This window comes from Corynebacterium jeikeium (assembly GCF_000738175.1).
Classification (GTDB): domain Bacteria; phylum Actinomycetota; class Actinomycetes; order Mycobacteriales; family Mycobacteriaceae; genus Corynebacterium; species Corynebacterium jeikeium_C.
This window is the reverse complement of the sequence record NZ_JFCH01000046.1, coordinates 1-57282: the sequence shown is the minus strand read 5'-3', so window position 1 is coordinate 57282 and position 57282 is coordinate 1. Positions and strand designations below refer to the sequence as shown.

Here is a 57282-nt window from a genome sequence, read left to right as displayed (position 1 = left end):
GAGATGGAAGGCATTATTTCCCTGCAGACCGGCGGCTGCCCCGAGGACTGCCACTTCTGCGCCCAGTCGGGCCTTTTCGAGTCCCCGGTCCGATCTATCCAGCTGGACATCGCCCAACTGATCGAGGCCGCAAAGCAGACCGCGAAGACCGGCGCCACGGAGTTCTGCATCGTCGCCGCAGTGAAGGGCCCCGACGAGGACCTGATGAACCAGATGGCGAAGGCCATCGCCGCCATCCAGGCGGAGGTCGACATCAACATCGCCGCGTCCATCGGCATCCTCACCCAGGAGCAGGTCGATCGCCTAAAGGAGCTCGGCGTAAACCGCTACAACCACAACCTGGAGACCTGCAAGAGCTACTTCCCGGAGGTTGTCACCACCCACACCTGGGAGGAGCGCACCTCCACCCTGGAGATGGTCCGCGACGCGGGCATGGAGGTCTGCTGCGGCGGCATCGTCGGCATGGGCGAGACCGTCGAGCAGCGCGCGGAGTTCGCCATCGACCTGCAGAACCTCGACCCCACGGAGGTTCCGTTGAACTTCTTCGACCCCCGTCCGGGTACTCCTTTCGCGGACATTGAGCCCATGCCGGTCAACGATGCCCTGCGCACCATCGGTGCGTTCCGCCTGGCTCTCCCCCGCCAGCTGCTACGTTTCGCAGGCGGCCGCGAGCTGACCTTGGGCGACCTGGGCGCGGAGAAGGGTCTGTTGGGAGGCATCAACGCCGTCATTGTTGGCAACTACCTGACCACGCTAGGGCGCCCCGCCGAGCGCGACGTGGATATGCTCGGCAAGCTGCAGCTGCCGATCAAGGCTCTGAACGCGACCCTGTAGGCACACCGTGACGTCCTCGATGCCTCTAAGCGAACTCACCGCCCTGTTTGTCTTGGGCGGTACCCCTTTATATGACGCCCATACGGGCCAGCCACTCGACACTTCAGACGACACCTTGCGCGTAGGCCGCGGGGCGCTTGCGCAGGCGAGCCGCGGGGCGCTGGCGGGTTTGGAGCCACCGCGTTTCTGCCCGCTGTGCGGGCGCCGGATGAAGGTGCAGGTGAATCCGATGGGTTGGACGGCGGAGTGCTCCCGGCATGGCGATGTGGATTCTTCGATTGTGGTGGATGCGTAGCTTGCAGCACGTAGTGTGGAACCACCGCTAGTTGCGGCGACAAAACTTCCGCTAGCAAGACGAGCCACTGACGAAAGGCACCACAACCATGGCAGCTCCGGAGATTTCCGCCAGCATCACCGTCAACGCACCCACCAGCAGGGTCTGGCAGCGGGTTACCGACCTGTCAGCGATGGGTGACCGCAGCCCGCAGTGCAAGAAGATGATCCTGCTGCCGCGTCGCAGCAGCTCCAGCGCAAGCAGCAACGCCACAGCCCCGGCCCCAGGCACCGTCACCATCAATCTCAACCGTCAGGGCATCCTCTGGTGGCCCACTTGGGCGGTCGTCACAGAGGTCGTGCCGGAGAAGGTCTTCGAATTCAAGATCCCCCTGAACGGCACGCGCTGGCGCTTCGAGCTCGCCCCCACCGCCGACGGCACTCAGACTGTCCTCACCGAGAAGCGCCTGGCTCCCGGCGGCAAGACCTCCTTTATTTCCCGCGCGCTGGTCGCGGTCGTCCTCGGCGGGGAGGAAAAGTTCGAGGCCAGCTTGCAAGAAGGAATCCAGCAGACCGTCCGTGCGCTTGCTAGGGAAGCTGAAGACTTTTAGGTACAGTTCACTTTCGTGAGTGATCAGACCAACCTATCCGCCCCCTGGCCCCGTTCCAGAATCATTGCAGCCTGGGCACTGACGAATGTGGTTATCGTTGGAATCCTGATCTTCTGGCCCTTCGCCAAGGGCGACCCCATGTATTACTTCCGTAATTCCTTGGGCAAACCTGTGCATCCAAGCCACGGCGCGCTGCCGCTATCCGAGTATCCGGATGCTGGGCTGTGGCCCGTGCGTGCGATCATCCAGCTGAGCGGGGATCACGCCTATGTTTTCCTCACCCTGTTCTCTGCGGTTCTCATTGCCTGCAGCACGGCATTCTTCTTCTACCTGTTGAATCGCAGCCACCGCGCCGCACTATTCTGGACTGCCTTTACCGCCGCCGCGGGACCGATCGTGTACTCCCGCCTGGATCTGATCCCCGGTCTGCTGGTCGCCGCCACCGCGGCTGCATTGTTTACCCACCCGAAGCTCGCCTCCGCCCTGCTGGGGTTCGCGGCCATGTCGAAGCTGTGGCCCGCCGCACTGGCCGCCGGGCTGGTGGATCGGTGGAATCGCTCCGCTACCTGGGCTCGTCTGATCACGTTCGGCGGCACCCTCGTGGTCGTCGGCGCGATCACGGTACTGACCTCCGGCTGGGATCGCCTGGTCTCCCCGCTGACGTACCAGGACGTCCGTGGCCTACAGATCGAGTCGATCCTCGCCACTCCCCTGATTGTCGCCGCCACGATCTTCCCCGGCCAATGGCACATCGCCAAAGCCCCGTCGAAAAGCTTCGAGATCTTCGGCCCGGGCGTGGATCAGCTGGTCACGGCAAGCAGCGTGCTGATGGTGTGCACCATGTTGTTTGGCCTTGCCTGGGCTCTGTGGCATTTTCTTTGTGACGCCTGGTCTCCCCGCAGTACCGCCCTGTTCTTCCTGACTATGGTGCTGCTGCTGATCGTCTCCAACAAGGTGTTCTCCCCGCAGTACGTCGCATGGTTCGGCCCGGCGCTGGCAGTGCTGTTGGCAAAGCAGCCTGGCGACGGGGCCAGCGCCCCCGCGCGAGCTGGAACGCATGGCGAGGCCGCCGCACTGCGCAAACTCACGTGGCTTAGTGTGCTCGCCGCCGCCCTGACCACGGTTGTATTCCCCTTCACCTACAATCTGCTGTTCGAAGGTCCCCACTGGTTCGCAGCCCTCGTACTCACCGCACGGAACATCCTGATGGTGTACATCACTTACCTGGCGCTCAAGCTCACCATCCACGCCGGGGTAAAGTCGCGAGCCGCAAAGAAGCAGGAGACTGAGGGCGTCACGAAGAAAGAACCTCTTAGGGAAACAGCCAGAGGATAAGGGCCTAAGAATAACGGCGCACGTTGCGATCGCGCGTGAGCCACATTCCGCTAAAACCGCAGGCCCATACGGTAGCCACCGCGATCCAGGCCACGCCGAAGTCCGCCCAGTCGTAATTGCCGTCCGAGGCGCGCAGGTTCAGCAGCACGCCGACAGCCTGGGCGCCAATCATTCCCGCGATCCAGCCGCCCATATTCGCCAGGCCGGTGCCGGTGGCGACGAAGCGGCGGTCCACCTTCTCGCGCACGGAGTCGAAACCCAAGTTCGCAACGGGGCCGGTGAAGCCCATGATGATGTTCATCAGGCAGGCTGCCCACAGCACGCCCGTAGGCGCGGAAGTAAAGAACCACAGCCAGCCCAACCAACCGGTGATGGAGAAGATCATGACGATCTGCATGCGACGGTTGTAGAAGCGGGCGGACAGCAGCCCCACGATCGGGCCGACCGCCACGGAGGCCAGCGTGCCCAGCGAGAGCGCCAGGCCGGCCTGGTCGGCGGGCAGACCCAGGCCGAGTGTCATGATCGGCAGGCCCCACAGCAGGGTGAACACCACCAGCGCGCCTAGGCCCGTCCAGTGGACGAAGAAGCCGTGCCAGCAGACCCGGTTGGTCAGCACGTTGGCCAGGATCTTCTTGACGGGTAGGCGTTCAGCTTCGGTGGGCTTGCCGGGCTCGGTGGGCTCGGCGGGCTCGGCGGCGCTGGCATTTGCCTCCGGCTCCGGCGAGTCCTTCACCAGCACGCCCGCGGCCAGCGCCAGCAACACACCGACCGCACCGAGGCTCACGAAGCCGGTCTGCCAGCTGGTCGCGTGCAGCAGGCTCAGGAAAGGCACGGCGGATAGGAATTGGCCGAACTGCCCCACCGCGCCCGTCAGCTGGCCGAGCAGCGGCGCGTGGCGCAGCGGAATCCACGCGGGGATCAGGCGCATTACAGACAGGAAGGCCGTCGCGTCGCCCGCGCCGATCAGCATGCGGGCGAAGATCGCCACCGGGTAGCTCGTGGTGAAGGCCAGCGTGACCTGCCCCACTGCCATGACGAAGGCGCCGGCCACCATCAGCTTGCGCGGGCCGAAGCGATCCACCAAAAGGCCCACCGGAATCTGCGCGAAGGCGTACACCGCTAGCTGGAGTGCAGTGAAGACCGCCAGCTGAGCGGCATTGATGTGGAAGCGGTCGATGGCATCCACGCTGGCCACGCCGAAGGAAGTGCGCCCGGTTACCGCCAGGGTGTAGCACAGCACCCCGGCTCCCCACACGATGAGCGCACGGGGGCTGAGTTTGTCTTTATCCTGAGCTGTCACTCACCTCACGCTACTCCGTGGGTTATGGATAGACTTATTCACCATGAGCTTTGCCCGCCCCTTCGCTAATCGCCGCCGTGTTCTGGCCACCGTTGTGGCACTGCTGGTAATTATCGCTCTGGCTATCTGGGCCATCTTGGGTTTTTCTGGTGAGGACGCCCCCTCGGCCTCCAACACCACCAACTCCAGCGAGGGCTCTTCCAGCTCTGCCACATCGAGCTCCGCGAAACCCAGCGAGAAGAAGAAGCCGAAGAAAGACGGCAAGCGGGAGGACGAGGATGATCCCTCGGTAGTTCCGGGGCCGGTCGAGGGAACCGGGTCTTTCACGATGGACGGCCCCGCCCCGGTGCAGGGTGCAACGTTTGCCTCGATGCCCTACGCTCTGCCGCTGAACCCGGCAGGACCGCAGAACACCATGGTGCGCTGGGTCGAAGGCTGGGGTGTATCGCCGAAGGATGCGGAGAAGGGCACGATGTACGTCCTGGGGCATGCGTGGGGTGCGGCTCCGCTGGTGTTTAACCCCTTAAGCGAGGCGGTGACGGCGGATGTGAACCTGAACGCCCCGCCGCAGAACGTGAACGGCACGGATGGCAAGCCGGTGAAGCGCTACTCCTCCGACGTGCTGAACGGGGCAAAAATCAAGATGCGCGACGGCGCGAACCACCAGCGGACCTGGAAGGTCACCCGCAACTGGCTGGTGGATAAGCACGAGGCCATCGTGGACCCTGACATTATGGACGACAAGCGTCCGGGGCGGATCGTGCTGATCGCCTGCTCGGTCTCCGGCAGCAACGACCTCGGCTACAACGTCATCGTCGAGGGCGAACTGGTCTAGCCGCCGTAGTCGATGCCGACGTCCTCGCCCCAGAACACCCGGTCCACCACTCGGTGGGCCTTGCGGGTCTTCTTCAGGTAGTCGTCCAGGAACTCCTGGGCCTGCTCCGGCGGCCAGTGGGCAGCCGCCGCGACGTGGCGCAGCTGGTCGCCGTGGCTGGGCAGCTGATCCTTCCGCTTGCCCTTGACCAGCACAATCGCATTGCGTGCGATGGTGGCGGTAACCCAGGCATCCCGCAGAATCTCCGCATCGGACTCGGCGATATACTCGCCGCTGGCGAGCTCGCGCAGGGTCTCCAGGGTAGAGGTGTTGCGCAGGTTATCCGCATCGTCCCCGTGCTGCATCGTGAGCAGCTGCACGGTCCACTCCACGTCCGTCAGGGCGCCACGGCCCAGCTTGGTGTGCGTCTTGCGGTCTGCGCCACGCGGCAGACGCTCGGAATCCACACGCGCCTTCATGCGGCGAACTTCCTGGACGACCTTGTCATCTACCCCTCCCGGCGGGTAGCGGAAGTCGTCGATCATGCGCAGGAACTCGATGCCCAGATCCTTGTCACCCGCGATCCACGTGGCGCGCAGCAAGGCCTGCATCTCCCACGTCTCGCCCCACTCCTTGTAGTAGCGGCGGTAGGAATCCAGCGTGCGCACGACCGGGCCGTTGCGCCCCTCCGGGCGCAAGTCAATATCCACGTCCAGGGGCGGATCCTGGCTGGGCCTGCCCAGGCGCGTTCGCACCGAGTCGCAAATACTGGTGGCCCACTTCAGCGCTTCTGATTCATCCGCGCCTTCGACAGGCTGGGCGACAAACATCACGTCGGCGTCAGAACCATACCCGAGCTCCGCACCGCCCAACCGTCCCATGCCGATAACGGTGATGCGCGCCGGCGCGTTGGCCACATTCTCGTCTTCCCAGAAGCGAATCTCGGCGCGCAGGGCGGCCTCGAGCACTGCGTCCCACACCCAGGACAGGGAAACGCAGACCTGCTCCACGTCCATGAAGCCCAGCAGGTCGGCGGCGGCGATACGGGCCAGCTCCGCGCGGCGCAGCGAACGGGCGACGGCGATGGCCTTATCCGGGTGGCGGTGGCGGCCGGCAGCTGCGACCAGGGAGTGGGTGACGACCTGCGGCTCGCGCTCCAGGAACTTCGGGCCGATGGCGCCGTCGGACAGGATTTTCACCGAGTCCACGGAGTTTAAGAACAGCTCCGCGACATAGGGCGAGGTGCCCAGGATGTGCATGAGGCGCTTGCCCACGATGTTCTCGTCGCGCAGCAGGCGCAGGAACCAGCTGTAGTCGTGCGCGGCCTCGGAGAGCTTGCGGTAGTTCAACAGGCCAGCGTCCGGGTCGACCGTCTCCCCCAGCCATTCCAGCAGCGTGGGCAGGATGATGGCCTGCAGCTTGGCCTTGCGGCTGCTGCCCGCGGCCAGGGCGCTTAGGTGCTCGAAGGCGCGGTCCGGGTAGGCGTAGCCCAGGGCGGCCAGCTGGCGCTTCGCGGCCTCCGGCGACAGGCGGATCGTATCGGCCTGCATCGCCGCCACAGACGACAGCAGCGGGCGGTAGAACAGCTTCGAATGCAGCTGGCTGATCTCCAGGCTCACGCGCTTAACATCCGCCGCCAGCTGCTCGTCCATGCTCCTCGTGCCCTCGGGACGGCAGCCGGAGGTGCGCCCCAGCCACACGCGGGCAGCCTTGTCCTCCTTCGGCGGGAGGGTGTGCGTGCGCTTCAGGCGCTGCAGCTGCAGGCGGTGCTCCAAAAGGCGCATGAAGGCGTAGTTTTCCTGCAGGTTCTGGCAGTCCGCGCGGCCGATGTAGCCGCCCTTGGCCAGGGCGCGCAGCGAGGCGACGGTGGAGCGTGTGCGCAGCGATTCGTCAGTGCGCCCGTGCACCATCTGCAGCAGCTGGACGGCGAACTCGATGTCGCGCAGTCCCCCGGGGCCCAGTTTTAGCTCGCGGGTGCGGATGTCGTCCGGGATGTTCTCGATCACCCGGCGGCGCATGGCCTGCACGTCCTGCACGAAGTCCTCTCGCTCGGCGGCTGACCACACCTTCGATGCCAGCGCGTCGACGTACTCCTGGCCTAGCTCCAGGTCGCCGGTCATGGGGCGCGCCTTTAGCTGTGCCTGGAACTCCCAGGTTTCAGCCCAGCGGTTGTAGTACTTCACGTGCGATTCGAGGGTGCGCACCAGGGCACCGCTTTTGCCTTCGGGGCGCAGGGCGGCATCTACCTCGAAGAACACGCGGCTGCCGATGTTGATGAACTCGCCTGCCCAGCGGGTGGCCTTCGGGTCGGCGGGTTCGGCGACGAAGATGACGTCCACGTCGGAGATATAGTTCAACTCCTGCGCGCCACACTTTCCCATGGCCAGCACTGCGAGCCGGGCGGGCTGTTCATCGGGTTCGTACACCTGCGCGCACGCGACGGCCAGGGCGGCGGTCAGCGCGGCGTCCGCCGCGTCGGAGAGTCGGCGTGAGACCAGCTCGAACTCGACAGGCTCGGCCGATTCCTCGCCACGCTGCACGAAGGTGCCCGCGACGTCGACGGCGGCGATGCGCGCGAGAATGGTGCGGTAGGTTCGGCGCATTGCGTCGTCGGCCTCTGAGCCTGTGACGCCCGCCCGAAACACCCGCTCGCCCGAGCCTTCGATGGGGGTTGCCGAGACGCTGCCGAGCATGAGCTCCATCATTTCCTCGGCCGAGGGCATCCCGTCTTCGAGTTGTTTCCACTCTGCCGGGTTGGCAACGATGTGGTCGCCCAGCATGGACGACGCGCCGAACAGACTCAGCAGGCGGACGGCGAACTGGCGGGATTCGTTGATGCGCGCCAGCAACTCGGCGCTGGTGCCTGCGGAGTCCGCACCGTCCGCGCGGTCGAGCGCCTCTACCAGGCGGATCAGGTTGTTCAGCGCCAGATCCGGATCGCCCGTCGCAGCGAGAATCCACATCTGCTCCGCGTGCTGGGCATCCACCCAGCCGAGCCGTTCAAGGTCCTCCTGCGCCTTGGGGTGAGTCAGGCCCAGGGTGCGGGCGGTCGGCACGGAGGAACGCGAACTGCGAGGGCGGGTCATGGGGTGAAGGTGCTCCTAGAACTCAAGGAAGTAGTGGGAGGGATGGAAGTGTGAGTGGGATGGAAGCGTGGGAGAGGAAGCCGCAGATAAGGCGACTAGAAAGACAGGTTGTTCCGCAGCTCCCACGGCGTGATCTGCGACTGGTACTCGTACCACTCGCGCCACTTGTTGCGCAGGAAGAACTCAAAGACGTGCTCGCCGAGGGCATCGGCAACCAACTCGGAACGCTCCATTTCCCGCAGGGCACTGTTCAGATCCGAGGGCAGATCCTTGTAGCCTGCGGCAATGCGCTCGCGGCGGGTCATGCGGGAGACATCCTCCTCCGCTGGGTTGGGCAACTCGTAGCCCTCCTCTATGCCCTTCAAGCCTGCGGCCAGCAGCACCGAGTAAGCCAGGTACGGGTTGCAGGCGCTATCCGGGGAGCGAACCTCCACGCGGCGGGAAGCCGCCTTGTTCTGCGTGTACATCGGCAGGCGGATCATCGCCGAGCGGTTCGACGCACCCCACGCCGCCGCACGCGGAGCCTCATCGCCGGAGGTAATGCGTTTGTAGGAGTTCACCCATTGGTTCGTCACCGCCGTGATCTCCGGTGCGTGCTCCAGGATGCCCGCGATGAAGGACTTTGCGGTGCCCGACAGGCGCAGCTCATCATCCGGATCGTGGAAAGCGTTATTCTCTCCCTCGAACAGGGACATGTGGGTGTGCATCGCGGAACCCGCGTGCTCGCGGAAAGGCTTAGGCATGAACGTCGCGGCCACCCCATTGCGGCGGGCTACCTGCTTAATCAGGTAGCGGAAGGTCATCACGTTATCCGCCATCGTCAGGGCGTCGGCGTAGCGCAGGTCGATCTCCTGCTGCCCCGGCGCGTTCTCGTGGTGCGAGAACTCCACGGAAATACCCATGTGCTCCAACGCGCTGATCGCGTGGGCGCGGAAAGCCGGAGCGTCGTCGGTGACCGCCTGGTCGAAGTAGCCGCCGTTATCCGTCGGCACCGGCGGATAACCCTCAGTCTCTAGCTCCTTGACCAGGAAGAACTCGATCTCCGGGTGCACATAGCAGCTGAATCCCTGGTCCGCCGCGGCTTTCATCTGGCGGCGCAGCACCTGGCGCGGGTCCGCCCACGAAGGGGTGCCATCCGGCATCGCAATGTCACAGAACATGCGCGCCGACAAAGCTCCATCATCTGACTTAAACGGGAAGATCTGGAACGTCGACGGGTCCGGCTGTGCAATCGTGTCCGACTCCGCGATGCGGGAGAATCCTTCAATCGCCGAGCCGTCGAAACCGATGCCCTCCTGGAAAGCCCCCTCCAGTTCGGCTGGCACCACCGCCACGGACTTGAGGTACCCCTGGATATCCGTGAACCAGAGGCGAACGAAGCGAATGTCGCGTTCTTCCAGCGTGCGCAGAACATATTCCTGTTGGCGATTCATATCCCCCATTGTAGAAGTTTCCCGCCCGACTGCGCCCCTGTTTGCGCTAGGCCACGCCCCCGTTTGCGCTAGTCGGCGGTTAAGCGGTTGGGGTTGAGGGCGTCACCTAGAATGAACAGCATGACTGCAACATCTGGAACATCGGGCTCCACCCCCAACGGCTACCTGGTCCCCACTAAGAAGGTGCGCATTGCCGACCTGAAGGCGCGCAAGGGCACGGGCGAGCCGTTCGCGATGCTGACCGCCTACGACTACTCCACCGCCGTCGCGTTCGCCGAAGCGGGCGTGGAGATCATGCTGGTCGGCGATTCTGCCGCGAATGTGGTGTTTGGGTATGACGCCACCCAGCGCATCAGCATGGACGAGATGGTCTACCTGACAGCCGCCGTTGTCCGCGGCGCCGGTAATGCCGCCGTGGTCGCTGACCTGCCCTTCGGCACCTACGAGGCTTCGGATGAGCAGGCCGTGAAGGCCGCCACCGAGATGCTGCATCGCACGGGCGCGCACGCGGTGAAGATCGAAGGCGGGGTGCGGATTGCGGATCGCATTCGCGCTATTACTGACGCCGGCATCTCCGTGTGCGCACACATCGGCTTTACTCCGCAGTCCGTCAACCAGCTGGGCGGTTTCAAGGTGCAGGGCCGCGGGGCTGGCGCCGAGCAGCTGCTGGCCGACGCCCGCGCCGTGCAGGAAGCCGGTGCCGACATGGTTGTTCTGGAGATGGTGCCCGCGGACGTGGCTGCTTCGGTAACTAAGGAGCTGGCCATCCCGACGATTGGCATTGGTGCAGGTCCGGACTGCGATGGGCAGGTTCTGGTGTGGCACGACATGGCTGCGTTCCCGGCCGGTGGGCACCGTCCGCGCTTCGCCAAGCAGTGGGCTTCGGTGGGATCGGACCTGTCGGCCGCCGCGGCTGCCTACAAGCGAGAGGTCGCTACGGGCGAGTTCCCGGCGCAGGAGCACTGCTTTTAACCCGGCTGGCCTGCAGGGCCTGTCCCCCCCACCTCGCCACACCAGCCCCACAGGTCACTCTAACCCCACTGGTCACACACCCAACCTCCCAGCCCCTGCCACCTACCCACACCCACCTTCCGCCGCGTCACGCCAGCCCCACAGGTCACTCTGGCACCATTCCGGCGGGCTGGCACCCCCTCTCAAACCACTAAATGTCGCAAAAGTGGTAATTCGTCTTCCCGAAAAAAATTTTGCAGCTAGCGAAATTGCCCTGACCTGCATCTTTGCAGTGTCGACAATCGCTACCAATAACGTTTTACCACTTTAACGACATTTAGCACGCCAGCAACCGCCAGTCACCACACCCACGCCAGCCCCACGCCTGTCACCGCTAGCTTTGCTCAGAAATGTAAACCGAAAGCCGAACCGGCATGCCGCCGCCAGGTGAGTTTTCTAAATCCATCCCCTTTCTTTCTCGAATAGATTCTGGCCGCTCCCCAAAATGAAAATAGGGATTTAAACTAAACTCTTTCCCTCCCTTAACAGCATGAACACCGGAATCCAGATTGCCACCGCAGAAGATTGACTTCTCATGCTTGTCATCCCCCTGATCCCTACATCCCACAAGGTCATACTGCATTAACTCTGGGTCACTAGACAAAGCGTCTAAAACCTCTCGGTGGTACTTCTCCAAAAATGTCTTCTTGGCGTGATCCATTCTCACCGTGTTCATTGGGGAATCTTCCGTCACCATTGGAACCGCCCTACCGTTACCGTATTTATCCAGCGTGTAGATCCGGGAGGACATTTCACCCGGGAACAGTACTAATTTGAAGGACAACGGAACAGAAATCACGTATATCGAAAAGGACAGAGCAAAGAAAAATGTCCACATACGGGTTTGTCTACCCGGGTTCTTTTTTCTCCAAACCGATCTGGAAATCAAAATAATGATTACCACCCAGGCCATAATGCCGGACAGAACAGTAAAGAGGATCAACCCGTGAAAGATGAGATCTAAAATATTAGCCCCTGGGGCAACATCAGAGACGTCAAAAGTCCGATAGAAAACATTTACGTCCACGGCCACCAGCTTTCCCCCCTCTTTACTCACTGCACACAGCGGCTCACCTTGAACGGTGTGCTTTATCAACACTTAGGACAGTACAACAGTATTGAGCAGCTGGGGCTAGATGGCGTCCAGAATAACGAAGGTGGCGGCGACCACGCCGCAGATCAGGACAGCCGCAGTCACCGCGACGACCGAGCCGACGTTTGCGGTGAGGCGCTCGGCGCGCAGGCCGGCGCTGAAGCGCAGGTAGCGGCGCCTTTGGGTCAGCAGAATGAGCGCCGCGAGCAGCATCAACACCCCGGCCGCGGGCAGGACGATCACACCGTAGCGGCCGATCCACCGGAACAGCATCGCGCTGACGACCAGCAGCGCCAGCAAAGTGCGCTGCCACGACAGGCTGGTGCGCTCCGGCTGAAGCCCCAGGTCAGAGTGCGGTCGCTCGGGCACCTTCCGCGCACCCGCCTGTGCAGCACCACGCGCACCCTGGCGTGACACCTCCCGCGCAGTCTCAGGCACCGCTCGGCGCGTCACTTACAGCTCCATCCCAAAGTCGCCGAAGATGACAAACCCCAGCACAACCGCGCATGCCACCACAGCCACGCCCGCCAGGAAGGGCACGATCGCGGGCACCGGCAGAGCCTTCCCGGTCCGCATGGCACGCTCCACGCGCAGCCACCGCACCGCCGCCCCCAGGCCGATCAACATGCCGACGATCAGCACCAGCACAGCCGCGGCGCTCCACAGGTGCTCGGGCACGTTCGGCGAGCGGAATGCCTCCAGCGCCACCCCGCCAGCCAGAAACGCCAGGCTAGTGCGGATCCACGCCAAGAAGGTCCGTTCATTCGCCAGGGTAAACCGCGGATCCGGCTCCTTCCCCTCCGGCAGCAGGGTACGCGCCAGCCACGAACGCTCCGCCTCGCCGTCTACGCGACCGCCCGCGGCGCCTACGCCACCGCCCGCGCCGCCCACGCTCCCGGAGTTCTTAGTCGTCATCTTCCGCGTCGTATTCCTCGGCTTCCTTGGTGCGCTGCTGCGCGGTCTCAATGGCAGCCTCAGCCTCCTCGCGCGTGTCGTAGGGCCCCATGCGGCTATCCCACGCGCTGTCCTTACCCTGGCTCACCTGGCCGGTCTTCGTGTCGTAGTACCACTTCTGCGCATCATTTTCGCTCATAGGCTCATGTGTACCACACGCACCGGACGGCCCCCTGCCTAATCGGCCGGCCAGGCGAAACGTACCTTCCGCGCTGCGGGTTCGGCTTCGATCAAGGTGACTTTAACTGTTGACGCCTCGTCTGGGCCGCCCACACAAGTCGTCAAGATGGGAGGCTCCTCGACCAGGATTTTCGCCTTGTCTCCGCCGTCGCTATTGAGCACCGTCGCGTTGAAGTTCTGGCCCACCCACGGTTGCAGGACGACCGCCTCGGTGAGTTTCAGGCAGGCACGGTCGACGGCGCTGGCCGTCTGGCTACTGGATTTCATGGTGCCGAGAACCTGGTCGACGTTGGCGGTCACCCACTCCGGGATGGGCTGTTCGCTGGCGATCGCCAGGCAGATTTCCGTGGCGAAGCGGTCCACCAGTCGGCGCAGGGGCGCGGTGACGTGCGCATAGTGGCCGCCGATGCCAGCGTGAATGCTGGGCGCCGCACCGGCATCCTCGCCCGCGCCGGCCGCGCCAGCGGGCTCAGACTCACCAGCCTCAGCATCCACGCCGACCAGGCCGAACTGCTGGTACCCCGCCCCGCGCAGAAGACTCTGCGCGTCACGCATGAGTGCCATACCGCGCGGCGTGGAGGCGTCAATATCAGCGAGCAATTCCCCGATCGGGCGGCCGGAACGATCAAACCCCAAGGCGTGCGCAGAGTGGTCGAAGGCGGCGATCTCCTTGTCCCCGGCGGGCGGCAGGGTGCGCAGGATGCCCACGCCCGCGCGCACCATCATCTCCCCGGCGCACATGCCCGCCAGCAGGGACAGCTCGGAGTTGAAGTCGTTCATCTCCTGGCGCTCGTCGATGCCCAGCACATAGCGCTCGGCGCCATCGTCATCCTGCGTGCGCTCCACGGAGATCGAAGGCAAACGCAGGTTGATGGCCTTACGCCGCAAATCAGAGCGCTGGCGCGCCCGGCCAACCTCCGGCAGCTGGGCGATGGCGGGGTGCAGCGTGCCGCCGTGCATGTCCGCCTCCACCTCGGTGTAGTCGAAGCGTTTCACGGAGCGGATCAGCGCGCGGTATACGGTGAAATCCGCAACCTCACCGTCGGCGCGCAGCAAAATATCCCATACCACGGCCGGGCGAGTCTGATCCGGCAATAGCGAGGCGCTGCCCTCCGAGAGTTCTGCCGGGTGCAGGCGGGTGGGCTCGTCCGGCAGGTACATCGTCTGGCCGCGCTGCAGGGATTCCGCCATCAGCGGCCCGGCTGGATCAACAAGCGCGGCAACGTCCGCGATTGCATAGAGCACGCGCCACCGCGCCGCATTACCTCCGCCGTCGGCGCTTGCTCCTTCGTCGGTTCCCGCCCCGCCGTCGCTGATCCCGCTTGCAACACCCGGCGCGTCCTGAATATTCACCGCCTGATCCAAGTCCATCGAACCTGCGGGGTCGATCGTCACAAAAGGAATATCCCGCAGATCACGACGTTGGTTTGCATGACGGTCCGTGGCCTGCAACGCTTCGGCGTGAACGTCCTCGGGGAATCGTTCCGGCAGTTCGAATTCCTCTGCAATGGTGCGGAAGTTCAGCTCGGCGGCGAAAAGTTTCATGCCTCCAAGAGTGACACAACCGCGCCACCCCGGCCACGCCTAAGCCCCAAAAAATTTTTAAGTCGAGACAGCCTGTGAGCCGGATTCTGTCCTATCCCCCGCCCACTCCGCAGCACCGCGTGGGCACGCGAAGAAGGCGTAGGACGAGGCGATCATCCATCTGAGCCCACCATTGCTGGTGGCTTCAAGCGGCCTACCTGCTCATCGTTGGGCGGGCAGCCCTAGAGCTACGCCGCACGCTTGTGCACCATCTGGGATGGCGCGCGTGCGGGCACCTTGACCTTGCTCCCGGTGGGGTTTACCTAGCCACCCCAGTCGCCTGAGGTGCTGGTGCGCTCTTACCGCACCTTTTCACCCTTACCCGCGCGTGGCGGGCGGTTTGTTTTCTGTGGCACTGTTCCCGCAGGTCGCCCCGGGTTGCTGTTAGCAACCACCGTTGCCCTGTGGAGTCCGGACTTTCCTCCGCGCCCGGCCTGCCCTGTATGCAGGGTGGTTCCGCGCGCCGCGATCGCCCGGCCGTCTCGACAAGGTTTAACTCTAGCGCACGGTTTCTCCATCGAGGAAGTGCGTATCGTTGACCCTTCGCACCACGGCGCTGTCTTTGTTGCTGCCCTTATTGTTGACGCCCACTTCTCCCCCGGAACCTTCTGAACCATCCGGGAAAATTTCGATGACGCTCAAGCCCGCCAGGTCCAGGTGCAGCGTGCGGTACAACGCGCCGCTGGCACAAAAAGCGTGGCGCAGGATGGACTTAATGGGTGTCACGTGGCTGACCAGCACGACATCCTCGCCGGGGTGGTTGCGGGCGACGTCGCGAAGGAAGGGGCGCACGCGGGCGAGCACGTCATCGGGGCTTTCGCCTCCGCTAGGGGCTGCGGAACTGTCCCAGAAGCAGGCGTCGTGCTCAAGGGGGAATTCTTCCATGACCTCGGCGAAGGTGCGGCCTTCCCAGTCTCCGAAGTCCATCTCGATCAGGGCTTCGGTCACATGGACTCGAGGCTTGGCGGTGCCAGCGCCACCAGCGTTACTGGAACCGGCGACCGCTGCGGCCTCCGCGGGGGCCGCAGCCAGCGCCTCGGCCACGGCCTCCGCGGTCTGGCGGGTGCGTTTCAGCGGGGAGCTGTAGATAGCACCCGCGCCGCCTGCCAGCTGCCCGGCCACGTAGGCCGCGGCCCGGCGGGCCTGCTCACGCCCATGGGAGGTTAGCTCCGGGTCGGAGAGCCCAGAGAACTGCTTCTGCACGCTCATCTCCGTCTGCCCGTGCCGCAGCACCCACAGGCGGGTCGGCTTCCCGCCGGGGTGCCATTCCGGCGCGCTCGCGGCGTCGGTCACGGCCGCCGCGCCGGTGGCATCCGCGCCCTTGCTTTCATTGCCCGCAGCGCCTGAAGCCCCTGCAGGAGCCAGTGCAGCATCCTCGCCGGCCTCGACTGAGTCGGCGGCGGGTTGGAACGAGAGGGCGTCATCAAACCAGCGCCCCCCAATCCCATCATCCATGGCGCGATTGGCCAGCTCGTCGGCGCGCTTATTCTGCGCGCGCGGCACCCAGTTGTAAGTGACGGCGGCAAGAGTCGCCTCGAGCTCCTTGACCCGCGCGGCCAGGGGCTTCATGTCGGGGTGCTTGATTTTCCAGCGGCCGCTCATCTGCTCGACGACGAGCTTGGAATCCATGCGTACCTGGATCTCCAGGTCCGCGGCGGCGATCCCGCGGATTTTCGCCACCTCGATGGCCAACTCCAAGGCGTTGATGAGCCCCTGGTACTCCGCCACATTATTCGTGGCCTTGGCAATGAACTCCCAGCGTGCGGCTACTTCCTGATCACCCTCCAGGACCGAACTGCCGCAACCGGCGATGCCCGGGTTACCGCGGGATCCTCCGTCGCATTCCACGTCTAAGCGCATCATTCATCACCCTCGTTCTGTCGTCTTCAGGTCACTCTATCGCAGCAGCAGGACATTACATTCAGGGCACCGTGGCACTTCCCCGCTGCCGTCTGCTGCCAGCTTGTCGATCTCCTTCAAGGACAGTGGGTCTAACTCCATGAAGCACGCCTGGCAAGTCCGCCCCTTCAACGGCGCGGCCCCCACCCCGTGCTCGGCGAGTTGCTGATCGTAGGCCTGCAGCAGCTCCGCGTTCGTGTCTTCCAGTGCCGTCCGCCGCTGGGTCAACCGGGCCTTGATGGCGGAAATGTCGGCCTCCAGGGCGTTGGTCGCCCGGTCCAGGTCGGTCTGCGCGGCGGCGATGTCCTCGTCGATCTGCGCATGCGTCTGGTCGTCGGCCTCGTCGGCGGCGGAATTGGCCCCGCTGAACATCGACTGCACCTTCACGGAGCGTTCCAGTCGACCCTCCAGATCCCGCAGCCGGTCACGGGTGCTGTGCAGGTCGTGCTTCAGGTCGCGCCGCCGCTCCGGGTCGGTCTGCGAGTTCAGCCCCGCCACGTTCGCCCGCTCGCGCTCCTTGAGCTTCGCCACGTCCTGGCGCAGGCGCATCAGGGAGGCCTGGTCGCTCCTGACCTGCGCGTTGTTCAGCACCTGCTGGCGGCGTTCCTCGCGCTTCTGAGCCTGCAGCTCCTCCAGCTTCGCCTGCTCCGGCAGCGAGTCCAGCCGCGCTTGAGCGATGTCCAGCTCCTCCTGGTCGCGCGCTAGGTCTGCCAGGTTCTTTCGGTCGTCGGTGGTCCAGCGCATCGCAGTTGTCCTCCTATTTTTCGTGCACGGTCCACGGGTCGGTGCGCACGTCGATCACTGTGGTCTGTGCCTTCGTTGCCTTCTTAATGACGCCTTCCGCCTGGAAACACCACGGAAACTCGCTGGCCCAGTGGGCGGTATCGATCACCGGGCACCCGCCCATGCGCAGGTGCTCATCCACCGGGTGGTGGCGCAGGTCGGAGGTGACGAAGCAGTCCACGTCCATTTTTGCGACCTGGCCGAGGAAGCTATCTCCGGCGCCGCTAGCGACGGCGACGGTGCGGATCATGGCATCCGGGTCTCCGGCTGCGCGCACGCCCCATTCGGTAGCGGGCAGGCGCTCGGCCACGCGGGCGGTAAACTCCCGCAGGGTCATTGGGGTATCCAGCTCGCCGACGCGCCCGATGCCCAGCTGCTGGTCGGCGGGCGTGGGCAGGGAGGTTTCCACGCAGTCGTAGGCCGGCTCCTCATAGGGGTGGGCCTTGATGAGGGCCGCGCGGATAGCTTCCCGCTTCGCGGCGGGGGCTACGAACTCAATGCGGACCTCCTCGACCGTCTCTACCTCCCCGACCGCGCCGAGGTGCGGATTCGCGCCTTCCGTGGGCAGGAACTGGCCGGTGACGGAGAACTCGAAGCAGGCCTGCTCATAGTCACCCTGCGCGCCACCGCCTGCGGAGAAGATGGCGGATTTCACCGTGGGGGCGTCATTAAGAGGAACGGTGAAGCCCCACTTGTCGGTGCTAGAAGGGATCGGCCGCAAGGGTGCGCCCGGGGTGACGCCGAGGAGCTCGGCCAGGCGATCGTTCACGCCGGGGCGGGCGGAATCGGCGTTTGTGTGTGCTGCGAATAGGGCGATGGCGTTGCGGATCAGCTTGTGGACGATGCGGCCCTTCGGGGAGTTGGCGGGCACGGCGGTGACGCCGCGGAGCAGCAGCGGATGATGGACCACGAGCATCTGCGCGCCCTGGGCGATGGCGGCATCCACGACGGCGTCGGTGCAGTCTAAGGCGAAGGCGACCTTGTCGGCGGGCTCGGCGGGGTCGCCACAGATCAGGCCCACCGCGTCCCAGGATTCCGCGAGGTGAGGCGGGTAGGCGGCCTCCAAGGCGGCGGCGACGTCGGCGACGGTGGTTTGATTCGCGGCGGGTGCGGCGGTCTCGGGGTTCGCGGCGGGTGCGGCGGTCTCGGGGTTCGCGGCGGGTGCGGCAGGGTGGGTGGATGGCTCGGGCACGGATTCTCCTGGGGTACTGCTATGTGCTGCTAGCTTTGCGGCTGCAAGGTGCTGCCAGCCCGGCTGCTCGCTCGGCTGGCTGCATGCTCCACCCAGCCTAGCCAGATCTGACACACTGGAGGAGTGCGAGACTTACCAATTCTGCTTGTAGACGTAGACGGAACGCTGATGGATAGCTACCCCGGCATCCGCGCCAGCTTCGTGAACGCCCTGGAGGCTCACGGGGTGCCGGTGCCTGACGAGGAGCGCGTGCGCGAGATCCCCGGCCCGCCGATGGTGGAGACCCTGCAGGACATTGGCCTGGAAGGCGAACTGCTGCAGAAGGTTTTTGACACATACCTTTCGGACCAGGAAAACGGACGCTGGAAGGAAGCCACCCCGTTCCCTGGCATGCGCGACCTGCTGGAAAAGTGGTCCAGCGAGGGCATTATCCTGTCCACGGCAACGTCCAAGTCCGAAGTGTCGGCGGAGCGGATCCTGCGCGAGCACGACATGCTGAAGTACTTCGCGGTACTCGGCGCGGCACAGGAGGACGGCACCCGCCGATCCAAGGCTGCCGTGATTGAGTACGCGCTGGAGCAGCTGAAGGAGGCTCCCGAGGTGCGGGAATTCCTGGCTCACATGAGCGCCGAGGAAGGCCTGCAGGCTCTCGACCCGACGAAGATGCTGCTAATCGGCGACCGCATCCACGACGTGGAGGGCGCCGCGCAGTCCGGCATCCCCACGGTGCTGGTCGGCTGGGGCTACGGTTCCGCAGACGAGCACGCCAAGGCCGCCTACAGCGTGGACACTCTGGAGGAGCTGGACGCGCTGGTGCAGCGCTGGGCCAACGAGGGCTAGCCGGGGCGCCTCAATGCCAGGGGCGCTGCCGGACTGCCGGGGCTGCGCCGCGCCAGCAGGGTGGCGCTGCCAACGCAATGCAGCCCCGAACCTCAAGTCCTCAATGAACTGAAAGGAATTAAATGCACATCACTGTCGTATGCACGGGCAACATCTGCCGCTCCCCGATGGGCGAGGTGATTCTGCGCGCCGGCCTCGAGGAAGCCGGCATCGCCACCAGTCACTCCCCGGCCGCTGATGCTGCCGAATCCTCCGCCGCCGACGCGCCCGTGACCCTGAATTCCTGCGGACTCGGCGGCTGGCACATCGGCGACGGCGCTGATGGTCGGGCGGTGGATGAGTTGGCGTCATTGGGCTACGACGGCACGGCGCACCGCGCGGCACAGCTCGGACCTGAGCATTTGGGCGCCGACCTTTTCCTGGCCATGGACGACGGGCACGTGCGCGGGTTGCGCAACGCGGGTGTCGCCCCGGAGCGCATTCGCTTGTTCCGTACCTTTGACGCCAACTCCCCCGCCGGTGCCGAAGTCGCCGACCCTTACTACGGCCACCGCTCGGACTTTACCGAGGTCGGGCAGCAGATTGAGGCCGCCGTACCGGGCATTGTGGAGTATGTCCGGGAGCAGCTGGGGCGTTAGTGAGCCTTTCCGCCGCTTAAATGTCGGAAAGCGTGCAGAACGCCAGCGGCTGCAGACCTCCGAACTGCACCGTTGACCCCTAATTGTCGGAAAAGTTGCAAAACACCGGGCCTGCACACTCCAAAATTCACCGCTTCCGCCAAAGTGTCGGAAAAGTTGCACAACGTTATTGCAGACAATTTTCACTAATGCAAACATGCAGGTCAGAGCGTTTTTGTCGCAGGCTGTCATCTAGCCGATTTTCTGTTTTGCAACTTTTCCGACATTTAACCCTTCCGGCACCACCCAATACCGCCGAGTTGAGCATTCTCAACCACTCCACGTACCCAAATAAAAACAGGCCATAGCCAAATGCCACCGGATCGAGGCCTCGGAGCGGTTTTAGGCGCCCAAATGTCGCCATAGCGGAGATCTTGAGCCACCTCAGATGATCACGTGTCGCTAGAACGGGAATGCGTTGATGACAGCCATTTCCATTTATCTAAAACCGCAGGTCAAAAGGTTTTGAAAAACCGTGGAGCGCGATCGGCGTTGACGTATTCCCGATCTAACGACATTCTGCTGGCTGAGGGGCAACTTGCAGCGTGCCCGGGAGGCGGTTCGTTGCCAGAGAGGCAGTTTGTGTCCAGAGAGGCAGTTTGTTGCCAAGTAGCAGCAGCTTGTGGACTTGGGGGCGATACCCGCGGGCCGGGTCGGGCCGGGCCGGCGACCTGTGGGACTAGAAGCGCTCCCTGCCGCGCTTTTCCGCGCGGCGCTCTTCGAAGCGGGAGCGGGTGCCTCCATAGCGATCGGTAAGGTCGGAACGCTTTCGAGACTTCGGCTTCTCGGCGCCACTGGGTTCCGACTTCTTAGATTCGGCCGACTTGGGTTTAGCAGCTCCGTCGCCTGCAGCTCCAGCGACACCGGAACGCGCGCCAACAGCTGAAGCAGCTCCGTCGCCTACCCCACCGCCAGCACCGCCAGCACTGCTCGCACTACCTTCACCACCAGCACCGCCACCTTCACCACCAGCGTCAGCACCATCACCACCGGCACCGTCGGTGATCTGGGCATTTAGGCGGGCGACCTCGGCGCTTTCCTCGCGCTCACGCCGGCGCTCGCGCATCTCCGCATACACAAACCAGCCCAAGCCCACCGGCGCCAAGATGCCGAAAGCAATCCACTGAATTCCATAGGACAAGTTCGTGCCACCATCCAAGTGCGGCAGAGGCAGCGCCTTCAGATCCGGCGCACCGCCGGCTTCTCCGCCGCCGGTGTCACTGCTGGCACCACCGTCGGCACCAGCATCACTATCAGCAGCTCCGCCGCCAGCACCATCGCCGCCAGCACCACCAGCACCGCCACCGGCCATACTGTTCAGGCGGTCGACGCTTTCCGAATCCAGCTGCACATAATCCGCCGCCAGATCCTCGCCCGTCACCTCGGAGATCTGCTTCGTCGACATGCCCGTGACCTGCGTGTATCCCTGAGACTCCGTAGGCTTCGCATCCGGCACAGCCTCGCTCATGCGGATAAACCCGGTCACCTTCACCTCACCATCCGGCGCAGATTTCAGCCGAGGCGCAGCCCCGTCCCCCTCCACGGCGACCCACCCGCGATGCACCAAGACGGTCTGCCCGCCGTCGAGCCGAAAGGGCGTCAAAGCTTGATAAGAGTGAGCCGATTCCACCGGGCGGTTGCGCAGCAGCACCTCCTTGTTCGGCAGGAATCGGCCCTGTAGTGCGACTCTGGTCCATTCCTTTTCGACGCCCACTGATTCCCCGTCGCCCGGGATCACATCGGTGATCGGGGCGGGGTCGGTTTGCAGGGATTGTTCGAGGCGCTGGTTGAAGGCGTTTTTGTCCTTGTTCTTCCCCAGTTGCCAGGGGGCTAGGAAGCTGAATGCGGCGTAGGTGAAGGCGAGGACGAGGATGGCGGTGATGACCCATCCGGGTGTGAGGAAGTTTCGCCAGCCGCTGCGCTTCGAGGATGCCATGTGCTCCATTATTGCCCCCGCGCAGCGGGGCGGCCAAATAGGTGGATCCCGGCAGGATGGGCGGATCCCGGCGGAGCGAAGAACGACAACAGCCCCGCGGCCGGGGTGGCTACGAGGCTGTAGAAAATTTTGGTGCGCCCTGACGGGTTCGAACCGCCGACCTGCTGGGTGTAAACCAGCTGCTCTTCCAGCTGAGCTAAAGGCGCGTGCTGTTTGAAGCGTTAATGACTCTAGCACGCCCACCCGCAAAACAACGAAACCGCAGGTCGTGCGCGGTGCGGGACGAGCAGACCCGGCGCGGTAGTGCTAGCCGTGCGGCAAGCGGCAGCACGGACAAGCCGCCTAGCGCTTGGTGCCAGAGGAAACCAGGCAGGCGCCCTGCCAGTCGCCCAGGCGCTCCGACTTGGTCTGCACCAGGCCCGCCAGCTGGGCGGACTCGGCGATCACACCCGGCTCCACGTGGCCGGCATCCAGCTTCGCGGGGGTCAGCAGCCAGATGCGGCCGTCCTCCCCCAGGCTGCGGGTCGCATCGACCAGGCCGTCGACCAAGTCGCCGTCCTCGTCGCGCCACCACAGAAGTACGACATCAACCACTTCGTCAGTGTCGATATCCAACAGGGCATCGCCGATAGCGTCTTCCAGGGCTTCGCTGATGCTGTCGTCGCAGTCTTCGTCCCAACCGATTTCCTGGATCAGGCTGTCGGATTCGACATTGAGCAGGGCCGCCCAATCGTGTCCATTCTGAGACTGCGCGCGCTGTGCGCCCTTCGCGCCATTGCCTTGTGCGCCGCCAGCGGGGCCTGTAGAGCTCGAAGCCGGACCGGGGGCCATTGCCACTGTTATTTCGTACCTTTCTAAGAAAACCAGCCCGTCGCCTAACCGCCTGCGCGTAGTAGCCGTATCACAACCGCTACACGCCCCTGCGGTTATCGCAGCTGGTGTGGTTAAAAATCTTCATTTTTGAACCTAACACAGTCGGGCTGCCAACGGAGGTTTTCTAACGCGACTTTGACGTACTGTGGAAGCCACAAGGGGCCGGAAACAAAGGCGCCCCACAACCCGCGGATCTAAGGAGGACGAACCAATGTCCACTTCGGCAGAAGAAAACAACAGCGCAAACGATGCCAGCAACTTTGCTTTGATCCGAGACGGAGTGGCCTCCTACCTGGCCGATTCCGACCCGGAGGAAACCCAGGAGTGGATGGATTCCCTCGACGGGCTGCTGGAATCCGCGGGCCCGGATCGTGGCCGCTACCTGATGTTGCGCCTGCTGGAGCGTGCCACCGCCAAGCGTGTCCCCCTGCCTCCCCTGCTGTCCACTGATTACGTGAACACCATCCCCACCACCCAGGAGCCCGACTTCCCGGGTGACGAGGAGATCGAGAAGCGCTACCGCCGCTGGATCCGCTGGAACGCGGCCATCATGGTCCACCGCGCCCAGCGCCCGGACATTGGGGTGGGCGGCCACATCTCCACCTACGCCTCCGCGGCTCCGCTCTACGAGGTCGGGCTGAACCACTTCTTCCGCGGCAAGGACCACCCGGGCGGCGGCGACCAGATCTTCTTCCAGGGCCACGCCTCCCCCGGCATGTACGCCCGCGCGTTCCTGGAAGGCCGCCTCACGGAAGAAGACCTGGATGCCTTCCGCCAGGAGGCCTCTAAGCCGAACCACGGCCTGCCTTCCTACCCGCACCCGCACGGCATGCCGGAGTTCTGGGAGTTCCCGACCGTCTCCATGGGTCTAGGCCCCATGGATGCCATCTACCAGGCGCGCTTCAACCGCTACCTGCACGACCGTGGCATCAAGGACACTTCCCAGCAGCACGTCTGGGCATTCCTCGGCGATGGCGAGATGGACGAGCCGGAATCCCGCGGCCTGATCCAAACCGCCGCGCTGAACAACCTGGATAACCTGACCTTCGTCATCAACTGCAACCTGCAGCGCCTGGACGGCCCGGTGCGCGGTAACACGAAGATCATCCAGGAACTGGAGAGCTTCTTCCGCGGAGCCGGCTGGAACGTCATCAAGGTCGTCTGGGGCCGCGAATGGGACGAGTTGTTCGCCCGCGACGAAGAGGGCGCCCTGGTCCACGCGATGAACACCACCCCGGACGGCGACTTCCAGACGTTCAAGGCCAACGACGGCGCGTACGTCCGCGAGTACTTCTTCAACAAGGATCCGCGCACCGCCAAGCTGGTGGAGGACATGACGGATGAGGAGATCTGGCACCTGCGCCGCGGCGGCCACGACTACCGCAAGATCTACGCCGCCTACAAGCGCGCCCTGGAGACCAAGGACCAGCCGACCGTCATCCTGGCCCACACCATTAAGGGCTACGGACTGGGCCACAACTTCGAGGGCCGCAACGCGACCCACCAGATGAAGAAACTCGCGCTGGAGGATCTGAAGCTTCTCCGCGATAAGCAGGACATCCCGATCTCCGACGAAGAGCTGGAGAAGGACCCGTACCTGCCGCCGTACTTCCACCCCGGCAAGGATGCGGAAGAGATCCAGTACATGCTGAACCGCCGCAAGGAGCTCGGCGGCTTCCTGCCGGAGCGCCGCGAGAAGTTCACGCCGCTGAAGATGCCCGACCTGTCCATTGCGAAGCTGGCCCGCAAGGGCTCCGGCAAGCAGGAGGTCGCCACCACGATGGCCCTGGTCCGCGTGTTCAAGGACCTTATGCGCGACGACGAGCTGAAGAAGCGCATCGTGCCGATCGTCCCGGATGAGGCGCGTACCTTCGGCATGGATTCCTGGTTCCCGACGCTGAAGATCTACAACCCGCACGGCCAGAACTACACGCCGGTGGATCACGACCTGATGCTCTCCTACCGCGAGGCCACCGACGGACACATTCTGCACGAAGGCATCTCGGAGGCCGGCTCTATGGCTTCCTTCATCGCCGCCGGCACCAGCTACGCCACCCACGGCGAAGTCATGATCCCGCTGTACATCTTCTACTCGATGTTCGGCTTCCAGCGCGTGGGCGACGAGATCTGGGCGGCCGCAGACCAGATGTCTCGCGGATTCCTGATCGGAGCCACCGCGGGCCGTACCACGCTGACAGGCGAGGGCTTGCAGCATATGGACGGCAACTCCCCCGTGTTGGCGTCTACAAACCCTGCAGTGGTGACCTACGACCCGGCATTTGCCTACGAGATCGCCCACATCGTGCACCGTGGCATCGAGCGCATGTACGGCGAGAACAGCAACGATGGACGCGGCGAGGACGTGATCTACTACCTCACCGCATACAACGAGCCGATCCACCAACCGGCGGAGCCAGAGAACCTCGACGTGGAGGGGCTGCACAAGGGTATTTACCTTTATGACGCCGCCTCGGGCTCAGCGGGGTTGCAGGCCAATATTCTGGCCTCTGGCGTGGCCATGACAGCAGCGTTGAAGGCGAAGGAGCTGCTGAAGGAGTTCGACGTAGACGCGAACGTGTTCTCTGTGACCAGCTGGAACGAGCTGGCCCGCGATGGCCAGGCCGTGGAGCTGGAGCAGCTGCGCGACCCGGCGGCGGAGCCCCGCACGGCGTTTATTACCCAGCAGCTGGAGGCCGCGGAGGGTCCGTTCGTGGCGGTGAGCGACTACGCCACCACCGTGGCCGAGCAGGTGCGCAAGTGGGTGCCGGGCGAGTACGTGGTGCTGGGTGCCGATGGCTTCGGCTTTGCGGATACTCGCGAGGCGGCGCGCCGGTACTTCAACGTGGATGCGGAGTCCATCGTGGTGGGCGTGCTGCTGGGATTGGCACGCGAGGGCAAGATCGAGCGTTCCGTGGCCGCGGAGGCCGCCGAGCGTTTCCAGATCGACGACCCGACTGCAACCAACTAGCGACGAGCTAGCGGCACGCTACGTCTGCTCCTGGCGTGGCCAGCCGGTTCAGCAGCGCCCGGGTGACGTCCTCCGGGCGCTCCCGCAAGATTGTTAGGATGAGTGTACAAACGTCCGCGCGATGCGGGATTGCGCTGGAGCTTTAGCCACAAGGCTTTTAGCTTAGCGACCGACGCGCGGGCGGATATGGAGTGGCAGGAGAAGGAACGATCATGGCTGAACAAGATAACCAGCTGGCTGCGGCACTGTCGAAGAAGCTGAAGAAGGACGGTGCCGAAGGTGCTGGCGCTGGCGCCGAGGGCACGGCAGGCGCTGCGGGCTCCGGGAAGAACGGCGCAGGCGAGAAGGACAAGCGCAGCATCGTACTGGACGTCGTGGAGGATGCGACGGGCATCGAGCGCGAGGAGCTGGAGGGCTCCAAGCGCCTGGGCGATGACCTGAACATCGACTCGCTGTCTCTGATGGACATTGCTGTGCGCCTGGAGGAGGAGTTCGGCGTGGAGGTGCCGGACGAGGACATCAACCGGGTGAAGACCATCGACGAGCTGGTTGGCCTGGTGGACAAGTGAGCGGCGAGAAGGTGGCCGCGGTAGAGGACGTACTCGCCGAGCTGCGGGACTGGCCCGTCGACAACGTGGCCGCGGCGGCGCTGTGGGAGGACGACAGCGCAGCCGGGGCGGGTGCTCGAACAGTGACCTTCGGCGACACGTCCGCGCAGTTCCCCCTGGCCAGCGTGAGCAAGCTGGTCACCGCCTATGCCACCCTGCTTGCCGTCGAGGAGGGCGCCTTCGAGCTGGACCAGCAGGTCCCCGCCGAGCTGCTGCCCGAATTCGACGACCTGCCGACCGTCCGCGAGCTGCTGGCTCACACCAGTGGCATTGGTTTCCGCGGCCGCACCCCGGAGAAGCCGCGTGGTGCCCGCAGGATTTATTCTTCGGCGGGCTACGAGGTGCTGGCGGATCTCATCGCCGCGGAGGCCGACATGCCCTTCGCGGAGTACGTGGCCGAGGGCGTGTGCGCGCCGCTGGGCATCGAGGTAAAGGTCGAGGGCAGCGCGGGGCATGGTTTTTCTGCCTCGGTCGATGCCCTTGCGGTGTTGTGTTCTGAATTCTTGACGCCCTCACTCCTGGCTCCCTCTACCTTGAACGAGGCGCTGGAGCCCCAGTGGCCGGAGCTTTCCGGGGTGGTGCCGGGCTACGGAATGCAGAAGCCTTGCCCGTGGGGTTTGGGCTTTGAGCTGCACGGCGAGAAGTCGCCGCACTGGTTGGGCGAGGGTATGCCCGCAACGGTGGCGGGACACTTCGGCCAGTCGGGGACTTTCCTATGGGTTGACCGGAGTGGGGAAAAGAAAAAAGCCGCCGTCGTCCTCACGGATGAGAACTTCGGCGACTGGGCCAAGCAGCGCTGGGATGGCTTCAACCAGCGCCTTTGGGAGGCGCTGGGCTAGCCTTGCGCAGCGTGCTACTCGAAGGTAGTGCGCAGGTCCTCGTGGCCCTCTGCGCGCCAATCAACGTAGGCGTTGTCCTTGGTATCGATACCCTGCTCCCTCTGGTGCGGAACCTTGGCCACGATGTTGCGGCGGGCACGGCCGGAACGCAGCTGGATCTCAATGCGCTCAGCCACCTTCGCCAGAGCCATGTTGATAACGATCATGATCAGTGCGATCAGCAGCAGTGCTGGGATCATCGCGCCGTAGTACTCGCCTAGCTGGCGGCCAGAGCGAACCACTTCCACAAAGCCGATCATGTACCCCAGAGCGGAATCCTTCAGGGCAATCACCATCTGGGAGATGATGGCCGGCAGCATGGCGGCCACAGCCTGCGGCAGCAGGATGAGGTTGATGGACTGGCGGTGGCTCAGCCCCAGCGCAATCGCTGCTTCACGCTGGCCGCGCGGCAGCGACTGGATGCCGGAGCGCAGGGTCTCTGCGATCACGGAGCCGTTGTACATCGTCAGGCCGAAGACCACTGCGGAAAAGCCCAGCCAGCTGGAAGGCACCAGCTGCAAAAGGGAGAACACCGCGTAGGCGAACAGCATCAGAACCAGTACTGGGATGGAGCGGAAGAACTCCACGATGATGCCGCAGATCCAACGCACGGGTGCGGAGGTGGACAGTCGGCCCACGCCCAGCAGCGCACCAATAGCCATCGCCAAGACGATGGAGACCACGGCCGCGCCGATCGTGGAGATCAGGCCTGGGATGATGTAGGTCGTCCAGGTGCTGCCCTCCAGGAAGAAGGACCACTTCTCGGACTCAAACTGACCCTTGTCATTCAGCTTTAATGCCACCAGGACCAGGATCACAGCGACCACTACGACGGTAACCGCCGTGAGGATTGAGTTGAGCCTGCGCCCCTTCGGGCCTGGGGCGTCATAAAGAACCGTTGCACGTGTAGTCATTAGCGCTTCACCGCCCATCGCTTACCTGCCCAGCCGAAGAACAACCCGGTAGGCAGAGTCAAGATGATAAATCCGATTGCGATTACACCGAAGATCACCAGAATGTCGCTGGCGTAGTCCTCCGTCAGGGTCTTCATCAGCAGGGACGCTTCAGCTACACCGATCACCGAAGCGATGGTGGTGTTCTTCGTCAGCGCGATCAGGGTGTTGCCCAGCGGCACGATCGCTCCGCGCAGGGCCTGCGGGAAGATCACGTGCCGGAAGTTCTGGCCAAAGCTAAGCCCCAGGGAGCGGGCAGCCTCGGCCTGGCCGAAGGGCACGGTGTTGATACCGGAGCGCAGGGATTCCGCCACGAAGCAGGAGGTGTAGGCCACGAAGGCTAGGACTGCCAGGCGGAAGTTCTGCTTTTCAATGAAGGAATCGTTCTCCACCGCCAGCAGCAGGCCCAAGTTGTAGTACAGACCCATGGAGGCCAGCAGAATGATCAACGTCAGCGGGGTGTTACGAACAATGTTGATGTACCACGCGGACAGGTTACGCAGGATGCCCACGGGGCTGACGCGCATGGCGGTCAGGATAATGCCGAAGATCAGCGAACCGACCGCGGAGAAGAACGTCAACTTGATGGTCACCCAAAATGCGGGCAGCAGTTCGGGCTTCATCTCGGACCATAGTTCGGGGTTCATAGTGCGTTCCTCCTTCCTACTTCTTGTCGACGAACGACAGGTCGCCGATCTTTGGCTTCTCGCCGAGATCCACGTTGTCGCCCAGGTTCTTGGCGACGATCTTCTGGAACTCGCCGGAATCGTGCATTTCGTTCAGCGCTTCGTTGACCTCCGCCTTGGCTTTGTCGTCGCCCTTAGGCAGGCCAATGCCGTAGTTTTCGTTGGTCCAGAAGCTGCCGTCATCCTTCTTTAGCTGGATAACGCCGTATTCTTCGCCGAATCGTTCCTTGTAGCGCTGTGCGAAGCCAGCCAGAATGGTCGCGTCCGTAGTGGTTGCATCCACCACGCCCTGCTTCAGGCCTTCCGCACACGCGGCGTAGGTGTCGAACTCCTGCAGCTGCACTTCAGGCAGCGCGTCCTTCACCTTCTGTGCCGGGGTGGAGCCGGATACGGAGCACAGGCGGGTGCCCGGCGCGATGTCGTTCAAGCCCTTGATGCCGGAATCTTCGCGGACCAGCAGCGCCTGGTGGGTGACCAGGTACGGCCCTGCGAAGTCCACGGCCTTCAGGCGACCTTTGTTGATGGAGTACGTGGCGGTGATCATGTTGACCTCACCGTTGTTGATGAGGGTCTCGCGCTGTGCGGAGGGGGTTTCGCGCCATTCGATTTCTGGCGTGGCCCAGCCGTGCTTCTTTGCGATGTATTCCACCACGTAGCGGGATACGTCGGTATCCAGGCCAGCGAACTGCTTGTCCGGGGTGCGCTCACCCAGGTTCGGTTGGTCATACTTGGTGCCCATTACGACGTGGCCGGATTCGATATCCGCCAGCAGGTCGCGGGCACCGCCAGAGCCGCACGCGGTCAGCGCCACCACGCTTGCGGTGGCAACCACTGCAGCGGTCAGGCGCTTGAGTGCGCTTGTGAAGGTAGACATGTGTAACTCGCTTCCCGAACTAGTGGTTCACGATCTTCGCCAGGAAGTCCTTGGCGCGATCGGATTGCGGGTTCGTGAAGAAGGTCTCCGGGTCGGCGTCCTCAACAATGGCGCCGTCGGCCATGAACAGGATTCGATCCGCGACGCGGCGAGCAAAGCTCATCTCGTGGGTGACAACCACCATGGTCATGCCGCCCTTGGCGAGGTCGGTCATGACGTCCAGGACCTCGTTGATCATCTCGGGGTCGAGGGCGGAGGTCGGCTCGTCGAAGAGCATCACCTTCGGGTCCATGGCCAGCGCGCGGGCGATGGCTACGCGCTGCTGCTGGCCGCCGGATAGCTGAGCCGGGTACTTGTCGGCCTGGGCGGCGATGCCCACGCGGTCCAGCAGCTTCTCGGCGGTCTTGCGTGCCTCTTCCTTGCTGACCTTGCGGACCTTGGTGGGCGCCAGCGTGACGTTATCGCGAATGGTCATGTGGCTGAACAGGTTGAACTGCTGGAACACCATGCCAACCTCTGCGCGGAGCTTGGCCAGGTCTTTGCCTTCTTCCGGCAGCAGTTCACCGTCGATGCGGATTTCGCCATCGTCGATGGTCTCTAGGCGGTTGATGGTGCGGCACAGCGTGGACTTGCCGGATCCGGAGGGTCCGAGGATCACGACAACCTGGCCCGCCGGTACTTCGAGGTTGATGTCCCGAAGTGCGTGGTACTCGCCGAAGTGCTTGTTCACTCCCTTGAGTTCAATCATTGGTTTGGAAACAGTGGTTTCAGACATGAACCAAATAATAAGTAACGAAGGTCACTTTTATGAAATAAAAGCAAGATGCCTCACTGCTGCTGCTTGTCGTTGTCTTATTGACGGCTTATTGACGCCCTTAGGGTGAGCTCGTTAAAGGGGATGGTTGCCCATCCACGTGATCGCTGGGAGCAGGCGACGATAGACGGTGTTGGAAACAGAAAAGAGCGTACGGTGGCGAGCATGAATTTTTCTGGATTTATACGTAACCGCCACTCCCCTCGCGCGTTCCTGCCAGACGAGATCCCGGCAGAGGACATCAAGGAGATCCTGCTAGATGCCCAGTCCGCGCCCTCGAACTCCAACACGCAACCGTGGAACGTTCACGTGATCGGTGGCCAAAAGTTGAAGGATTTGAGTGCCGCGCTGATCGAGGAGTTCGATACCAACGGGCTTAACCCCGACTTCACGATCGACTATGGCCAGGGTGTGCACCCACAGCGTTCCATGGAGTTGGCGGCGAAAATGTACGGCCTGTTGGGCATTGCCCGTGAGGATAAGGAGGCGCGTACGGAGTTCGTCCGCGAAAACCTGCGTTTCTTCGGCGCCCCGTACTCGGCGCTGATGTTTATCCCGCTGATGGGCGACCGCATTCGCGCGGCGTTTGACCAGGGGACGTACGCCGAGAACTTCCTGCTGTCCCTGACTGCCCACGGCTACCACGGGGTGCCCCAGGGCATGATCTCCCTACTGGCGCCGACGGTGCGCGAGTTCCTGGGCGTGGATGAGGAGTACAAGCTGGTTACTGCACTGACCTTCGGCCGGGCGGATGAATCCAGCCCGGTGTACAAGACCGCCCCGGGCCGTGTTGCACTATCCGAGACGGTGACGGTGCACGGGATTGAGGGGTTGGGGCTGTAGGGCGTTAAGCCCTGGTTTCTAAGGAATCCCCGCTGGCGCGGGGAGCATGTGATGCCCTGATAACTTTGGTTGTAGAACACAACACTACGAAAGCCAACGGACATGACAGACCCCCACAGCGCACCACTGTTCGATTTAGATTCCTGGAACGGAATAGTCGACGGCTTCTCCCCCACAGCCAGCGCATTCCTAGCTAAATCGGGAGACGAGACGGGTCCAATGTCGCTCGTTCAGCACCTCGTCGATTCCGGTGCGGTCGCAACCTATCTTTGGGATTCCTGGCTCTCCCCACAGATCAAGAACTTCCTCAGTCGCGTTACGAAACTCTCCCCCGAACACATCCGCTCACTCACGGTTTTCCTCGTAGTTAGCCACGACATCGGTAAGATTTCCAGCCCGTTCTTACGCAAGCTTCGCTCCCCTGAAACGAACGCACCACTGCTCTATCCACTCGAGGACGCTGGCATCCCTATCCCAGACCTTAGTCCCGATGAGGGTGTCGCCAGCCTCGCCCACCCGCTTTATTCTCGGGAACTGCTGAAGCGCTGGCTAAAGACACATGGACTCAAAGCTCCCGTTGCTTTGTCACTAACCCAAACGGTGGAAGCTCACCACGGTTGGCTCACCATGGCTGGCCGGAAGGCAGCAACCACCTTCGTCAATAACTATCCTCCCGAGTGGCTAAGCGCCGTCAACGAGATTCTGGATGCTTTCGCCGCTACCACTAACGTTCAACTTGCCCTTGACGCCGTAGAAGGCAAGCCACCAACAACAGCCATTCAGATCATCACCGGGTTCACCGTTATGTGCGACTGGCTGGCTTCCAACACCGATTTCTTCCCTCTTCGCTTTAGCGGTTCTCAAGCTGATCGCATCAAGCTGGGAATGGCGAAAGCTAAGTTCGACCTCCACACCGAGTTCAAACACTTCAGCAAAGATCCGGCTCAGGTTGCCGAAAACTATCGCGCGAGCTTCTCCTGGCCAGAAAGCGCCACTCCACGTCCCGTTCAAACCGCAATTGCAGAACTACTGAGCTCCAAGCCCCCCGGCCCGGCCCTACTCATAATCGAAGCTCCAACCGGAGAAGGGAAGACTGAAGGCGCCCTCCAAGCGGCTCTACTATTCGCCCAGCACAATCGCGCCAGCGGCGCGATTCTAGCGGCACCCACAATGGCAACGGCCAACGGACTTTTCAAACGGTTTTCCCGCTGGGTTGAGAACATCACGGAAAGCTCTGCTGTGTCGTCTCTCTATCTAGCCCACAGCAAGAACCGCCTCAATAAGGATTACCGCGAGATCCGCTACCGCGACATCGGCGAGGATTGTGCTGGCCATGGGTCTGTCATAGCCACCGACTGGCTGTCCGGCCGCAAGAACGGCCTGTTATCCAACTTCGTGGTCGGAACCATCGACCAAGTTCTAATGATGGCGCTTCAAATTCGACACTCCATGCTGCGGCACCTGGCGCTCGCTGGGAAGGTGGTGATTTTCGATGAGGTTCACGCCTACTCGACCTACACTAACGAATATCTCGCCGAAACCTTGCGGTGGCTCGCCGCATACGGCGTTCCAGTTATCCTCCTGTCCGCCACCTTGCCGACCAGCCGCAAAGAGGAGCTCGTTGCTGCTTACGGTGGCCAGATAGGTGCGGAAAACCTTCCTCTAACCGGTGAAGGTTATCCACTTCTCACTCTTGTGTCCGAGGAAGGTATCAGAGAACAGGCCGTCGCCCCACGTCCCGACGACATGAACGCCAAAGTCGAGATCGTCGATAACTCCGTTGAGGAGCTAACACAACTCGTCACCGAGCTCTGTTCCGACGGCGGCGTGATTCTTGTCGTTTGCAACACCATCAAGCGTGCCCAAGAAGCTTTCACGGCTCTGGACTCAGTATTTCCTGGTGAGGTTCGCCTCCATCACTCCGCATTCACCAGCCTCGATCGGGCCCGTCACGAAGAAGAACTCCTCAACGAGCTGGGGCCGGCGTCACATAAAAAACAAGGACGCCCTACCCTGCGCATCGTATGCGGTACGCAGACTCTCGAGCAGAGCCTTGATATCGACGCCGACGCACTGATCACCGACATCGCACCGATGGATCTGATTATTCAACGAGCTGGGCGCTTGCATCGCCACCAGCGGCCTGACAGCGATCGGCCGGAAAAACTACGTGATGCCCGCATCTACATTCGTGGTGTCGAAGAAACGAACCCAGTTCCCGTATGGGATTCCGGCACCGAATACATCTACGACGATGCATTGCTACTCACGACTTACCAACTGCTCTCCACAGAGGTCGTGGATAAAGGATTCCGGCGCCCCTCCGACGTTCCAGAACTAGTTCAAAGAGCATACGACCTCGACGCGGATCATAACTTTCCGGAAACGTGGGCAGCCCGGTGGGAAGAATCCAAAACAAGTAGTCGAGGCAAGGACGACTCCGATAAGTCACGATCGAAGGTCTTCCGTATACCGAGCCCCGATGAAACTGGCAAACGGTTGGATTCACTCTTTGAGATGCTCGTCCGCGATCGCTCAGAGGAGGAGATCAAAGCAACGGCCTCCGTCCGCGATGCCGATAACAGCATCGAGGTCATTCCGATCATCGATGATGAATACGGCTATCGCCCTCTCCCCGTACCAGGTAACGAGCAATCTGAGTGCGTAGTGGAAGACACGACAATCCCCAACTTCGATACAGCCTTTCAGCTTGCTGCTTCCACTGTTCGTCTACCCACGATGTTCACACGCTCCGACAAGGTGTGGGATCGCACAGTCGATGCTTTGGAAGACCAAACGCCAGAAGGATGGAAGGACCACTACCTCCTCCGGGGACAAGTAGCGCTACGCCTAGACCAAAACCTTGAGGCCAGCTTGGCGGACGTGAAGATTAGCTACTCAGAGCTCTTCGGCCTGCGAACCGAGGGGTTCCCTGGATCTCGCAAAGGCGCCTGAAATGTTTGATTTACAAGTAGCTTTAGGGACAAATGAAAAGCTGTTTCGACCTCCTTAGAAAGGGATATGCCCAAAACTGCATATCGAAAGTACACAGCAGAACTACACACGAAAGGAAGAATTATCGTGACGGAGAGCTTTAGCCTCCTCGATCAGCCGTGGATTCTCACTACGCTGACCGATGGCTCCGCTGCAGAGCTCAGCCTGCGCGAGATCTTCGACGGTTCCCATTCAGTCGCATCCATTCGTGGTGACAGCCCTTTGCAGGACGTCGCCATTTATCGCCTGCTGCTAACGGTTTACTGGTGCGCACATCGCCAGGAATTGCAGAGCGGTCCAGGTACAGAGCTGGATATGGCTGAATGGATTCCCGACAGGCTGGAAGCCGCTGCGGAGAACGAACCAGACAATGCCGTTCTGAACTATCTGGAGCGCTACGCTGATCGTTTTGACCTTCTCGATCCAAAGCAACCCTTCATGCAGGTTGCTGACCTGCATACGAGCAAGAACGCGACTACCGATGTGCGACGGATCGTACCGGATTTCGAAGACGACTACTTCACGCTCCGAGCCGGCGATGGCTTATTGTCGCTCACCTTTGCAGAGGCAGCTCGCTGGCTGATTTACGTTCAGGCCTACGACTATTCTGGGATCAAATCCGGTGCCGTTGGTGACCCCCGTGTCAAGGGCGGAAGGGGCTACCCAATCGGCACCGGTTGGACCGGCGCTATCACTGCAACGATCATTCTTGGGGAAAACCTCCAGGAAACCCTTGCATTGAACACCACCGGTGGAGCCCTCCAAGCAAAGGATGACCATCCCGTGTGGGAACGCGAACCAGACACCTCCGCTCAACGCCTGGATCCTGCAAACAAAGATGGCATCTACCCCAAGGGGCCGGCTGAAATTCTGACCTGGCAATCCAGGCGAATCCGGCTTTTCCCGAACGAAGGTCTGATCACTCGGGTTCTTGTCTCGAACGGGGATCGCATTCCCAATGCAAATGCAAATATCCAGGACGATCCGATGACGCCCTACCGTTTCAGCAAGAACAAGTCCACGAAAACTCTGGACGTCTACTACCCCAAGCCTCTCGATTCCCAGCGGACAATGTGGCGCAGTTTGGAACCGTTGATCGCGTTGGAAACCGACCCGGTTTACGACGCTAAAAACCGAGCCCCTAAACGTCCTAAGACGATCGACCAGCTTGCTTATCTCAAGGAGAACGAGGTTGATCTGCCGGAAACCTTGAACGTCTCCATGACTTCCATGGAGTACGGGCCCAATAGCGCCGTCGTGGGCATTAGCATCAGCACGCAAATCGAGTTGCCGCTAGAAATTCTTCCTAAGTCCGCGCTCGACCAACGTCAGGCAGTGCTCAACCTAGCAGCAGCAACTAGCCAGGCTGGAACAATGCTGGGCAGCTTTGCAGGTCAGCTCTTCCAGGCTGCGGGTGGAGACTACGAATTCCAGCCAGCTGCAACGGACACTCTCCTAGCCGAGCTAGAACCGAAATTCAGCGAATGGATGAAGTCTCTGCACGGCGCAGATCTAGAGCCCCGGCTGAAAGCTTGGGAGATGACCGTTCGCAACGCTGTCCTAGAACACGCAGACGTGCTTCTCGTCGGTGCCGGCCCCAAGGCACTGGTCGGCAGGATCATCGAGTCTAACGATGATGAGCGCTTCGTGTCCGCTGGAACAGTCATGAGCTGGCTGCAGAGGAAGCTCCGTGAAATTCTTCCGCGTACCGTTCCGCGCTAAGCATTCTCAACTTTCACCGCTAGATACACCAAGAATAGGAAAACCATGGAACAAGTAACTGATGACCGGCCACGGCTGAGTTCAGCGGTCGCTGCCACCTGTAGCCAGCTTCAGACCGACTATCTCGGCCGGACTGGTTACCCGAACCAGGCCAGGGCTCGCGGCACGCTCGCGGAACTTCGGAAGTCGGCTGGCCAGCCCGTAGACAAAAACCCCCTAGTTTTCGAAAGCGTTCTTTCTTCCCTAGTTGTACCTCTGTCCGAAAAGGAGGTTGGACGTGGTGATACCCCTTCCCCATCCGAGGAGGCAGCATTTCACGCGCTTACGTTCTTCGCGTTCCACATGCAAGGCGCGACTCACGAGGTACACGATGAATCCCATTCGTTTGCCAGTGCCTGTGGCCGGCTATCTCAGACCAGCGAATCGAAATCTATCAAGGGTCGCTTCGACGCGCTGGTGCTTGCTCGGACCGCCCAGTCCCGGCTGATCCAAACCCGCTCCCTCATTTCGCTGCTCCGATCCAACGACCTCCGTTTTAACTACGGCTGGTTCGCCGCGGATCTGCGCAAACTCTCGAACCCACGCACTCGCAATGGCGTGCTACTGCGGTGGGGTCGCGACTTCGCCTTTGCACGCTACCCGCGCGACATCGACGGCTCCGCTACTACCCAAGAAAACTAAAACTGTTCATTTCGAAAGGAATCTCTCCATGTCCATCACCATTGATTTCCACGCCCTGCAGACCCTTCCACCGAGCCTGATTAACCGTGACGATACAGGCGCTCCGAAGACTGCGATTTTCGGCGGTGCGCCACGTCAGCGTGTTTCCTCCCAAGCCTGGAAGCGTGCCATCCGCAAGGATTTTGGCGAGAAGTTCCCCACTGGCTTCGTGGGATACCGTACCCGTCGCGCAATCGAGCTGGTCGCAGACCGCATCCAAGAGCTGGATACTTCCATCGAAGAAGCCGAAGCAACCACCCTTTCCGAGAAGGTCTTCACCGCTGCTGGCTTCAAGCTGACCAAGAGGAAGACCGCAAAGGCTGAAGGTGAGGAAGTAGAACAGAAGTCTGAACTCGGATACTTGCTCTTCCTAAGCGTCCGACAGGTGAGCAACCTGGCCCAGTACGCAATCGACCACCGCGAAGAAAGTAAGTTCCCGAAGAGGGAAGTATCTGTGCTGTTCGACCAAGAACATGGCGTGGACATCAGCATGTTCGGCCGTATGGTCGCAGAAGCCCCGGACTTCAACGTCGACGCATCCGTCCAGGTCGCACACGCTATTGGCGTGCATGAATCCGAGCCGGAGTTCGACTTCTACACCGCGGTCGACGACATGGTGGAGGCCGACGAAGAGGTCGGTGCAGCTATGATGGGCACCGTTCAGATGATGTCTTCGACACTCTACCGATTCGCCACGATTGACGTTGATTCGCTCGCCGAAAACCTCGGCAACCAGGATGCCACCGCTGAAGCCATCAAGGCATTCACCAACAGCTTCATCACCTCACTGCCGACTGGTAAGCAGAACACCTTCGCACACAACAGTGTGCCGGAGCTCGTGTACGTCACCGTCCGGAATGACCGCTCCATCTCCCTAGTCAACGCCTTCGAGGAACCGGTAGTCTCCGAGAACAACCAGGGCCGCCGCAAGTCCGCTGCCGACCGGCTGGCCCGCGAGGCCGAGCAGATCCAGAACACCTACGGGTTCGTCCCGCAGGCTGCCTTCGTGATGTCCTTGGGAGATCTGGCGGACGCTTTCATCGAGATCGATCTGGCCAAGAAGACCACTCTGCCCGAGCTCGTCGAAGCTGTCGCAGAAGCTGCCACCCAGGAGCACTAATGCCTTCTACCCTTCTACTTAGGCTTTCCGGCCCTATGCAATCGTGGGGCGCGACTAGCCGATTCAAGCAACGCGCCACCGAGCAGGTGCCTACCAAGTCCGGTGTGCTGGGGCTTCTAGCCGCTGCACAAGGGCGCCAGCGCACTGACGATCTACAAGACCTTGCAGCTCTAACGTTCGCCGTTCGTGTGGATCAGCCTGGTTCCCTACTGCGGGATTACCAGACTGCCCAGCCCTGGCAGAAAAGGCCAAAGGACAACGCGAACCTGGTCACGCGCTACTACCTTGAGGATGCTGTTTTCGTCGCGGCTGTCGGATCGGACAACGATTCCTTCATCGACGAACTCGCCAGCGCCGTCCAACGACCACGTTTCCCGTTATTCCTTGGGCGCCGTTCGTGCCCCGCTCCCCCGAACCTCTACCTCGGAACCTTCCGTGGTTCGGCCGTCGACGCACTGCGTGCCACCGACTGGCAGGCTACCCGTGCGCACAGGAAGACTCGGGCGCAGAAGCTCTCGCTGCCTATTTTTCGTGACGCCACCCAGGGTGAAACCGGCATAGCCAGACGCGACGTACCAATCTCCTTCTCTCAAGAGCACCGGGAGTATGGCTGGCGAGACGTCGTCCAAGACAAGACCGGGGTGCCCGTCAAGAATGACCTCGGTTCGACCAACGACCCATTTATGGAAGCGGTGATGCAGGCATGACGACCTTCACTCGACTTCACCTCAACCCCAGCAGCCGTCAAGCACGAAAGTTGCTGGGAAATCCGCAGGCTATGCATGCAGCAGTTCTGAGCTGCTTCCCCAAGGAAGTAAGCGAGAAGGAACGAATCCTCTGGCGCCATGACGGCAAGGTTCGGGGAGCCGACGAACATTCTGTGTACATCGTTGGACCGGATAGCTGCGATCCGACCAAGATCTCAGAGCAAACCGGTTCCGAAAGCGATCCGCAGAAGGCAAGCTACAACCGCCTGTTAGAAACACTCGCGGATGGCCAACAGTGGCATTACGAAGTTGTGCTGAACCCTGTGGCAGCCAAGAAGGCTCCCGGCTCTCCACGGGGCACCCGTGGCAAACTCACCGCACTGGTGGGCGAGGAAGCTCAGTTGGAATGGTTCAACACCAAAGCTAAAGGCTGTGGCTTCACCCCGCTGGAGACCCTGATCGTGGAGCGCAAGACACTGCGCTTTTCGAAGCTGGCGAAGAATCCGAAGGGTCGCCAGGTTGTTATTGGCACGGTGAGATACCGAGGTACTCTGCAGATCGACGATGTTGAATCCTTTAGAAAGTCACTTGTCGAGGGCATTGGCCGGGGAAAAGCCTATGGTTGTGGTCTATTGACTCTGGCCAAGCCCACCCCGAGCAAGACAAGGTAAGGCTTGAGCTATGGCGCCGCACCCCTCAAAGTCGCCCATGGATCGTCCCATCCTGCCGCGCGTGCAGGATCGGATTTCCTTTCTGTACGCCGAGCGATGCGTGGTCAATCGTGACAACAACGCTGTTACCTTCGCGGATGAACGCGGCATCACCCACGTGCCTGCTGCAGGTATTGCTGCCTTACTGCTTGGCCCAGGCACGAAAGTGACATATGCAGCGATGGCACTTCTGGGAGATTCGGGAGTTTCTGTCGTATGGGTTGGAGAAAAGGGTGTGCGCTACTACGCATCCGGTCGTTCGCTATCGAATTCTTCGGCAGCGGCGGAGGCGCAGGCGTCAATAGTAAGCAACCAGCGCCGCAGGCTTTTCTGTGCCAGACAGATGTACGCCATGCGCTTCCCTGGCGAAGATATTTCGCGTGCGACGATGGCGCAGCTTCGCGGACGTGAAGGATCTCGGATGAAGAAGATCTATCAGGCCGAGGCCGCGCGGACCGGTGTGACTTGGAAGAAACGGAATTACGATCCGCAGAATTTTTCTAGTGGCGACCCGATCAATCGAACTCTAACCGCGGCGAATGCGGCGCTGTACGGCGTGGCACATGCGGTCATTGCATCGTTAGGGTTCGTTCCATCGCTTGGGATGGTCCACCAAGGTACGGAGCGCGCTTTCGTTTACGACATTGCAGATCTGTACAAGGCCGAAGTGTCGATTCCGGCAGCTTTCGACGCGGTAGCAGAAAATGAGCTAACCGCCGACGTGAATATTCGGCGCGTGATCCGGGACTACGTGGTGAAGAAAAACCTCATTCCAACCATGGTTCGGGATGTCATGTTCCTTATGGAGATGAGCTCTGAGGCTCAGAATATAGATGCTGAGCTGGTGCTGTGGTCGGACTTGGAGGTCGTGGCTTCCAAGCGCAATTGGTCAGACGATGGGCCAATCAGATGATGGTCTTAGTTGTATCTGCGTGCCCTGCGGGTCTTCGCGGTGACCTCACAAGATGGCTGTTGGAGATTTCTCCGGGTGTGTTTGTAGGTCGCCCCAGTGCCAGGGTGCGCGACCAGGTTTGGGAGCGAACATGCGACCTGGTGAAGGACGGACGCGCAATCATGGTTTTTCAGGCCGCGAACGAGCAGGGCTTTGACTTCAAGACCCACCGACATAACTGGGTTCCAACTGATTTCGATGGAGTGAACCTGATTACGCGGCCCAATAACCGGGCGCCTTCGGCGAGGCGACGCGGATGGAGTAAAGCCCGGCGGAGGTAGAGCGGTGGTGATCGTTCGCTAGTCCGGTAGGCGGTAGGGAAAACAAGTTGAAGTAGAATCGGCCTAACGGCTCAAAGAACCACAGCTCAGAGAGTGTGCTCCCCGCGCCAGCGGGGATGAGCCGCCGCGCCGCGAAACTAATCGAGTTCGCAGACAGTGCTCCCCGCGCCAGCGGGGATGAGCCGTATCAACATTCTCACGACTTCCGACGTGGAATGTGCTCCCCGCGCCAGCGGGGATGAGCCTAAGGGGGGTTAAACACTTTTCTTTTTGCCAAAGTGCTCCCCGCGCCAGCGGGGATGAGCCGTACATGGCGAAGGTCGCCGATCCCTCCACCCGGTGCTCCCCGCGCCAGCGGGGATGAGCCGCTGATCGCCGGCAAGGAGAACGTCAAGGACGAGTGCTCCCCGCGCCAGCGGGGATGAGCCGGTGTGCCCTTCGCCGCGTTAGAATCCCAGTTGGTGCTCCCCGCGCCAGCGGGGATGAGCCGGTCATTCTGTACCCGGCTGGCACGTTCTTCTCGTGCTCCCCGCGCCAGCGGGGATGAGCCGTACGAAGGACATTGCTCCGGCTATTAAGAAGTGTGCTCCCCGCGCCAGCGGGGATGAGCCGGAGGAACCTCACCATGACTGCTCGCAACGAAAGTGCTCCCCGCGCCAGCGGGGATGAGCCGGCTAAGGGGCATTCGCCGGATTTGGCTGATACGTGCTCCCCGCGCCAGCGGGGATGAGCCGAACATGCCAGCAGAGCGGAACGGGTTCATGCGGTGCTCTCGCGCCAGCGGGGATGAGCCGCAAGCTGACCGAGGCGCAGCTGAAGCAGACGGGTGCTCCCCGCGCCAGCGGGGATGAGCCCCACGGCTCTACCCTCGCCGCCACATGAGGCGTGTGCTCCCCGCGCCAGCGGGGATGAGCCCCCAGTCAACAGCATTGCCGAAAGCGTCAGCCGGTGCTCCCCGCGCCAGCGGGGATGAGCCCGAACTTGAACGGCACTTCAACCCCGGCATGCTGTGCTCCCCGCGCCAGCGGGGATGAGCCCGCCTGCGGATTCGCAGCACGAACACCACGATAGTGCTCCCCGCGCCAGCGGGGATGAGCCTAGGGTCACCGGCACGGCGATGGGCTTGCACGAGTGCTCCCCGCGCCAGCGGGGATGAGCCTCTGCTGCGCACGGATCAGGTTCTCTTCCTCTAGTGCTCCCCGCGCCAGCGGGGATGAGCCTGAGGCGCCGACCGATCCCGCGAGGTTCTCGACGTGCTCCCCGCGCCAGCGGGGATGAGCCCCGGCCAGCTAATCACGACCCTCACCTAACCCGGTGCTCCCCGCGCCAGCGGGGATGAGCCGCCTGCGACACGCGCCTGAATATCCACAGACTGGTGCTCCCCGCGCCAGCGGGGATGAGCCGGAATGCCGGCGACCAACGGGAGCAGGGCTTGCGTGCTCCCCGCGCCAGCGGGGATGAGCCGGAATGCCGGCGACCAACGGGAGCAGGGCTTGCGTGCTCCCCGCGCCAGCGGGGATGAGCCGGAGAAAAGTTTTCCACGAAATAAGCGAGCGACGTGCTCCCCGCGCCAGCGGGGATGAGCCTAGGGTCACCGGCACGGCGATGGGCTTGCACGAGTGCTCCCCGCGCCAGCGGGGATGAGCCCTGCCACAGTGCGGGCTTCTGGTTGCCTAGCGGGTGCTCCCCGCGCCAGCGGGGATGAGCCCACACAACCTCGAATCGAACAGCCCCATGACGAGTGCTCCCCGCGCCAGCGGGGATGAGCCCGACTGCGTAGGAGGATACAGCCCGATGGGATAGTGCTCCCCGCGCCAGCGGGGATGAGCCCTGCGCCGCCACAGCACCCTTACGGATCTCCTCGTACTCCCCGCGCCAGCGAGGATGAGCCCCGGGTGGACAAAATCACCCATTCATCCTGCTCGTGCTCCCCGCGCCAGCGGGGATGAGCCGCCCACAGGATTAGCGCGCAGATCAGGTAGTAGGTGCTCCCCGCGCCAGCGGGGATGAGCCCCACCTGCTGACCGTCACGCCGCCGGATCGCTCGTGCTCCCCGCGCCAGCGGGGATGAGCCTCCGCGCCCACTGGCGAGGAGTCCTAAAAGGGAGTGCTCCCCGCGCCAGCGGGGATGAGCCCTGGGATTGAGTAGACGTGCCGACAGTGGTGGCGTGCCCCCTCGCCAGCGGGGATGGACCTCAGAAAGTGTTATCTTGACGCGTTCTCCACGTATCACCAGAATTCACCACTCCCGCACAGCGGGACGACCTCCAAAATGAAGAAAGCTTTCCATTCAATGCTTAACAGCAAAGAAATTCAATAGGAAAAAACGAAACTATATTGAAAAGATCGTGGTTACTGAACTTCTGATGCTCTCACATAATCAGGACGATGTTCCTTTAGGAAACTCCGTAAGCATTCGCCTGGGTTACTGTCAGGTGAAAAGAGATCAAGAATTTTATCCAACATGTCAGGCGCAATGATCACACCACTTTCGACCGAGTAGTAGACCGCATTCTCAAGTGCATATTCGAATTCTCCCCCTAAGGCGGGACTAAAGGCGTGGTCAATACCTGCAGTGACGAACTGCTCTCCATAACGGGAAAGAAATTCTTCGAATACATCCATCGAGGGATCCGCACGCACCTTACGATCCTCTCCGCTTTACCGCACGGTAGCTAAAAGCGTGATTGTGACTAACTTCGGCTACCCGCTACCTCATCTTTAAGAATTCTACGCTTGGGCGCCTCCCACCGGGACCTCTTTTCGCAGGAACGCCAGCTGCTCCTCAATAATCTCCGAGAACAGCGGCTCCACGTACGGGTCGAAGTGGCCGCCCTCGTGAATGTGAACCGTGGCGCGGCGAACCTTGCCAGCGGCTTTGAGGGCGACATTTGTTGGAGTGACGGCGTCATTAGACATCACCTGGAAAAGCGCCGGGCAGGAAACATTACCGGCCGTCCGCGACGGCGAATAGAAACCAATCACCGCCAAAATACGGGCGGCGACGGTCTCCGGGTACACGCCATGCTCCAGCCCCGAAACCTCCAGCATGCGATCCAGCCCTTCCGAGGAACCCGGGGCCGTCATCACCGCAACCTCGCCCGGGCGACCGACCGAATCGATGTACTTCGGCGGACGGCGCAGCAACGCGCGTACCAGATCCTCCGCGGCCAACGGGGCCACACGCAAACAATTACGCAACCCCGTCGCGCGCACCGCAGCAGCTACTGACGTGCCCATTCCCGTATTCCTGTGGGGCCAGCGGGGCTCGAACCCGCGACCAGCGGATTATGAGTCCGCGGCTCTAACCGACTGAGCTATAGCCCCCAGCAAAGCCAAACCACTCCAACTGAGCGGCTTGCTCACAAAAGATTCAACCACACCGCCCGGCGCGGGCACTCATATACCCCGCTTTCGATACATCGAATCCCTACCGCACCCCTATCTATACCCCAGAAATGCTCCCTTGAGCAGCCGATTTGTCTGTTTGCACCGTTGGCATATAGAGTATGATCTCGTTGCACAGGGCAAGGGAATTAACCCCCGAGCTCACACAACTTAATCCCCTATAGCTCAGTTGGCAGAGCATTCGACTGTTAATCGAAAGGTCACTGGTTCGAGCCCAGTTGGGGGAGCCACTTACAAGCCCCGATCGGCTGCATTACGCAGAAGATCGGGGCTTGTCGCATCGGAGCTACACCCACAGCCCCTCGAGCACGTCCACCACCCCGTTGGCTCCACGGTGGCGGAAGCGCGCAAGCACCTTCCGCCTCGGTGCATCCGCCCGCAAGCCCAGCGCCTCGGCAATCCGGGCCTCCAGCTCCGGCTCCGTCCCCTCCGGCGATGCGCCCACGTACTCCGCCACCCCAGCCAGTCCCGTGGCACCCGTCAGCCCGGATGCACGGCGAACCTCAAACCGCTGCCCCTCGTGCACGTCCACCCAGGCGCGGTCGCCGGGCTGCAAGCCAAGGGCGTCACAAAACCGCTTAATGGAGCCCAGAGTGTGCATGGTCGACCAGTAGACCTTCTGCGGCCCCAATTCACTCGGCAACTCAAACGGCTCCCCATAGCGCACTCCCAACATGGCAGTCAGCCCATTGGGCACAGAGCAACCGGACCCGCGCAGGTGTTCCGAAGTGACCGTCAGCAACAGCTGCCACCGGCCATCGCACAGGTACATGCGGTCGGATTCCTCGGGCGTGCCGTTGTTCACGTTCTCCGAAACACGCGGGATCACCAGACCATCCGCCAACTCGAAGTCGCCCTCAGAGGAGTAGAGCCGCACCGAACTCTCGGCCACGCCGAACTTCCCCGGCAGCTCAGCCAGCAGGTCCGCCAAAGGCACGCCAGGCTCACCCGCATCCACGGCCCGCTGCACGCGAACCCCGATGGCGCCTTTCAGCGAGGTGTACTCCTCCAAACCCCAGCGCCGCAGCGCCCACTCCTCCGTGCTCGTGCGCATCAGCTCGTCGGTGGCAGCCAACGCATTGCGGAACGATCGCTCCGTACGCCCCTGCCCCACGGCCTTGAAAATCTCCCCGACGCTCATCGGCACGCCTCGGATGGAAAGGATGCCCGCCGCCCGCGCCGGCAACGAACCAACACGAGTAAGCACATGCCCCTGCAGCACTTGGTAGCCACATTGGCGCAACCATTCCGTCAGCAGCGCCGGTTCCAGCTCCGTCTCCAGCTCGCCGAGCCGCGCCACGCCTTCTTCGTTCGTGTGCCGTTGCAGCAATTCTGCAGTGCGTGCGGCAGCCGTCTTTAGGTCCGGGAAGCACACCCATCCCTTCTCCACCAGGAAGGAATCGTCCAGGCGATCCAGGATCAGCCACAGCGGCGCACCCCACCATTCCACCTGTTCGTCCAGCTCGGGGTGGCTGTCCACGATCTGTTGCAGCGTGCCCACCGGATAGGCCTGCGCACGGATCGCCTCAATCAGCTCCGCAATCGGTCCCTCCTTCGCTTGCTTCCGCAGCCGCTTCAACACTCCCTTTTCGATCTGCCGCACCCGCTCGCGCGTTAGCCCGAGCTTCTGCCCCAGCTGATCGAGCGTCCTCGGCTTTACCGCCGCGAAACGCTCCTGCAGCACTAGCTGTTCGCGCGCATCGGCCTGCGCAAAGAACTCGGCCAGCACCACTGCGGCAGGTGCGTCATCGTCGCTGTAGGTGCTGTCTTCTGGTTCTTCGTAGAATGACGCCCCCTCGCCCCCGTCTTCGTACAGATTCGCCTGTAGGGAGCTGACCGCATCCACCTGCACGGATGTTGCATGATCCGCTGCTTCCATTTCGCCCAGCAAGCGCGCAAAGGTGGCCTCGTTGACAATAGGCACACCCACCTCGATGGCCTTGCGCGCCTTACCACTGCGAGATTCCGGGTCGGCGGCAACAAGCAACTTCGACTTCTTAGTCACTCCCCCGACCGTCAGCCCAGCCTCCTGGGCGCGAGTTTCCCACGTGGCGCGTGGCAACTCCATCGCCCCGGTAAAGGTCACCCGGTCGCCCGCTTTAAGGGCGAAGTTCCCCAGCCAAGTATCCGGCTGATCTGCGAGTGGAGTTTGCGGAGAATCCGAGCTTTCCACGGTCTGCTTGGGTGCCGACGATTCAGACGGCTGCGGCGACTTAGGTGGCGTAGGCGGCTTAGGCGCCAGCGGCCCTTGCAGAACTTCGCGCACCACGTCCTGCTCCACCGCGAGAGATTCCGCCACGCTTTCCAATTCCCGGCGCTCGTCGTCTGTCACCACTCCATCAGCCCAGGCCAAGAGCCCCAGCTGGCGCACGAAGTTCACGTGAATCTCGCGCGCTTCCTCCTGCCCGATGCCCAGCTCCCTGGCGGATTCCTTCAGTTGGTTGATTTCGGAGGTCGTCAGAACCCGATCCAGCATCGCACGTTCCAGCAGCTCCAAGTAGCTATCAACATTCGGGAAGCCCTTGAACGGAACACCGGAAGCCAGATCGCGCACCCATGCCCCAGGCTTTGTGATCCCTTCCCCACGCGGAACCGGCGCAGCAACCGGCAGCGAGGCTCCCAGCGCCCGCAATGCTTCCACGGGTTGCACACCATTGAGGCGCACGTTGCGGGTGGCGATGTAGTGGCCTAGAAGTGCGGCTGTCGCCATCGCATCGCCCAACGCGGAGTGGGGCCAATCATTGCTCAAACCCGCGCACGCCAGCGCGGATTCCAGGCTGCGCCCTGACGAGCGGTACACCCGGCCGGTGATCAGCATCGTGCAAAGGTAATTGTCGATCAGATTCAGCCCGCGAATGCCGGCTCGCTCAAACTCCTGGCGCACCATACGCGCGTCAAAGGCAGCATTGTGGGCCACGAAGATGCGCCCGTCCAGCTCGTGAGCCAGCGCGGAGGCGATCTCCTCAAACGTTGGCGCATTCGCAACGTCCGCTGCCTTGATTCCGTGAACCCATGCGTTGGGAATGTCCCGATTCGGGTTAATCAGAGTAGACCACGATTTAGTAATGGAACCGGTGGCGTCCACATGAACAACAGCGACTTCTACAATCCGGTCGTGCTTACCAAAGCCAGTCGTCTCTACGTCGACGACTGCGAACTGAGGCTGGGTTGAGGTGACCATAGGTTTTCTTCTGCTTTCTGCCATTCGAAATTGCGCCGGACCACAGCGTGTTGGGGGCGGATAGCTAACAGTCAACCACCAAACAGCTGCCAGTTGTTGATGAAAAGCCCGCCCACGGAAACAAAATGTCTCCCCGCCGCATCTACTACTACGACCGGGCTTTGCGCCTTCGCCTTCCACACAGGCGCCGCGCACGTCACCCGCAAGTACCCAACACGCACCCAGCAACGAGTACCAGGACTTTAGTTAGATGCCCTCCCCCGACAGCACGCCTCAGAGAGACTCCCACGCAGGCCCTCAGAAAGACGCCCTTCAAGACCCCATCAACAGCCGCCTCGCGCTAATCTTCATCGGCGCCATCGTCCTGGTCGGCATCTTCGTCGCTGCGATTTGGTACGTTGCCAACAACAAGGACTACGGTCGCGGAATCAACCCACAGCCCGCCGCAGCCTCCACGCACCAGCGCCCCGCCAACACTTCGACTGCGGCGCCCGCCCCGGCGCCAGCCAGCGCACCAGTAAAGGCATCCAACGCTCCTCAAAGCGAGCTCAACCAATACTCCACGTCCGAAAGCGAGGCCACCGGCAGCACCGCCATGGAATCCACTGAGAGCACGGCCATCGCGCAGCCAACCGACGCTCCCAAGACCCAGCGGCAAGCCAACGATGCCGCCATGACCGCCCTCAAATTCAATCTCTCCGAAAAGAGCCTGCGCGAGAATCTGCAACTGCAGGGTTACTCCGACGATCAAATCACCACGGCCATCAACAAGCTTGATCCTGACTGGAACCAGCAGGCCCTCAACTGCGCGCGCAAGCTCAACGAAACAGGCTCTCCCCTGCCCGAGGAAGAGCTGCTCGAGATGCTTCAGACTAACTCCGGCTTCACCGAGGAGCAGGCGCAGTACGCCATCGACCACCTGTAACGCAGCCCTGCGCCTCCCCTACCCCTTAACGAACCAACCGCTTCACGGCCTGGGATACCTCCGCCAGCTTCTCCTCGGCCTCTTCTCCCCCAGCCTCTGCGGCGTGCCGCACACAGTGGTTCATGTGGTCGTCCAGCAACCCCAGCGCCACGCCCTTCAGCGCAGACTGCAGCGCACTGACCTGCGTGAGGATGTCGATGCAATACTGCTCCTCATCCACCATCCGCTGCAGCCCGCGCACCTGCCCCTCGATCCGCTTCAGCCGCGCCAAGTAGCGCTCCTTGTCGCTCAAGTAACCGTGCATTATTTGAATCCTTTCAACCGCAGACTGTTGCTCACCACAAACACACTAGATAGCGCCATCGCCGCCCCGGCCAGCATCGGGTTCAACAGCCCGAATGCGGCCAGCGGAATCGCCGCCACGTTGTAGGCAAACGCCCAGAACAGGTTCATCTTGATCGTCCGCAGCGTCTTTCGTGCCAGTCGCAGCGCATCAGCCACAGCCAGCAGATCGTCTCGCATCACCGTGATGTCCGCCGCCTCAATCGCCGCGTCCGTACCCGAGCCCATCGCGATGCCCAGGTCCGCGCTCGCCAGCGCCGCCGCGTCATTCACGCCGTCACCAACCATCGCCACATTCTCCAGCGAGCGGATGTGCGCCACCTTGTCCTCCGGCATCACCCCGGCGATCACCTCGTCGATGCCGACCTCGCGCGCCACGGCGTCCGCCACCTGCTGATTGTCACCGGTCAGCAGCACGGTCTTCAACCCCATGTCGTGCATCTTCCGTACCGCTTCGGCACTGGTGGGCCGCACTGTATCGGCCACGCTGATGGTACCGATCGCTCGCCCATCCGCGCTCACCTTGACTGTGGTTGCCTTATTTGTGGACGCCCCCTCGTCCCCACGGCCAACCCGTATCACCTGGCCCTCGACGGTTCCCTCCACGCCATGTCCAGGCAGGTTCCTAAAGCCGGTGACCTTCGGCAGGCCGCCGAACTCCTCCCGGCCGGCCTCTGCAATTGCCCGGCCAATGGGGTGCTCCGAGTACGCTTCCACCGCCGCAGCGGCGCGCAGAACCTCCTCGCGATTGCCGCCTGCCGGCTCCACATCGACTACCCGCATGGTGCCGGTCGTCACCGTGCCAGTCTTATCCATCACAACGGTGGTGATGGCGTGCGCGCCCTCCAAAACCTCGGGTCCGCGAATCAGAATGCCCTGCTCGGCCCCACGGCCCGTGCCAACCAGCAAGGCTGTGGGCGTCGCTAAACCAAGGGCGCAAGGGCACGCGATAATCAGCACCGCGACCGCATTGCTGAAGCCCGCGAACAGCAGCGTTAACAGCGCAATCACGATGACGACCGGAACGAAAATGCCGGAGACCTTATCGGCCAGGCGCTGCACGTCGGCCTTGCCAGACTGGGCTTCGTCGATCAGCTTCGCCATCTGCGCGAGTTTCGTCTGCTCGCCCACATGGGTGGCTTCCACAACTAGGCGACCGGAGGTGTTGATGGTGGCACCCGTGACCTCATCGCCGGGGTCGACGTCGACTGGGACGGATTCGCCCGTGAGCATGGACTGATCAATGGCGGACGTGCCGTCCAGGATGCGGCCATCCGTGGCGATCTTCTCGCCAGGGCGGGCCAGGAAGTGGTCGCCGATCTGCAGCTGCTCGATGGGGAGCAACGTTTCCGCGCCATCCCGCAGCACGGTGACCTGCTTGGCGCCCATGTCCGTCAGCGCGCGGATGGCATCCCCGGCGCGCTGCTTGGAGCGCTTCTCAAAGTACCGGCCCGCCAGCACGAACGTCACTACGCCCGCGGCGACCTCGAAGTAGATGTCCCCCATCGGGTCGCCCGCGTGGTTCAGGATGGACCAGCCGTGGCGCATACCGGGATCGCCCGCGTGGCCGAAGAACAGCGCATACAGCGACCACAGATAGGCCGCCGAGGTGCCGACGGTGATGAGGGTATCCATCGTCGCCGCGCCGTGCTTCAGGTTCACCCACGTGGCCTTGTGGAAAGGCCAGCCCGCCCACAGGATCACCGGGGTGGCCAGGGCGAAGCTGATCCACTGCCAATAGTCGAACTGCAGCGGCGGGATCATCGCCAGCAGGATCACCGGGGTGGCCAACGCGATGGCAACCACCAGGCGGCGCTTCAGACCGCGCAGCTCCTTGGCGGCCGGGTCGTCGCCGGCGGGCTTCTCCGGCTTAGGCACGCTACCGCCGTAGCCGAGCTTCTCCACGATGGCGATGTAAGAATCCGCGTCGGTGGCCGCCCCCTCCCCTGTTTCAATGTGCGCCTTTTCCGTGGCGTAGTTGACGGTGGCGGTCACGCCCTCCTGCTTGTTCAGCTTCTTTTCGATGCGGTTAGCGCAGGAGGCGCAGGTCATGCCCGTGATGTCAAGATCTATTACAGCCATGCCCCCAGTATACCCTTAGGGGGTATCAGTATCCACGTTCGATGTACTCCTCGATACGCGCTGCCTCGGCACCCACCGTGGTGGTGTCACCGTGGCCGGGGTAGACCTTCAAGTCGTGCGGCAGGATGAACACCGTGGACTGCAGGGACTCGATAATCGTCGGGAAGCTGGAGTACTTCCGCCCCGTCGCACCCGGCCCACCGTTGAACAGCGTGTCCCCGGACAGCAGCGCATGCTGTCCCGGAACCTCCACCACGATGCAGCCCGGCGAGTGGCCCGGCGTGTGGTACAGGCGCACACCCCAGTCCGCCCAGCGCGGATCCTCCACGTCGATCGGGGTAAACGGCGCGTCGCCGTTGGATTCCTCCCACAGCATCCGGTCGTCCTTGTGCAGGTAGACCTTCACTCCCCACTTCTCTGCCAGCTCCGGGGCCAGCTCGCAGTGGTCGTTGTGCGCGTGGGTCAGCAGGATCGCCTCGACGGTGCGATCCCCCACGTGGTCGATTACCGCCTGCGCGTCGTGCGCCGGATCCACCACGATGCACTTGTCATCGTTGACCAGCAGGTAGACGTTGTTATCCACGTCCCACTCGCCGCCGTCCAGGCGGAACTTGCCGGAGGTTTCGAACTGCTCGATCTGCGGGTTTTCCAACTTGTGCTCGCTCATGCTTCCTCTTCTAACTCTTGGGCCTGATAACTGTCGGGCCTGATACTTCTGGGGCCTGAATGTCTTCGGGCCTACACCCCAGCCTGCCTACTTAAACTCCACCACGGAGCGCAGAACCTCGCCCTGCTTCATCTTCTCGAAGGCATCTTCCACGCCATCGATTCCGATGCGCTCGTCCACGAAGCGATCCAGCGGGAAGCGGCCCTCCTGGTACAGATCCACGTACATCGGGAAGTCTCGCTCCGGCAGGCAGTCGCCATACCAAGAGGACTTCAGCGCACCACCGTGGCTAAACACGTCCAGGAATGGCAGCTCCAGGGTCATGTCCGGAGTCGGCACACCCACCAGCACCACGCGGCCAGCCAGGTCGCGCACGTAGAAAGCCTGCTTATACGTCTGTGGCAGCCCCACGGCATCCACCGCGACGTCCACGCCGAATCCACCGTTGATCTCCTGAACCTTCTCCACCAGCTCATCATCCGAAAGCCCCGAGCTGTTGATCGTGTGGGTAGCGCCGAACTCTTCCTTTGCGCGGGCAAGCTTGGCGTCAGAAATATCGATAGCAATGATCTTCGTCGCACCCGCAACGGCTGCACCGGCAATCGCGGCCATGCCCACGCCGCCTACACCGATCACGGCGATGGACTCGCCGCGCTTGATCTCACCGGTGTTCACTGCGGCACCGAGACCGGCCATGACGCCACATCCCAGCAGACCGGCGACCGCAGGGTCGGCGTCGGAGTTCACCTTGGTGCACTGTCCTTCGTGGACCAGCGTCTTTTCAGCGAAAGCGCCGATGCCCAGGGCGGCCTCCAGCTCGGTGCCGTCGGTGAGGGTCATCTTCTTCGACGCATTGTGGGTAGCGAAGCAGTACTTCGGCTCGCCCTTCTTGCAGGCGCGACATTGGCCACACACGGCGCGCCAGTTCAGTACTACATAGTCGCCGACCTCCACGTGGGTCACGCGGTCGCCAACCTGCTCGACCACGCCAGCGGCCTCGTGGCCCAGCAGGAACGGGTAGTCGTCCGTAATGCCGCCATCGCGGTAGGCCAGGTCGGTGTGGCAAACGCCGCAGGCCTGAATGCGGACTATCACATCGTTATCGCCCGGATCGGGGATCACAATGTCGGTCAGCTCAACGGGGTCGTTCTTTGCACGGGAAATTACAGCTTTCACAGTGGTAGTCATGTCACCCACTGTACGGGCGGTTCAGAAAAGCGGCAACCAGCCAGCAGCGGGCACAGCACCCCGTTCGGCGCCATCGGGGGCTTCGCGTAGGATTGGGGCACTAACGGCATTAATGCAGCAACCAAGGCAAGAAACCAAGGAGCCACCATGATTCAGCTCGTCGTCGGAGCCGCCGCGGGTTACCTGATGGGCACGAAGGCCGGCCGTCGCCGCTATGAGCAGATCCGCCGCGGCTACCAGTCCGCAGTGAACTCGGACATCACCAAGGCCGTTGTGCGTTCCGGCCGTAAGGCACTGGCCAACCGGCTGGATCCGGAACCGCGCATGCACGAGGTGCGCGATCTGAACCGCTCTACCCGCGATTCCCTGGGCGAGGGGCACACCATCGTCGAGGCGGACGACCAGCACCCGAACGACCAGATCGACCGGCCGAAGAATCCCTTCAAGAAGAAGCGCTAGCGCGTCGAGCTGCCCGCTAGCGCGTAAAGTCGCCGAAGTCCGAGGCTCGCTCGTGTAGCGAGCGGCGATACTTCTCCAGCGCAATCACATCCGCAAACAGCGCGTTATACTCCTCTTTCTGCAGGTCGGGGCGCATGCGCTGCATCCGGGATTTCATGTCCGCAATCTCGCTGCCCACCCAACGCTCCTGCATCCGCGCCATGATCGCATCCGCGTAGTACGGCAGCCTCTCCGGCAGGCAATGCAGATCCTCCACCGCCAGCTCGGAGACCACCGCCGCCCCCATCGGGTCCTTCATCTGCGCCGCGATCTTCTCGATCCATCCGGCCCCGCCGTCGCTGTTCGCCGCCCCTCCTAGTGACGCCACAGCCTCCGCCATCGCCACGTATGTCGGATGCACAAAGCTCTCCGGGGGCATGAGGTCAAAGATGGTGGAGGCCAGCTGAGGTTCCTGCAAAGCCAGCTTCATGACCTCGCGGGGGCCTTCCAGGTAGTCGTCGTTCGGGTTCGGGCGCTCCATGCCCTTGACCACGTGCAGGTTCGGGCCACCTGCGCTGCCCGCGCCAGCAGCGTCTGCCGTTCCAGCACCAGCGGCACCTGCGCCACCAGCCGTGCCGGCGCCGGCACCGGTCTTCAACTCCAACTTCGGCCGCTGCCCGCCGGACTTCCGCGCCTCCTTGCGTACCTGATCCAGCACGTCATTCGGGTTATCCCAACCGACCCAGCCCGCGGCCTGGCGGGCGTATTCGTCCCGCAGCGCGTCGTCCTTAATTCCCGCCAGCACCGGCACGATGCGCCGCAGGGCGTGCACGCGCCCGTCGATGCTGGCCGTATCGTAGTCCGCGATGAGGGTGCGGATTACGAACTCAAACATCGGAATGCGGGAGGCCACCAGTTCGCGCACGGCTGCATCGCCGCGCTTGATGCGCACGTCGCACGGATCCTGCCCGCCCGGCGCGACCGTCACATAGCTCCGTCCCGAGAACTGCTGGTCACCCTCGAAGGCACGCATAGCCGCCTTCTGGCCCGCCTCATCACCGTCGAAGGTGTAGATGATCTCACCCCGGAAGAACTGGTCGTCCAGCATGAACCGCCGCAGGGCCGACAGGTGCTCCGCACCGAAGGCCGTGCCACACGCGGCCACCGCGGTATCCACCCCGGCGGCGTGCATGGCCATCACGTCCGTGTAGCCCTCCACCACCACAGCCTGGTGCTTGGCCACGATGTTCCGCTTCGCCTGGTCAATGCCGAACAACACCTTCGACTTCTTGTACAGCATGGTCTCCGGCGTGTTCAGATACTTGCCCAGACGGTCGTCGTCGAAGAGCTTGCGGGCACCGAAGCCGATCACGTCTCCACTGACGGAACGGATCGGCCACAGGAGGCGGCGGTGGAACCTATCGATCGGGCCACGCTTACCCATGCGGCCCAGACCCGCCGCCTCGATCTCCTTGAACGTAAAGCCCTTCTGCTGCAGGTGCTTAGTCAGCCGATCCCATCCGGCTGGTGCATACCCGCAGCCGAATTGTTCGGCGTGTTCCATGGTGAAACCGCGCTCGATCAGGAAGTTGCGGGCAACGTCCGCGCCTTCGGCGTCACCAAGAAATTCCTTGCGGTAGAACTCAAAGGCCGCCTTGTTCGCGGCGACTAACCTGCGCCGCGTGCCGGGCTCCTCCCGGTTGCCGGGCCGGCCGCCCTCGTAGTTGATGCGGTAGCCGATGCGCTCGGCGCAGGCCTCCACGGCCTCGGGGAAGGACATGTGTTCCATCAGCATGAGGAACTTGAAAACATCGCCGCCCTGGTCCGTGGAAAAACAGTGGAAGTAGCCGTGGTTCGGGCGGACGTGGAACGAGGGAGTCTTTTCGTCCTTAAAGGGGCTAAGGCCCTTCATGGAATCGACGCCACCCGGTTTGAGCTGCACATACTCCCCCACTACCTCTTCGATGGGGGTCTGCTCTCGAATTGCTTCGATGTCCCGCTCCGGAATCCTGCCCTTAGCCATAGCCACATGCTAGTACAACCCCCAGACGTCCCCCGGAAGTCCCAGATCGGCGACCGTCACAACCTATACAACCTATTTTCTACAAACAACACACCGCGACAGAACCGGGCGCTAACGTGTTCAAAATAGGATCTACGTCACACTGCAATAACACGAAGGACCACTCCCATGACTGACTCGCAGGCCACCCCGCAGGCTGAATCGCAGGCCACCGGCAACTCCTCCACCCACTACGACGTGCTGATCATCGGCTCTGGCTTCGGCGGCTCCACCACCGCCCTGCGCCTGGTGGAGAAGGGTTACAAGGTCGGCATCCTCGAGGCTGGCCGCCGCTTCAAGGACGAAGAGTTCGCCAAGAACTCCTGGCACCTCAAGGACTTCCTATGGATGCCGCAAATCGGTCTGTACGGCATCCAGCGCATCCACCTGCTCAAGGATGTGATGATCCTCGCCGGCGCAGGCGTGGGCGGCGGCTCGCTGAACTACGCGAACACGCTCTACCAACCGGGCGAGGCATACTTCAACGACAAGCAGTGGAACACCATCACCGACTGGGAGGACGAGCTCACCCCCTACTACCAGCAGGCCCAGAAGATGCTCGGCGTGGTGGAGAACCCCACCATGACCCCCGCCGATGTGTACTCCAAGAAGGTTGCCGAGGAGATGGGCGTGGGCGACACGTTCCGCATGGCACCCGTCGGAGTCTTCTTCGGAGAAAAGGTCGGGCTCGAAGGTAAACCGTGTGAGACTGTGAAGGATCCATACTTCGGTGGTGTTGGCCCCGACCGCACCGCCTGCCACGAGTGCGGCGAGTGCATGACTGGCTGCCGCCACGGCGCGAAGAACACCCTGCTGAAGAACTACCTGTACCTGGCTGAAAAGGGCGGGGCGAAGGTCCACGACCGCACCACCGTCACCGACATCACTTTCGACGGCACCACCTGGACAGTGCAGGCCAAGCAGACCGGGCCGATCACCAAGCGCAACCCGCAGACCAGCAGCTTCACCGCCGATAACCTCGTCGTCGCCGCGGGCACTTGGGGCACCCAGAACCTGCTGCACCGCCAGAAGGCCAACGGCAACCTGCCGAAGCTGTCGGACAAGCTGGGGCACCTCACCCGCACGAATTCCGAGGCACTGTTAGGTGCGAACCGTTCGGACTACTCCCCCGACATGGATTTCTCCGAGGGCGTGGCCATCACCTCCTCCTACTTCCCCGCCCCGGATACTCACATCGAGCCGGTGCGCTACGGCAAGGGCTCCAACGCGATGGGCCTGCTGCAGACCCTCATGACAGACGGCGATAAGCTGCAGCCTCGCTTCCTCGAGTTCATCAAGCAGGTCTTCCTGCAATACAAGGCTATCCCGCGCCTGGTGAACCTGAGCAAATGGTCGCAGCGCACCGTCATCAATCTGGTGATGCAGACCCGCGATAACTCGCTGCGCACCTTCCTGCGCAAGGTCGGCCCGTTCAACATGTTGAGCTCCGAGCAGGGTACCGGCGAGCCAAACCCCTCCTGGATCCCCGAAGGCAACACGGCCACCCGCATCCTGGCGAAGTTTCTGCCGAAGGGAATCGCAGGTGGCGTGTGGTCGGAGGTCTCCAACATCCCGCTGACCGCGCATTTCCTGGGCGGCTGCGTTATCGGCTCCTCGCCTGAACACGGCGTGGTGGACCCCTACCACCGCGCATGGGGCTACCCAAGCTTGTTCATCACCGACGGTTCCGCCATCACCGCGAACCCGGGCGTGAACCCCTCCCTGTCCATCACCGCGAATGCCGAGCGTGCTGCCGCCATGTGGCCGAACAAGGGCGAGGCCGACCCGCGCCCGCCGCAGTCCGAGGGCTACCGCCGCATCAACCCGGTGCAGCCGAACAACCCCATCGTTCCGGACGACGCCCCGGCCGCCCTCCGGCTGCCACTGCGCGTGCTCTAGACTCTTCCCTATGTCTCAGGGAAGTTCACAGGGCCGCTCGCAGAGCCCCTCGCAGGGCCTAGTGCCGAAGAAGTGGGCCAAATACGCCACGCCGATCGTCGGCGCGGCAGTCGTCGCGGCCGGTTGGTTCGGCCTGCAAGGCGGCGATGGAGCCGACGGAAACGGCGGAAACAGCGGTGCGGCTTCTGGTGCTTCTAGCAATGACGCCGACACCTGCGCCGTTGACACCCTCCCACCGGAGGCCAAAAAGCAGATCGACGACATTTTGCAGGATGCCCCGCCGGACGACGGGGAGGCCGACGGCAAGCATTTCGGCAACTACGAAGGTCTGCTGCCGAAGGAAAAGGGCGACTACTACCGCGTGCTGTCAAGGGGTGAATGCGCCACTTCGACCGGGAGGTAGTTGTGACGCGTTGGACTCCGAAGGATGTTAAGGATGCTGCTGTTGAGCGCGTGGTGGCAGGCGAGGCAGTTAGCCTGGTCGCGCGTGATGTGGGTGTAGGCCCCGAATCGGTTTACGGTTGGTTGAGGGTAAGAGGTGTCGAACCTCCA

At 62.5% G+C, this 57282-nt stretch carries 49 protein-coding genes, 3 tRNA genes, 1 other RNA gene and 2 CRISPR repeat arrays (1 of these 55 only partly in view); of the genes, 25 read left to right on the top strand and 28 right to left on the bottom strand.

Features of this window, described 5'->3' with window-relative positions; translation table 11 throughout:
- The 4 genes from bioB to JQ46_RS07550 form a co-directional block, all read left to right on the top strand.
- Window positions 1-834: the 3' portion of a biotin synthase BioB gene (gene bioB, locus JQ46_RS07565; protein WP_080719520.1), read on the top strand. It extends 240 nt beyond the left edge of the window; only the last 834 of its 1074 coding nucleotides appear in the window; the start codon falls outside the window, past its left edge; the stop codon is at window positions 832-834.
- Window positions 835-853: 19 nt separating this feature from the next.
- Window positions 854-1129 (top strand): hypothetical protein, encoded by a 276-nt coding sequence (locus JQ46_RS07560; protein WP_034986826.1) that lies wholly within the window; start codon window positions 854-856, stop codon window positions 1127-1129.
- Window positions 1130-1217: 88 nt separating this feature from the next.
- Window positions 1218-1718: an SRPBCC family protein gene (locus JQ46_RS07555; protein WP_034986824.1), complete on the top strand. Its 501-nt coding sequence runs from the start codon at window positions 1218-1220 to the stop codon at window positions 1716-1718.
- Between the two features lie 15 nt (window positions 1719-1733).
- Complete coding sequence (locus JQ46_RS07550) at window positions 1734-3053, top strand: glycosyltransferase 87 family protein (RefSeq protein WP_034986820.1); 1320 nt, start codon at window positions 1734-1736, stop codon at window positions 3051-3053.
- A 4-nt stretch (window positions 3054-3057) separates the two neighbouring features.
- Here JQ46_RS07550 and JQ46_RS07545 read toward each other — a convergent pair whose 3' ends face one another.
- Window positions 3058-4353 carry an MFS transporter gene (locus tag JQ46_RS07545; protein ID WP_034986818.1) on the bottom strand — a complete coding sequence of 432 codons (1296 nt, stop codon included), beginning with the start codon at window positions 4351-4353 and terminating at the stop codon, window positions 3058-3060.
- 43 nt (window positions 4354-4396) lie between these two features.
- Here JQ46_RS07545 and JQ46_RS07540 point away from each other — a divergent pair, with 43 nt between their 5' ends.
- A complete protein-coding gene (locus JQ46_RS07540; RefSeq protein ID WP_034986815.1) occupies window positions 4397-5188 on the top strand; it encodes a sortase in 792 nt (263 codons plus the stop codon).
- Here JQ46_RS07540 and JQ46_RS07535 read toward each other — a convergent pair.
- Both JQ46_RS07535 and JQ46_RS07530 read right to left on the bottom strand, forming a co-directional pair.
- Window positions 5185-8253 (bottom strand): bifunctional [glutamine synthetase] adenylyltransferase/[glutamine synthetase]-adenylyl-L-tyrosine phosphorylase, encoded by a 3069-nt coding sequence (locus JQ46_RS07535; RefSeq protein ID WP_034986813.1) that lies wholly within the window; start codon window positions 8251-8253, stop codon window positions 5185-5187. The two genes, JQ46_RS07540 and JQ46_RS07535, sit on opposite strands and share 4 nt — an antisense overlap.
- Window positions 8254-8348: 95 nt before the next feature.
- Window positions 8349-9686 carry a glutamine synthetase family protein gene (locus JQ46_RS07530; RefSeq protein WP_034986811.1) on the bottom strand — a complete coding sequence of 446 codons (1338 nt, stop codon included), beginning with the start codon at window positions 9684-9686 and terminating at the stop codon, window positions 8349-8351.
- Window positions 9687-9797: 111 nt separating this feature from the next.
- Here JQ46_RS07530 and panB point away from each other — a divergent pair, with 111 nt between their 5' ends.
- The gene (panB, locus tag JQ46_RS07525) at window positions 9798-10658 is read left to right on the top strand and encodes a 3-methyl-2-oxobutanoate hydroxymethyltransferase (RefSeq protein ID WP_034986809.1); all 861 of its coding nucleotides are present in this window, start codon (window positions 9798-9800) and stop codon (window positions 10656-10658) included.
- 373 nt (window positions 10659-11031) lie between these two features.
- Here panB and JQ46_RS07520 read toward each other — a convergent pair whose 3' ends face one another.
- From JQ46_RS07520 to JQ46_RS07485, 9 genes are all read right to left on the bottom strand, one after another.
- The gene (locus JQ46_RS07520; RefSeq protein ID WP_155271113.1) at window positions 11032-11796 is read right to left on the bottom strand and encodes a hypothetical protein; all 765 of its coding nucleotides are present in this window, start codon (window positions 11794-11796) and stop codon (window positions 11032-11034) included.
- A gap of 33 nt (window positions 11797-11829) precedes the next feature.
- Complete coding sequence (locus JQ46_RS07515; protein WP_237744775.1) at window positions 11830-12207, bottom strand: DUF202 domain-containing protein; 378 nt, start codon at window positions 12205-12207, stop codon at window positions 11830-11832.
- A gap of 36 nt (window positions 12208-12243) precedes the next feature.
- Entirely contained in the window at window positions 12244-12705 is a 462-nt protein-coding gene (locus JQ46_RS07510) for a YidH family protein (RefSeq protein WP_034986804.1), read from the bottom strand.
- Window positions 12695-12883, bottom strand: coding sequence for an SPOR domain-containing protein (locus JQ46_RS07505; protein ID WP_034986802.1), 189 nt, complete (start codon window positions 12881-12883; stop codon window positions 12695-12697). The genes JQ46_RS07510 and JQ46_RS07505 overlap by 11 nt, the downstream gene beginning before the upstream one ends.
- 38 nt (window positions 12884-12921) lie before the next feature.
- Window positions 12922-14469, bottom strand: a complete 1548-nt coding sequence (locus JQ46_RS07500) for an RNB domain-containing ribonuclease (protein ID WP_034986800.1) — start codon at window positions 14467-14469, stop codon at window positions 12922-12924.
- A 59-nt stretch (window positions 14470-14528) separates the two neighbouring features.
- Window positions 14529-14993: RNase P RNA component class A (gene rnpB / locus JQ46_RS10815), an RNA gene on the bottom strand.
- A gap of 13 nt (window positions 14994-15006) precedes the next feature.
- Window positions 15007-16368 (bottom strand): bifunctional RNase H/acid phosphatase, encoded by a 1362-nt coding sequence (locus JQ46_RS07495; protein ID WP_034986894.1) that lies wholly within the window; start codon window positions 16366-16368, stop codon window positions 15007-15009.
- A 36-nt stretch (window positions 16369-16404) separates the two neighbouring features.
- Window positions 16405-17151 carry a zinc ribbon domain-containing protein gene (locus tag JQ46_RS07490; protein ID WP_034986798.1) on the bottom strand — a complete coding sequence of 249 codons (747 nt, stop codon included), beginning with the start codon at window positions 17149-17151 and terminating at the stop codon, window positions 16405-16407.
- Window positions 17152-17164: 13 nt separating this feature from the next.
- Window positions 17165-18382, bottom strand: coding sequence for a Nif3-like dinuclear metal center hexameric protein (locus tag JQ46_RS07485; protein WP_034986796.1), 1218 nt, complete (start codon window positions 18380-18382; stop codon window positions 17165-17167).
- Window positions 18383-18505: 123 nt separating this feature from the next.
- On the opposite strand from JQ46_RS07485, the gene JQ46_RS07480 reads away from it, so the two are divergent.
- Together JQ46_RS07480 and JQ46_RS07475 are read left to right on the top strand one after the other, a co-directional pair.
- Window positions 18506-19222, top strand: coding sequence for an HAD hydrolase-like protein (locus JQ46_RS07480; RefSeq protein WP_034986794.1), 717 nt, complete (start codon window positions 18506-18508; stop codon window positions 19220-19222).
- Window positions 19223-19344: 122 nt separating this feature from the next.
- A complete protein-coding gene (locus JQ46_RS07475) occupies window positions 19345-19860 on the top strand; it encodes a low molecular weight protein-tyrosine-phosphatase (protein WP_034986791.1) in 516 nt (171 codons plus the stop codon).
- A gap of 718 nt (window positions 19861-20578) precedes the next feature.
- Here the strand turns inward: JQ46_RS07475 and JQ46_RS07470 are convergent.
- The 3 genes from JQ46_RS07470 to JQ46_RS07460 all read right to left on the bottom strand — a co-directional run bounded on the left by JQ46_RS07470 (window position 20579) and on the right by JQ46_RS07460 (window position 22672).
- Window positions 20579-21844, bottom strand: a complete 1266-nt coding sequence (locus JQ46_RS07470) for an SURF1 family protein (RefSeq protein ID WP_034986789.1) — start codon at window positions 21842-21844, stop codon at window positions 20579-20581.
- A gap of 121 nt (window positions 21845-21965) precedes the next feature.
- Window positions 21966-22041 (bottom strand) — tRNA-Val (locus JQ46_RS07465).
- A gap of 136 nt (window positions 22042-22177) precedes the next feature.
- Window positions 22178-22672: a DUF3052 domain-containing protein gene (locus tag JQ46_RS07460; protein WP_034986787.1), complete on the bottom strand. Its 495-nt coding sequence runs from the start codon at window positions 22670-22672 to the stop codon at window positions 22178-22180.
- 247 nt (window positions 22673-22919) lie between these two features.
- On the opposite strand from JQ46_RS07460, the gene aceE reads away from it, so the two are divergent.
- The 3 genes from aceE (at window position 22920) to JQ46_RS07445 (ending at window position 27123) form a co-directional block, all read left to right on the top strand.
- Window positions 22920-25676 carry a pyruvate dehydrogenase (acetyl-transferring), homodimeric type gene (gene aceE / locus JQ46_RS07455; RefSeq protein WP_034986785.1) on the top strand — a complete coding sequence of 919 codons (2757 nt, stop codon included), beginning with the start codon at window positions 22920-22922 and terminating at the stop codon, window positions 25674-25676.
- A gap of 212 nt (window positions 25677-25888) precedes the next feature.
- The gene (locus tag JQ46_RS07450; RefSeq protein WP_034986783.1) at window positions 25889-26245 is read left to right on the top strand and encodes an acyl carrier protein; all 357 of its coding nucleotides are present in this window, start codon (window positions 25889-25891) and stop codon (window positions 26243-26245) included.
- Window positions 26242-27123 (top strand): serine hydrolase domain-containing protein, encoded by an 882-nt coding sequence (locus JQ46_RS07445; RefSeq protein ID WP_237744774.1) that lies wholly within the window; start codon window positions 26242-26244, stop codon window positions 27121-27123. Before JQ46_RS07450 ends, JQ46_RS07445 begins: the two co-directional genes overlap by 4 nt.
- A 14-nt stretch (window positions 27124-27137) precedes the next feature.
- Here the strand turns inward: JQ46_RS07445 and JQ46_RS07440 are convergent, their stop codons facing one another.
- From JQ46_RS07440 to JQ46_RS07425, 4 genes are read right to left on the bottom strand one after another with little or no spacing between them, the layout of a single operon-like run.
- Window positions 27138-28076 (bottom strand): amino acid ABC transporter permease, encoded by a 939-nt coding sequence (locus JQ46_RS07440; protein ID WP_034986889.1) that lies wholly within the window; start codon window positions 28074-28076, stop codon window positions 27138-27140.
- A complete protein-coding gene (locus tag JQ46_RS07435) occupies window positions 28076-28762 on the bottom strand; it encodes an amino acid ABC transporter permease (RefSeq protein WP_034986781.1) in 687 nt (228 codons plus the stop codon). The genes JQ46_RS07440 and JQ46_RS07435 overlap by 1 nt, the downstream gene beginning before the upstream one ends.
- A gap of 16 nt (window positions 28763-28778) precedes the next feature.
- Complete coding sequence (locus JQ46_RS07430) at window positions 28779-29675, bottom strand: glutamate ABC transporter substrate-binding protein (RefSeq protein ID WP_034986780.1); 897 nt, start codon at window positions 29673-29675, stop codon at window positions 28779-28781.
- A 19-nt stretch (window positions 29676-29694) separates the two neighbouring features.
- Window positions 29695-30423 carry an amino acid ABC transporter ATP-binding protein gene (locus tag JQ46_RS07425; protein ID WP_034966252.1) on the bottom strand — a complete coding sequence of 243 codons (729 nt, stop codon included), beginning with the start codon at window positions 30421-30423 and terminating at the stop codon, window positions 29695-29697.
- A gap of 231 nt (window positions 30424-30654) precedes the next feature.
- Here JQ46_RS07425 and JQ46_RS07420 point away from each other — a divergent pair, with 231 nt between their 5' ends.
- The 9 genes from JQ46_RS07420 to cas2e all read left to right on the top strand — a co-directional run bounded on the left by JQ46_RS07420 (window position 30655) and on the right by cas2e (window position 40538).
- On the top strand, window positions 30655-31332 hold the full coding sequence (locus tag JQ46_RS07420; protein ID WP_080719519.1) for a nitroreductase: 678 nt from the start codon (window positions 30655-30657) through the stop codon (window positions 31330-31332).
- Between the two features lie 102 nt (window positions 31333-31434).
- Window positions 31435-34287, top strand: a complete 2853-nt coding sequence (locus tag JQ46_RS07415) for a CRISPR-associated helicase/endonuclease Cas3 (protein ID WP_051876295.1) — start codon at window positions 31435-31437, stop codon at window positions 34285-34287.
- A 126-nt stretch (window positions 34288-34413) separates the two neighbouring features.
- The gene (casA, locus tag JQ46_RS07410; RefSeq protein ID WP_237744773.1) at window positions 34414-36048 is read left to right on the top strand and encodes a type I-E CRISPR-associated protein Cse1/CasA; all 1635 of its coding nucleotides are present in this window, start codon (window positions 34414-34416) and stop codon (window positions 36046-36048) included.
- A 45-nt stretch (window positions 36049-36093) separates the two neighbouring features.
- Window positions 36094-36729 carry a type I-E CRISPR-associated protein Cse2/CasB gene (gene casB, locus JQ46_RS07405; protein ID WP_034986778.1) on the top strand — a complete coding sequence of 212 codons (636 nt, stop codon included), beginning with the start codon at window positions 36094-36096 and terminating at the stop codon, window positions 36727-36729.
- 28 nt (window positions 36730-36757) lie between these two features.
- Window positions 36758-37888, top strand: coding sequence for a type I-E CRISPR-associated protein Cas7/Cse4/CasC (gene cas7e / locus JQ46_RS07400; protein ID WP_034986776.1), 1131 nt, complete (start codon window positions 36758-36760; stop codon window positions 37886-37888).
- Window positions 37888-38595 carry a type I-E CRISPR-associated protein Cas5/CasD gene (gene cas5e, locus JQ46_RS07395; protein ID WP_034986773.1) on the top strand — a complete coding sequence of 236 codons (708 nt, stop codon included), beginning with the start codon at window positions 37888-37890 and terminating at the stop codon, window positions 38593-38595. Before cas7e ends, cas5e begins: the two co-directional genes overlap by 1 nt.
- Entirely contained in the window at window positions 38592-39266 is a 675-nt protein-coding gene (cas6e, locus tag JQ46_RS07390; RefSeq protein WP_034986771.1) for a type I-E CRISPR-associated protein Cas6/Cse3/CasE, read from the top strand. The genes cas5e and cas6e overlap by 4 nt, the downstream gene beginning before the upstream one ends.
- A gap of 10 nt (window positions 39267-39276) precedes the next feature.
- A complete protein-coding gene (cas1e, locus tag JQ46_RS07385; protein ID WP_034986769.1) occupies window positions 39277-40218 on the top strand; it encodes a type I-E CRISPR-associated endonuclease Cas1e in 942 nt (313 codons plus the stop codon).
- A complete protein-coding gene (gene cas2e, locus JQ46_RS11070; RefSeq protein ID WP_080719517.1) occupies window positions 40215-40538 on the top strand; it encodes a type I-E CRISPR-associated endoribonuclease Cas2e in 324 nt (107 codons plus the stop codon). The genes cas1e and cas2e overlap by 4 nt, the downstream gene beginning before the upstream one ends.
- Before the next feature lie 95 nt (window positions 40539-40633).
- Window positions 40634-41271: a CRISPR direct-repeat array (repeat unit 28 nt; unit sequence GTGCTCCCCGCGCCAGCGGGGATGAGCC).
- A gap of 92 nt (window positions 41272-41363) precedes the next feature.
- Window positions 41364-42673: direct repeats of the CRISPR family, unit length 28 nt; unit sequence GTGCTCCCCGCGCCAGCGGGGATGAGCC.
- A 217-nt stretch (window positions 42674-42890) separates the two neighbouring features.
- Here cas2e and JQ46_RS11265 read toward each other — a convergent pair.
- The 3 genes from JQ46_RS11265 to JQ46_RS07375 form a co-directional block, all read right to left on the bottom strand.
- The gene (locus JQ46_RS11265) at window positions 42891-43163 is read right to left on the bottom strand and encodes a hypothetical protein (RefSeq protein WP_237744772.1); all 273 of its coding nucleotides are present in this window, start codon (window positions 43161-43163) and stop codon (window positions 42891-42893) included.
- A gap of 105 nt (window positions 43164-43268) precedes the next feature.
- Window positions 43269-43778 (bottom strand): hypothetical protein, encoded by a 510-nt coding sequence (locus JQ46_RS07380; RefSeq protein ID WP_051876294.1) that lies wholly within the window; start codon window positions 43776-43778, stop codon window positions 43269-43271.
- Window positions 43779-43791: 13 nt separating this feature from the next.
- Window positions 43792-43865 (bottom strand) — tRNA-Ile (locus JQ46_RS07375).
- Window positions 43866-44100: 235 nt separating this feature from the next.
- On the opposite strand from JQ46_RS07375, the gene JQ46_RS07370 reads away from it, so the two are divergent.
- A tRNA-Asn gene (locus tag JQ46_RS07370) sits at window positions 44101-44176 on the top strand.
- 56 nt (window positions 44177-44232) lie between these two features.
- Here the strand turns inward: JQ46_RS07370 and JQ46_RS11560 are convergent.
- Window positions 44233-47127 carry an exonuclease domain-containing protein gene (locus tag JQ46_RS11560; RefSeq protein WP_051876293.1) on the bottom strand — a complete coding sequence of 965 codons (2895 nt, stop codon included), beginning with the start codon at window positions 47125-47127 and terminating at the stop codon, window positions 44233-44235.
- Window positions 47128-47377: 250 nt separating this feature from the next.
- Between JQ46_RS11560 and JQ46_RS07360 the strand changes: the two genes are divergently transcribed.
- Window positions 47378-48052, top strand: a complete 675-nt coding sequence (locus tag JQ46_RS07360; RefSeq protein ID WP_034986767.1) for an Ltp family lipoprotein — start codon at window positions 47378-47380, stop codon at window positions 48050-48052.
- Between the two features lie 25 nt (window positions 48053-48077).
- Here JQ46_RS07360 and JQ46_RS07355 read toward each other — a convergent pair whose 3' ends face one another.
- The 4 genes from JQ46_RS07355 to JQ46_RS07340 all read right to left on the bottom strand — a co-directional run bounded on the left by JQ46_RS07355 (window position 48078) and on the right by JQ46_RS07340 (window position 52331).
- Window positions 48078-48356, bottom strand: coding sequence for a metal-sensitive transcriptional regulator (locus JQ46_RS07355; RefSeq protein WP_034967151.1), 279 nt, complete (start codon window positions 48354-48356; stop codon window positions 48078-48080).
- Window positions 48356-50476, bottom strand: a complete 2121-nt coding sequence (locus tag JQ46_RS07350; protein ID WP_034986765.1) for a heavy metal translocating P-type ATPase — start codon at window positions 50474-50476, stop codon at window positions 48356-48358. Before JQ46_RS07350 ends, JQ46_RS07355 begins: the two co-directional genes overlap by 1 nt.
- A 25-nt stretch (window positions 50477-50501) precedes the next feature.
- Window positions 50502-51143, bottom strand: coding sequence for an MBL fold metallo-hydrolase (locus JQ46_RS07345; RefSeq protein ID WP_034986764.1), 642 nt, complete (start codon window positions 51141-51143; stop codon window positions 50502-50504).
- 87 nt (window positions 51144-51230) lie between these two features.
- Complete coding sequence (locus JQ46_RS07340; protein ID WP_034986762.1) at window positions 51231-52331, bottom strand: S-(hydroxymethyl)mycothiol dehydrogenase; 1101 nt, start codon at window positions 52329-52331, stop codon at window positions 51231-51233.
- Between the two features lie 147 nt (window positions 52332-52478).
- Here JQ46_RS07340 and JQ46_RS07335 point away from each other — a divergent pair, with 147 nt between their 5' ends.
- Window positions 52479-52790: a hypothetical protein gene (locus JQ46_RS07335; protein ID WP_034986759.1), complete on the top strand. Its 312-nt coding sequence runs from the start codon at window positions 52479-52481 to the stop codon at window positions 52788-52790.
- A gap of 16 nt (window positions 52791-52806) precedes the next feature.
- On the opposite strand, the gene dnaG is transcribed toward JQ46_RS07335, so the two are convergent.
- On the bottom strand, window positions 52807-54792 hold the full coding sequence (dnaG, locus tag JQ46_RS07330) for a DNA primase (protein WP_034986758.1): 1986 nt from the start codon (window positions 54790-54792) through the stop codon (window positions 52807-52809).
- Between the two features lie 168 nt (window positions 54793-54960).
- On the opposite strand from dnaG, the gene JQ46_RS07325 reads away from it, so the two are divergent.
- Both JQ46_RS07325 and JQ46_RS07320 read left to right on the top strand, forming a co-directional pair.
- The gene (locus JQ46_RS07325) at window positions 54961-56730 is read left to right on the top strand and encodes a GMC oxidoreductase (protein WP_051876292.1); all 1770 of its coding nucleotides are present in this window, start codon (window positions 54961-54963) and stop codon (window positions 56728-56730) included.
- Between the two features lie 10 nt (window positions 56731-56740).
- Window positions 56741-57133 carry a ribonuclease domain-containing protein gene (locus JQ46_RS07320; RefSeq protein WP_237744771.1) on the top strand — a complete coding sequence of 131 codons (393 nt, stop codon included), beginning with the start codon at window positions 56741-56743 and terminating at the stop codon, window positions 57131-57133.
- The last annotated feature ends 149 nt before the right edge of the window (window positions 57134-57282 follow it).

Excerpts from the sequence above, each read along its gene's own strand:
- JQ46_RS07430 (WP_034986780.1), bottom strand. The coding sequence starts at position 29,675 with ATGTCTACCTTCACAAGCGCACTCAAGCGCCTGACCGCTGCAGTGGTT.
- aceE (WP_034986785.1), top strand. The coding sequence starts at position 22,920 with ATGTCCACTTCGGCAGAAGAAAACAACAGCGCAAACGATGCCAGCAAC.
- JQ46_RS07450 (WP_034986783.1), top strand. The coding sequence starts at position 25,889 with ATGGCTGAACAAGATAACCAGCTGGCTGCGGCACTGTCGAAGAAGCTG.
- JQ46_RS07425 (WP_034966252.1), bottom strand. The coding sequence starts at position 30,423 with ATGATTGAACTCAAGGGAGTGAACAAGCACTTCGGCGAGTACCACGCA.
- casB (WP_034986778.1), top strand. The coding sequence starts at position 36,094 with ATGGAACAAGTAACTGATGACCGGCCACGGCTGAGTTCAGCGGTCGCT.
- JQ46_RS07420 (WP_080719519.1), top strand. The coding sequence starts at position 30,655 with ATGAATTTTTCTGGATTTATACGTAACCGCCACTCCCCTCGCGCGTTC.
- JQ46_RS11265 (WP_237744772.1), bottom strand. The coding sequence starts at position 43,163 with ATGGATGTATTCGAAGAATTTCTTTCCCGTTATGGAGAGCAGTTCGTC.
- cas1e (WP_034986769.1), top strand. The coding sequence starts at position 39,277 with ATGGCGCCGCACCCCTCAAAGTCGCCCATGGATCGTCCCATCCTGCCG.
- JQ46_RS07530 (WP_034986811.1), bottom strand. The coding sequence starts at position 9,686 with ATGAATCGCCAACAGGAATATGTTCTGCGCACGCTGGAAGAACGCGAC.
- dnaG (WP_034986758.1), bottom strand. The coding sequence starts at position 54,792 with ATGGCTAAGGGCAGGATTCCGGAGCGGGACATCGAAGCAATTCGAGAG.
- JQ46_RS07540 (WP_034986815.1), top strand. The coding sequence starts at position 4,397 with ATGAGCTTTGCCCGCCCCTTCGCTAATCGCCGCCGTGTTCTGGCCACC.
- JQ46_RS07415 (WP_051876295.1), top strand. The coding sequence starts at position 31,435 with ATGACAGACCCCCACAGCGCACCACTGTTCGATTTAGATTCCTGGAAC.
- JQ46_RS07495 (WP_034986894.1), bottom strand. The coding sequence starts at position 16,368 with ATGCGCTTAGACGTGGAATGCGACGGAGGATCCCGCGGTAACCCGGGC.
- cas5e (WP_034986773.1), top strand. The coding sequence starts at position 37,888 with ATGCCTTCTACCCTTCTACTTAGGCTTTCCGGCCCTATGCAATCGTGG.
- JQ46_RS07360 (WP_034986767.1), top strand. The coding sequence starts at position 47,378 with ATGCCCTCCCCCGACAGCACGCCTCAGAGAGACTCCCACGCAGGCCCT.
- JQ46_RS07535 (WP_034986813.1), bottom strand. The coding sequence starts at position 8,253 with ATGACCCGCCCTCGCAGTTCGCGTTCCTCCGTGCCGACCGCCCGCACC.
- JQ46_RS07435 (WP_034986781.1), bottom strand. The coding sequence starts at position 28,762 with ATGAACCCCGAACTATGGTCCGAGATGAAGCCCGAACTGCTGCCCGCA.
- JQ46_RS11560 (WP_051876293.1), bottom strand. The coding sequence starts at position 47,127 with ATGGTCACCTCAACCCAGCCTCAGTTCGCAGTCGTCGACGTAGAGACG.
- JQ46_RS07355 (WP_034967151.1), bottom strand. The coding sequence starts at position 48,356 with ATGCACGGTTACTTGAGCGACAAGGAGCGCTACTTGGCGCGGCTGAAG.
- JQ46_RS07335 (WP_034986759.1), top strand. The coding sequence starts at position 52,479 with ATGATTCAGCTCGTCGTCGGAGCCGCCGCGGGTTACCTGATGGGCACG.
- JQ46_RS07325 (WP_051876292.1), top strand. The coding sequence starts at position 54,961 with ATGACTGACTCGCAGGCCACCCCGCAGGCTGAATCGCAGGCCACCGGC.
- JQ46_RS07440 (WP_034986889.1), bottom strand. The coding sequence starts at position 28,076 with ATGACTACACGTGCAACGGTTCTTTATGACGCCCCAGGCCCGAAGGGG.
- cas2e (WP_080719517.1), top strand. The coding sequence starts at position 40,215 with ATGATGGTCTTAGTTGTATCTGCGTGCCCTGCGGGTCTTCGCGGTGAC.
- JQ46_RS07470 (WP_034986789.1), bottom strand. The coding sequence starts at position 21,844 with ATGGAGCACATGGCATCCTCGAAGCGCAGCGGCTGGCGAAACTTCCTC.
- JQ46_RS07505 (WP_034986802.1), bottom strand. The coding sequence starts at position 12,883 with ATGAGCGAAAATGATGCGCAGAAGTGGTACTACGACACGAAGACCGGC.
- JQ46_RS07340 (WP_034986762.1), bottom strand. The coding sequence starts at position 52,331 with ATGACTACCACTGTGAAAGCTGTAATTTCCCGTGCAAAGAACGACCCC.
- JQ46_RS07320 (WP_237744771.1), top strand. The coding sequence starts at position 56,741 with ATGTCTCAGGGAAGTTCACAGGGCCGCTCGCAGAGCCCCTCGCAGGGC.
- JQ46_RS07510 (WP_034986804.1), bottom strand. The coding sequence starts at position 12,705 with ATGACGACTAAGAACTCCGGGAGCGTGGGCGGCGCGGGCGGTGGCGTA.
- JQ46_RS07350 (WP_034986765.1), bottom strand. The coding sequence starts at position 50,476 with ATGGCTGTAATAGATCTTGACATCACGGGCATGACCTGCGCCTCCTGC.
- JQ46_RS07490 (WP_034986798.1), bottom strand. The coding sequence starts at position 17,151 with ATGCGCTGGACCACCGACGACCGAAAGAACCTGGCAGACCTAGCGCGC.
- JQ46_RS07380 (WP_051876294.1), bottom strand. The coding sequence starts at position 43,778 with ATGGGCACGTCAGTAGCTGCTGCGGTGCGCGCGACGGGGTTGCGTAAT.
- JQ46_RS07345 (WP_034986764.1), bottom strand. The coding sequence starts at position 51,143 with ATGAGCGAGCACAAGTTGGAAAACCCGCAGATCGAGCAGTTCGAAACC.
- cas7e (WP_034986776.1), top strand. The coding sequence starts at position 36,758 with ATGTCCATCACCATTGATTTCCACGCCCTGCAGACCCTTCCACCGAGC.
- cas6e (WP_034986771.1), top strand. The coding sequence starts at position 38,592 with ATGACGACCTTCACTCGACTTCACCTCAACCCCAGCAGCCGTCAAGCA.
- JQ46_RS07555 (WP_034986824.1), top strand. The coding sequence starts at position 1,218 with ATGGCAGCTCCGGAGATTTCCGCCAGCATCACCGTCAACGCACCCACC.
- JQ46_RS07475 (WP_034986791.1), top strand. The coding sequence starts at position 19,345 with ATGCACATCACTGTCGTATGCACGGGCAACATCTGCCGCTCCCCGATG.
- JQ46_RS07560 (WP_034986826.1), top strand. The coding sequence starts at position 854 with ATGCCTCTAAGCGAACTCACCGCCCTGTTTGTCTTGGGCGGTACCCCT.
- JQ46_RS07500 (WP_034986800.1), bottom strand. The coding sequence starts at position 14,469 with ATGAAACTTTTCGCCGCCGAGCTGAACTTCCGCACCATTGCAGAGGAA.
- panB (WP_034986809.1), top strand. The coding sequence starts at position 9,798 with ATGAACAGCATGACTGCAACATCTGGAACATCGGGCTCCACCCCCAAC.